We start from the raw sequence: 44,155 nt of genomic DNA, 5'->3' as shown, positions 1-44,155 counted from the left end.
TTTTTATTGTTTTTTAGAAGTTTTAACTAATGGATCTTGTGCGGCGGCCTTGAGGAACGACACACCCATTAAGAGGATGACGACAGAAAAAGGCAACGCCGCAATAATCAAAGCATTTTGAAGACCTTGTGTACCACCTGTGTAAATGACAATAGCGGCAACCGATGATTGGATAATACCCCACGTAATTTTTACAAGGTTCGGAGGATTTAACATACCACCGGTTGTTTGCATACCGAGCACGAATGTCGCTGAATCGGCAGAAGTGATAAAGAAAATCGCGATAACGAACAATGTAATAAATGACAGCAAAGTTCCAAGTGGATAATACTGCAGAACGCCAAAAGTTGCCGTTTCAATACTATATTCGGAAATTTTAGCAATACCGTTTTGCTCAAGGTTCAACGCAGAAACGCCAAACACAGCGAAAAAAATAAAGCATACTAACGAAGGAACCAATAAGACGCCTAGCATAAATTCTTTAATGGTACGTCCTCGAGAAATACGGGCGATAAAGATTCCAACAAACGGAGCCCATGAAATCCACCAAGCCCAGTAAAACACTGTCCACCCATCGACCCACGCACGTTGATCTTCGTTGACTGGTTCCAAATTAAAACTCATCGAAAAGAAGTTAGTTAAATATCGTCCAATTGTATCGGTAAATGAATTGAAAATATAAAGTGTTGGACCAACAATTAACAGCAACACAAGCAAGATAAAAGCAAGAATCATATTGATGTTACTCAAATACTTAATGCCGCGGCCAATACCTGACCAAGCTGATCCGATGAAAAGAACGGTCGTCACCGCGAGAATGAGCAATTGGAAAGCAAATGTATTCGGTGTGCCGAACAGAAATGACAAACCTTCGTTGATTTGCGCCGATCCAAATCCAAGAGTCGAAGCCACACCGATAATAGTGGCAAAGACAGCTAGTGTATCAATTAGTTTTCCTAATGGACCTGCCATTAGCTTTTTTCCGAATAAGGGGATGAGTGTAGCACTTATCAAGCCGGGTGCATCGTTGTGAAATTTAAAATAAGCTAACACTAACGCAACGATGCCGTAGATGGCCCATGCATGTAATCCCCAATGAAAAAAAGAAAATTGCATCGCTTCTTGAATCGCTTGATCTGATCCGAGTTCAGACTTGGGAGCATTTTTAAAGGCATGGGAAATCGGTTCAGCGGTTGTCCAGAAAACTAATCCCATCCCCATGCCTGCACTAAATAGCATCGCAAACCAAGAGATAAGGGAAAACTCGGGCTTGTCGCCAGGTTTTCCTAATTTCAAATTCGCAAATCGAGAAAAGATTAAATAGACACAGAAAGTCAAAATTAAGAATACGGTTAAAAGATAATACCAACCAAACGTGCTGGAAATAGCAGAAGTCCATTCACCTGTTTGGATTTTAAAGCCTTCTGGGGAGATAAGACCCCAGACAAGCATGCCTAAACAAATTAATAATGAAGTCCAAAAAACAATCGTCACATTTTTCAATAGTCTCTCTCCTTTTCGTTTCTTTTAAATAACTTTTTCATTTTCCCGGATTTCTAAAGTTTAAACGGGTTGCCATTGATTTTTTTAATATGTAGCCATTATTAGTTATATTACATTTTGTAATAAAGTGAAATTCTGTGTCATGAAATTGTTATGTTCTATCTGTCGTTTTGACATGTTGTTGACATGTCGAGGTGTTAGTATAGTTTTTGTTAGTGAAAAGGAGGAATTTCAATTTATGAAAAAGCAAATCGTTACACTAACTGCTATCGCAGCATTAAGTGTGGGAGCAGCTACAACAGCTAGCGCTTCATCATCATATACAGTTCAATCAGGTGACACTCTATGGGGAATTTCGCAAGACAACAACGTATCAGTAGAAAGCTTAAAAGGGTGGAATGATCTATCATCAGATTTAATCTTCCCAAATCAAGCGCTTGAAATTGATGGGCAAGCAACATCAAAAACAACATCAGACAACTCAACATATACAGTGAAATCAGGAGACACATTATTTGAAATTGCAAGTGCTCATGGAATTTCAGTAGACAGCCTAATGAGCTGGAACGGTATTTCTAGTACTCTAATTTATCCTGGTGAAACATTTACAGTTAAAGGTGGTACCGCATCACCAGCACCAGCGAAATCTACTGCACCAGCACCAGCGCCAGCAAGTGCGCCTGCTGAGAAAGCACCAACACAAGCTTCAACACAAACTGGTAAAACAATGACAGTTTCTGCGACAGCTTATACTGCTTATTGTGCAGGATGTTCTGGAACTACAGCGACAGGTATTGACCTTCGTGCAAATCCTAACCAAAAAGTAATCGCAGTAGATCCTTCTGTTATTCCACTTGGCTCAAAAGTTTGGGTTGAAGGTTACGGAGAAGCAATTGCTGGCGATACTGGCGGCGCAATCAAAGGTAACAAGATTGATGTCTTTATCCCAACACAAAGCGAAGCTCTACAATGGGGTCGCAAAAACATTACAATTAAAGTCTTAAACTAAAATAATTATGCTACAAAGCCGAGGTGTTCAATTCCCTTGGCTCTTTTTTTGTCTTTTTAAGTTAATGTAAATTTCTAAAATTTTTAAGTTTGGTTGCAAAAAGGGTGTTTTAAGAGTTATAGTATTGAATATTCAGAATAATCTTTTATATCAAAAGGGAGGTTTGTGAAATGGCGGGAAAAGATAAGAATTTTTCACGACGAGACTTCTTGAAAACTTCAGGTATTGCGACGGGTGCTTTGATTGGTGGAGGAATTATTGGTGGGTTAATCGGAGCTAACACAAATTCGAAAGATACTGGAACGACTGCTCCGGGCAATTCGGACGAAACAAAAGGATCTTCATCTGGTAGCGTAAGAGGATTAACATTTTTTAAAAGTATGGCAGAGTTTGAAATTTTATCTCAAGCTACGGAACGGATTTTTCCAGAAGATGATCTAGGACCAGGGGCAATTGGGCTAGGTGTACCTTATTTTATTGATGGCCAGTTAGCAGGAAGTTATGGTGAAAATTCCAAAGAATATATGCAAGGTCCTTTTTTCGAAGGAGAACCTACGCAAGGGTATCAAAGCCGTTTAAAACGAAATGAAATGTTCCAACAAGGGATACAGCTAATGCAACAAGAAGCGCAAAGTCGATTTGATGCAAAATTTGTTGATTTAGAAGGCGAACAAATGGATGAAATTTTAACAGCTTTTCAAGACAATGAAATCGCCATGAGAGGTGTAGAATCCCAGTTTTTCTTCCGTCTCTTACGACAGGCAACGTTAGAAGGCGCATACGCAGATCCAATATACGGAGGGAATATCAACATGGATGGCTGGCGGATGAAAGGGTTTCCTGGACATCAAATGGCTTATATTGACGAGATTGAAAGCGAAGATTTTGTGGAAATGGATCCGAAATCAATAGGCATGGAGCATTAAACGACAAGGAGGAATCGTTATGGTGACAACTTTGGACAGTGTGGACGTTGTAACGGTAGGGGTAGGGTGGACTGGAGGAATTATTGCTGCTGAATGTGCAAAAGAAGGACTTAAAGTAGTGGGACTAGAACGGGGGCGAGAACGTGGAACAGAGGATTTCACTATGGTTCATGACGAATATCGCTACGCAGTTCGCTATGAATTGATGCAGGATTTATCTAAGGAAACCATTACATTTCGTAATAATCGGAAACAGCGTGCTCTACCAATGCGACAATTAGGTTCATTTTTGTTAGGGGAAGGATTAGGTGGAGCAGGTACGCATTGGAATGGGCAGACTTGGCGTTTTCTTCCGTATGATTTTGAAATAAAAACAATGACAGATAAAAAATACGGAGCAAATAAACTGTCGGCTGATTACACCATTCAAGACTGGGGAATTACTTACGACGAATTAGAGCCTTATTTCGATCGTTTTGAAAAAACCGTTGGTATTTCGGGTGAAGATAAAAACCCGTTTTGGGGCAAACGATCAAGTGATTTTCCAACGCCACCTATGAAGAAAACAGCAATGTTACAACGTTTTGAAACTGCTACATCAAATTTAGGATATACACCATTTATGATGCCTTCTGCCAATTTGTCAGAAGCTTATGAGAATCCAGATGGACAAAAAATCAATGCATGCCAATATTGCGGATTTTGTGAGCGTTTCGGTTGTGAGTACGGAGCCAAAACTTCTCCGGAAATAACGGTAGTACCCGCAGCTAAAGAAACAGGAAATTATGAAGTTCGGTTTAATGCAAACGTTGTGGAAGTCATAAAAGAAGGCGATAAAGTAACTGGTGTCAGATATTATGATACTGTAACTTTTGAGGAATTTATCCAACCGGCTAATGCTGTAGTGTTAACGAGTTATGTAATGAATAATGCGAAATTATTGATGGTTTCTAATATAGGACAGCAGTACGACCCAGAAACAGGCCAAGGAACGTTAGGTAAAAATTACGCATATCAAATTCTTCCTGGAGCTTCAGGTTTTTTTGATGAACAATCGAATACCTTTATGGGAGCAGGCGCTCTTGGTATGACAATTGATGACTTTAATGGTGATGCCTTTGACCATGGAGATCTAGATTTTATTCATGGTGCAAGTATATCTTCAACACAAACTGGTTCTCGTCCAATCCTTTCTAATCCAACACCACCGGGTACTCCCTCATGGGGAGCAGATTTTAAACGGGCATCTATTGAAAATTTCACAAGAATACAAGGTGTAGGTGGCCAAGGGGCTTCAATGCCACATAAAGAAAACTTCTTAACCTTAGACGGTACGTATAAAGATATTTATGGAGTTCCTCTCTTGCAGTTAAATTATAATTTTACAGATCAAGATCGTGCTCTTCATAGTTATATTACTGAAAAAGCAGAGGCAATCGTAAAAGAAATGGGTGCCAAAACGGTTGCGGCCGGGGGTGAACTTACGGATTATGATATCGTTCCTTACCAAACAACTCATAATACAGGCGGCACGATTATGGGAGCTGATCCGGCTACTAGTGTCGTCAATAATTTCTTGCAACATTGGGATGCGGAAAATCTATTTGTCGTAGGCGCGGGCAACTTTGCTCATAACGGCGGCTACAATCCAACAGGAACTGTCGGAGCTTTGGCTTATCGCTGTGCAGAAGGTGTTATTCGTTATAGCCGTGAAGGTGGTTCACTTGCTTAATAAAGGAGGAGAAACATTATGGGAGGATTAGCTTCAATAGGGGTACCGGGCTTAATCATCATTTTGGTAATTGTGTTAATTATATTTGGACCAAAGAAATTGCCTGAAATTGGTGGTGCAGTCGGTAAAACGTTCGCTGAATTCAAACGATCAACAAAAGGATTGATGGATGATGATGACGAAGAGACGGTAAAAAAAGACACGGTTGAAGAGAAAGACTTGAAAAAATCTGAGAAACTATGAAGGTGGTTAAATGGATCCGTACGGAGACAGAAAGTTAATAAGCCCGTTACGTAAAAAAACGGTACAACTAGAGGAGCCTGCGGAAAAGGTTTCGGCAAAAATGCCGGAACCTCCTAGTAATGAACCGGAACCACCGGTGGAAGAGTCAGAGGTGCAAGTTGAAACTTTAGTTGACCATTTAGGAGAATTGCGTAAACAACTTATTAAAAGTGCGATAGTATTTTTGTTTTTCCTAGTAGTGGTCTTTTCGACTTTGAATTTTTGGTTTCCTTTTATTGTAAAGGGAAATAATTTGGTGATTTTGGGACCTCTAGAAGTGATTAAATTTTATACTTCTATATCAGCAACATTAGCTTTAGGGTTATCTTTACCATTTCTAATTCATTTTATTTGGAAATTTGTGAAACCAGGGTTGGAAGAAAAAGAAGCGCGTTTTCTCGGCTTGTACTCACCGGTGATGTTTTTGTTGTTTATTTTAGGAATTGCTTTTGGATACTTTATTGTTAATCCGTTAAGCTTTCAATTCTTAATTGGCATGGGGATGGCGAATTTTGATGTAATGATTTCAGCAAATGAATACATTCATTTTCTCATCATGACAACAATTCCACTCGGACTGTTATTCGAAATGCCGATTATAGCCTTGTTTTTATCATCAATTGGCGTTTTAACTTCTTTGTCGATGAAAAAGGTCAGAAAGTGGTCCTATCTTGTACTAGCTGTTGTATCGGCATTGATTACCCCACCGGATTTTTTAAGTCAGTTGCTAGTGCTGATTCCGATGGCGGGACTTTATGAAACGAGTATTTTCATCATTAAAAAAACAGAACAACGAAAAGAGACGATCGAAAATACCGTATTGTAAATAACAAAGGAGGCTACAAATTTGTAGTCTCCTTTTAGTTGCATGAAAATTCTGATATTTAATGGCAATTACACGATAACTGCTATACACTAAAAGAGCAGGTGATCGTCAGTAAATCCGTAAGTGGAAAGTGTATATCCATTATGAGGAGGATGCGACATGACAGTAGAAATCAAAGAAATCCAAGATTTGAAAAAGCTAGACGTTTCAAAACTGGTAGAAGAAAGTGAAGCGGAAGGCTATCGTTTTTTAAGGAGGCTTGTAGACCAGTATGAAGATGGTAGCAATACCTTTAATAAGCCGGCGGAAGTATTATACGGAGTATGGGATCATCACGACCAGTTAGTAGCAATTGGCGGATTAAATCGTGACCCGTATTCGAGTAAAGATGGAGTCGGGAGACTTCGGAGGTTTTATATTTCTGCAAATTCCCGTAGACAAGGCATTGGCACAAAGTTATTGCAAAAAATTGTTGAAGATGCGAAAGGCCATTTCCATGAACTTGTCGTCAGAACAGATTCTTCAGCAGCCGATGCTTTTTATAGAGCAAATGGTTTTTCAGGAGATCTTGGATTACCGGAAGCTACACACGGCATGGTTTTAGAACAGGAACAACGAAAAAAGGCTGAGTAACACCTTCATAAAAACGGCTTGCAGCTGCAAGCCGTTTTATCATGTCTAGAATTATTTGGAGAAGCCCGTCCGGTTTTGTTGAAATGTGTGGTAACGTAAAAAGAGCTGATTAATTTGAAAATAGGATAGGAGCGATTCCGTGGAAATGTCAAATTGGAAAGGCGCAGCAGGCGTCTGTGTCAATGAAAAAAACGAAGTGCTGTTAGTTTTGCAGGGAGTACCTGGAGAAGAAAAAAAGTGGACAGTACCAGCAGGTGGAATTGAAGGAGGCGAAACGGTTGAACAATGTTGCGTTCGAGAATTTTTCGAAGAAACCGGATTGACCGTTCAAGTTGTGGAAACGTTACACACTCGTACAGGAGAATATGAAGATTCGAAAGTATCTTTTGAAGTGATTTATTTCAAAGTAGAAGTGACAGGTGGAGAAATTGTTCTTCATGAAGAAGATGAATGGATTGCTGATGTGGCATGGAAACCGGTTGCTGAAATACGGGAGTTGGAAATGGCTTATCCAGACGATGCTGAGCTAATTGAATCTTTAGTAATACAGTAATTAGATGTTTTTGGCGTGATTATAAATAGAGAGAACGGGTAATTACGGTGTAACAGCAATCCAAGGAGGTGGTTTGGATGAAGAAAGACCGTGAAAACAAAGAAGGAGAGCAACTGATTCCAGAAGTTGAACCACGGCGGAATATGCCGCCCGAAAAAGAATTTGATCCGATGCCGGACAGAGACTTAGAGTATAAAGAAAACTCAAATGAAAAATACAGAGACAATACGCAAGAGAAAGAGTAGGCAAGCCAAGTGTTGGCTTGCTTTTTGCATCGTATCCACTCCTGAAAGGGGATTGTTCCATGCCTCAATATGTTTTCACACATGCAATCTGGCACGAAGAAGATGTTGAAGGTGCGAGCTTTCGTAAATACCTTCCAGAAAATAAAAAAATGAAGAACTGGATTGATCAATCAAAAAATCCAGCAGTTAATATTCTTCATACACATACTGTATCCAGAGGCAAAGAGTCTTTATGGGGCTCGTTAATATACAAACAAAGTGCAACTTCCAAAGAATCTCGTGAGGTGTTTCACTTCTATTTGTCGAAGCATATTTTTGTCACCAGTAAATTCGATTTTGAACAAGAAGCAGATTTAGGTAAAGGTGAAATTTTAAAACAAATGGAAAGTGCGGCATCTTCAGTGGAAGTCATGATGATTATTCTTGGGGAAATGGTCGCATCGATTTTGCATAAAATAGATAGCTTTGAAGAACGTCTTCATGACTTGTTATGGGCAATTAAAGAACAAAACAATAAAAAAACATTGGGAGAAATCGAGAACATTCGCCATGAAATTTTATTGTGGAAGCATTTGATTATGGGGTTTCAAGAAATTAAAATGGCTATTGAAGAAACCTTTGGAAAAGATGTTACAGAACAAGTGGAGTATCGTCGAACAGCTACTCGTATAGAGCGTTGTGTGATGCTTGTTGATTCTTATGAAGATGAAGTGAATAATATGGTTGATATCGAAAACGTAGTCGCCAATTATCGTGGCAATGAAATCATGAAAACTTTAACGGTCTTAACTACTTTGTTTACACCAGTTATGGCCTGGGGAGCATTATGGGGCATGAATTTTGAAAATATGCCTGAGCTAAAGTGGAAGTTTGGATATCTTGGATCGATGTTAATTATTTTAGGGTCGACATTCGTTCTCTACTTATATCTTAAGCAAAAAGGTTGGATGGGAGATATTTTGCAGTCGATTGGGAAAAGTGCATCTAGGAAAAAATAAGACGAAAGCAGGACCTCATGGATCCCTGCTTTCGTCTTATTTTGCTTTATCATTTTCAAGTTCTTGCAATAGTTCAGTATAAGGATGTAAATCTTGATCACCATGTTTTTCAATATAATCAGTAATTAATGCTTTCAACTCTTTTCGCTGTCTTTCGACTGCCACGAGTTTCTCTTTCATAGATTGTCGCTTCCACAGTTCAGCGTCTTCAACATCTTCCATTTTTTCGAGCATGTCGATTTCAGCAAGCAATACTAAGGCTTCTGTTTTTTTAGCTTCGTACTTTTTTAATGCTTTTTCTACTTTTCGGGTATCGTTGTCAAAAGTCAATTTAGAGTATATAGACATTATCTGATTCCCCTTTCAACTGAATAGCTCTTATTCTATATTTACCCCGATTTTAAAGAGCATATACCTCTTTTTTTGATAAGTTTATATAAAATGAATATTCCGTCAATGCATTGACGCAGTTTGATTAGAATTGTATGATGGAGAGACTATATAAAGGAGGTGGGTAAGATGAATCAAACTGGTAAGCGCATGACAGAGTGTCAGGAATATCTATACATTCTTCATGGCGTTACTTTCACTGGAGTAGCTGGACGGGAGAAGTCTGTTCTTTTTCAGCCAACAAAATTGAGTGAATATTACCAGTAAGGGACATCTGCCTACAATCGGATTTTAAAAAAGGCATGCCTCTTGGCGTGCCTTTTTTGTGTGCAGGTCTCTTCATTAGAAAGGAAGAGAAAGATGATTATTAGTCAGTTTCAACAATTAATGTGCCATTTTGCTACACAAAAGATATTCAATCATATAAAAGGTGAGGTCATCGAAGGTCAACGTATTGGACTTGTTGGAAGAAATGGGGAAGGAAAGTCCACGTTATTAAATGTGCTTGCAGGAACTTTACAGCCGACTGAAGGAGTGGTGACGTGGAAAAAAGGCAGTAACATCGGCTTGTTAGAACAATCACCTGATGAACAGGAAGCGCAGACAGTAGACCAATTGTTAAAGGCTGCTTTTATAGAGTTAAACGCTTTGCAACAGCAGCTAACCAAGATGGAAAAACAGATGGAAAATGTCGATCCGGATGAAATGGAACGTCTGCTCCTTCGGTACGGAACAATTCAAGATGATTTTATCCAACGCGGTGGTTATGACATCGATATGAGAATTGACCAAGTGTTAAATGGCTTAAAAATTAAATCATTAAAATTTGAACAATGGGGACATTTAAGTGGGGGAGAAAAGACAAAAATTGGATTAGCAAAATTACTTTTACAAAAACCAGATTTGTTATTGCTCGACGAACCGACTAATCATTTGGATTTAGAGGCAATTGAATGGCTTGGTTCATTTATTAGCCACTACAAAGGAACAATTGTCCTCGTATCTCACGATCGCTATTTTCTGGATGAAACGGTTACGCATATTTGGGAATTGGACCAAGGGGAGTTAATTCGATACGCTGGAAATTACTCGAGCTATGTCAAAGAACGGGAAGCTCGCTTATTAATAGAGTTTCAGCAATACCAAGATCAGCAAAAGAAAATCCAAAAGATGAAAGAAACGATTAAACGGTTGAAAGAATGGGCCAATCGAGCAAATCCACCTAATGCCGGCATGCACCGACAAGCGAAAAGTATGGGAAAAGCGTTGCATCGCATTGAAGTTCTCGACCGCCCTGTGTTATCAAAAAAACAGATGGCATTAAACTTGAAAATAGATGAACGCAGCGGAAAAGATGTTGTTTACCTCGATGGGGTGTGGAAAGAATTTGGAGAGCGTATGTTGTTTCAAGACATTTCCATGCACATCCGTTACGGAGAACGGGTGGCGATTGTTGGGTCAAATGGGGCAGGTAAAACCACGTTGCTTAATATGATGGTTGGAAAAGAATCAGTTGATATTGGAGAAGTAAAGTTAGGAAGTCGCTTATCAATCGGTTATTTATCTCAACATACGTTAGAGATGGATAATGATAGAACTATCATTGAAGAATTCCGTGAAGCAATTGCTGTTTCGGAATACGATGCTCGCTCAATTTTTATTTTTTGGGAACATGGTATTTCAGCCAGTACGACAACTTAGTGGCGGAGAGCGAATGAGGTTGCGGCTCGCCCAATTGATGCACCAACATCATAATTTGCTCATTTTAGATGAACCAACCAACCATTTAGATTTAGAAGCAAAAGAAGTTATGGAAGAGGCGTTAAGTGAATTTCCGGGCACAATTATTGCGGTGTCGCACGATCGTTATTTCTTAGACAAGCTATTTCCAGTTACTTATTGGCTTAAACACGAAACAATCGAACGGTTTGATGAAGGCTATTCAACTGCACGAGAAAAATCGATGAATTCTTTAAAACAAATTGAATAAGAACGACGAATTTTGTGGAGCTATGGCATAATAGAGACACATAAATTTGTAGAAACTAAGAAATAAGGTGGAAGCATATGCCGGCGATTGGGAAAATTCCAGAAAACATACACGTATTAACCGCCCTTGATGTTATTGGGGAAACAATTATTATTGCGGATAGTTCTTATATCATTAGGTGGATGAATTCTGAAGCATGTCGATTACTAAACCAAGTAGCTCCTATGTATGGGTTGTCAGATTGTAGAGAGATAATTGGAGAGAGTATGGATGCTTTCCATAAAAATCCGCAGCATCAAAAAACGGTTATGAAAAAATTAAACGGAACTCACCGGACACGCATATCGATTCGTAACCAAGTGATGGCTGATATTGTAGTAACCCCGATTCTAAGTGATAGCGATGAACCAGAAGGGTATATTGTAATGTTAATGGATGTTACTACGCAAGCTGCGGAACAACAACGCAATGAGCAATTAATAAAGGAATTATCCATTCCTATTTTAAATGTTTGGGATAAAACGATTGCGGTACCATTGATTGGCGCATTTGATAAAAGTCGTACAGATCACTTAATCGCTACGATTTTAACGAGATGTGCTGAACAACAAATCGAGTATGTGTTGATTGATTTAAGTGGGATTAAAGAATTTGAAGATCAAATTCGACATCAAATTCAAATGATGACGGACACTCTAGATTTAATAGGAGCTACATGCATTCTAGTTGGAATCAGTCCGAAACTAGCTATGTCTATTGTGCAATTGGATCGCAATAATCCAATATTCAGTACCACCCATGAAGGATTAAAGCACATCATCCACTTGCAAAACCAATAAAAAAGAGCTTATCCAGTAAGTTTGGATAAGCTTCTTTTTATGAAATAAAGTTGCGATGGTGGAAGTGGTCTTAGCTATTTATGTGTATTTTCTTTACTTGTTTAAACAGGATCTACCCAAGTTTGCGACCAATTTTGAATTTCGTCCATAACGGGTTTCAAAGAATAACCTTTTTCCGTTAAAGCATATTCAATTCGTACGGGTGTTTCAGGGTAAACGGTTCGTGTGACCAACCCTTGTACTTCCAAATTTTTTAGACGTTCGGATAATAACCGACCACTAATGCCAATTACTTCTGTTAAATGGCTAAAGCGTTGGGGGCCAGATAACAGTTGGTAAATAATGAGTCCGGTCCATCGTTGACTAAGTAGAGAAATTGCTGTCTCAAAGCGAGGGCAAATAACGGAAGTGTCCATACTTATCACTCCTTTTCTTTAATCATAGCACATCAATTGGGTGCTTTAAAAGAATTGAGTTACTTGATATTTGTTTGTATACTAAATATAATAGGTTACATAAAGTAACTAAAAGAGAAGAGGAATGTACATGGAATTTCATAAAAGACCGGTCACTCATGTAGGAAAAGTGGGGTTGAAAGTAGTGGATATTCTGAAAATGAAGCAGTTTTACGAAAATGTAATAGGGTTTGAAGTTATTTCAGAAGAAGAAGAAAAAGTAAGTCTAGGTGTTGGCAGTAAAGTGTTGGTAGAACTCGAGGCGGTTGTAGGACTCATCCCCAAACAAGGACGTTATGCAGGGCTGTATCATTTCGCGATATTATTACCTTCGAGAGAATCTTTAGGAAAGATGCTAGTTCATCTTCATCAGCAAGAAATTCAACTAGGCTCTGCAGATCACTTAGTTAGCGAAGCGTTGTATTTATCGGATCCAGAAGGCAATGGCATTGAAATCTATCGGGACCGGGATCATGAGCAATGGAGTTGGAGTGACGATGCAGTTTTAATGGCGGTTGAGCCGATTGACGTTCCAGGATTGGTTGAAAGAGCAAAAAACTCTTCACAGTCTTGGAACGGTTTACCAGTTGAAACTGTGATGGGACATATTCATTTACACGTGTCCAACTTAGAAAAAGCTAAAAATTTCTATGTAAATGTACTTGGCTTAGAAGTAGTCTCAACTCTAGGTGCGCAAGCTTTGTTTCTAGCAGATCAAAAATACCATCACCACATTGGGATGAATGTTTGGAACGGCAAAGGGATTCCAGCACTTCCTGAAAAAGAAGCAGGATTAAATTATTACACGTTACTGATGGAAAATGAGAATCGTGACAAAATCGCTGAAAATCTCGATTCAGCAGGAATAGAGATTGCGCATCATGATGATTATTGGGAAGTGAAAGACCCTTCAGGAAATTCCATTCGTTTATGTGTTTACTAAATAAAAGCCGACTCAATTGAGTCGGCTTTTATTATTTGGAGGAGACACTTTCGCAACTATTATCTATCGACATATAAGCTGTAGTTGTAAAGGCTGCTTGCTCTGGAATTTTGGTGGGTACTTGATTTTTTAGAGGGATTTCTAAATTCTTGTTTTGACGTGTTTCGATATATGCGTGCATGCTTTCTTGGCTAATTGCTTTTTCTAAAGGGTTGTTATAAAAAGTCAAAAGGATTAATCCACATGCCCCTGCGACTAAAGTGATACCTAAAAGTGAAAGGAATCCCTTCATAGTAAATCCCGCCTTCTTGTGTGTAGTTAGTATAAAGAACGTGGCACCCGATAAAAAGTTCCCTGTTGCTGCATATTGTCGTTTGCGAGATACTGAGAACAATGACAATATTTAACGAAACAAAGGGGGAGTATGTATGTTTTCGTTACAAACAAAAATTTGTGAGTTGTTTGAAATTGAGTATCCGATTGTTCAAGCGGGGATGGCGGGTGGGCCAACAACCGTAGAATTAGTAGTTGAAGTTAGTAATGCAGGAGGGCTCGGAACTTTAGGCGCAGCATACATGGCACCGGATGCACTGCGAAAAGCAATTAAGGAAATTCAGGCGAACACGGACAAACCGTTTGCTGTTAATATTTTCGCTTCTGCGGAACAAGACGACTTTAGCCGGTTAGCGGAAGTGCAAAAAGTATTAAGCCCTTTTCGTTCAGAGTTAGCAATTCGCAACCTTGAGTCCGCATATTCGTCACCTAATTGGAGCGCAGAGCAATTTGATATTTGTATTGAGGAAGGTGTACCGATTATTAGTGCCGCTTTTGGTTGCTTCTCTAAAGAGCAAATGACTACCGTGCAAGAACGACAAGTTAAAACTGTCGTAATGATTACTACAGTAGAAGAAGCGATACTAGCTGAAAAATCTGGGGCAAATGCAGTCGTAGCTCAAGGAAGTGAAGCTGGGGGTCATCGCAGTACGTTTTCACTCGCTCAACATTCATTCGGTGCACAGATTGGCACCATATCTTTAGTTCCACAAGTAGTAGATGCAATAAAGATTCCGGTCATCGCAGCCGGCGGTATTGTTGATGGTCGCGGATTAATTGCTTCGCTTGCGCTTGGTGCACAAGGAGTTCAGATTGGTACTCGGTTTGTTACTGCTAAAGAATCAGGAGCGCATGCAATTTATAAGCAAGCGATATTAGACAGTAATGAGGAAAGCACAGTAATAACGAAAAGTTTTTCCGGAAGACCTGCCCGGGGCATTGCCAATCGCTTTATCCGTGAATTTGAACAAAGTGGCGTTGCGCCTTTGCCTTTTCCTTCTCAAAATACACTTACAAAAGATATTCGTGCCGCTGCTGCAAAATTACGCAATCCAGAATTTATGTCATTGTGGGCAGGGCAGTCTACGCGTAGTTTGACTGAAGAAAAAGCTGCTGCTGAAATTGTTCAAGAGATTTTGAAAGAAGCGAAAGAAGTGCTAGCCTAAGATTTTTAGACTAAAAAATGGTCAGAGTGAAGCTCGAGTTTCCAATAAGCACATGCTATACTAATACAAGTGATTTTTAAAACGAGGAGATTAGACGAATGGAATGGAAGAATATATACCGTGGCATCTTGATGGGAATCAGTGATTTGATCCCAGGGGTAAGCGGAGGTACAATTGCGTTTATTTTAGGGATTTATGATCGTTTGTTAGAAGCCATTAGCGGATTTTTTAGTCGTAACTGGAAAAAACAACTTGGATTTTTAGTGCCTCTTGGCATAGGAATCGTCATCACTCTTTTATTATTTAGCCGTGTGATCGAATATTTACTAGAACAACATCATGAAGCGACTCAATTTTTCTTCATGGGATTAATCATCGGAGTTATTCCGTATATCATGAAGCAGGCTGAAGTTAAAAAGAACTTTACTCCACGACACGTGATTATTTTATTGGTTATTGGAGCGGCGTTGGCAGCTACTGCTTTTATTCCGACAGAGGAAGACTTAGCGCCAATTACATCGCTTACTGTACCAGTTTTCTTTATGTTGTTTTTCTCGGGTTGGCTGGCGAGTATGGCGATGTTGTTACCGGGAATTAGTGGTTCGTTTATTTTGCTGTTATTGGGTGTATATTCAACTGCAATCAACGCATTATCCACATTAAACATTCCGGTTGTGTTCGCAATCGGTTCTGGCGTCATCGTTGGATTTATCGTCAGCAGTAAGGCAATTCAATATTTACTTCAACATTTTACTTATGTTACTTACGCAGCTATTATCGGACTGATTATCGGGTCATTGTTTGTCGTTTTCCCAGGGTTTTCGTCTGATCCAACTACGTTGATTACGAGTCTAGTAACGTTTGGACTTGGGCTTTCGTTTACATTATTATTTAGTTCACCTCGAAAAACAGCTATTACAGAAGAAGTTTGATGAAGTAAAAGAGCTTTCTTTTTTACCTTAAAAAGAAGAACCTTCTCCAGCGGAATCTTTCAACAGTCTGAGGTGCCATCATTGATGATGGCACCTCTTTTTGAATGGATAAAATTATGTGCTTTATGCCCGTCGAAGCTAGATGGGCGCTTACGCTTTTCTTGTTGTCTAGCTCCAGCGCCCAGCTTCTAGGGTCATAAGCCCCTCCGACTGTGCGGCAAAGAACGCCGCTCTGTCAGAGTGTCTTATGCCCGTCGAAGCTAGATGGGCGCTTACGCTTTTCTTGTACAAAGCCTTTTTGCTTTGTGGATGGGTGAGTTGCCTTTAAACTATAGAGTAAGAGGTGATGCGTGTGCGAAAAGTTTTTTGGTGGTTTGTTGTGTTGCTGGCCGTTTTTTTTGCGCGCCCGATTTGGGAAGAGCCCGTTGGTAAATATGTCGATTTAGGATTTTTGGATTCTATTGACGTTGCAGTTGATAATATCGCAGGAAATTCAGAAGTAACGCAAGTGATAGATGAAGCCCGAGATTTCACTGTGCGCGTAGGTGCACAGCTGCAATCGTTTATTGTTTCTCAAACAGCAGAGGTGCCAGAGGCTGTGGCAAAACCTGAACTAGTTGAAACGGAGTCTTTGTTTGCCGTTCATAATGTAACGCTTGGAATGAGTAAAGAAGACGCTCAAGAAAAAGTGGGATTGCCGCTACGTTTGATGCGCAACGAGTATGGAACCGATTGGCACAGCTATCATCAAGATTTTCAGAACTATGTTTTGTTGTCTTATGATCAAGATGGATTGGTGAATGGTATGTTTACTAACCAAGATTTGTTTTCTTCGAAGGAAGGGATTACGATGGATTCCACTAAGTCCGAAGTCCGTTCCGCCCTTGGCACTCCACTCAAAAGCCTCCAAAAAGGAAATGTTCAATATATACTTGATACCCGTGATGAATATGATGTGTTTAAAACGGATAGTACGTATACAACCATTTTTTATGATATACACGAAGGAGATACCGTAACAGCCGTACAAGTAATAGATGAAGAACTGGAAAAACTAAGGCCTGAAATATATGCAGAGTCGGATGAGAAGTTGAAAGAAGGCTATGAATACTTGCTTTTTGAATTGACTAACTCAGCTCGCATTCAACGAGGGCTACCGTTATTAAAGTGGGATAGTGAAACCAGAACGACGGCTCGGAAGCACAGTGAGGATATGGCCGAAAATCAATATTTCAGCCATACGAACCTAGCTGGACAATCTCCTTTTGATCGCATGAAAGAGGACGGGATTAGCTTTTATGTAGCAGGTGAAAATTTGGCGTATGGCCAGTATAGTAGTGTATTTGCTCATGAAGGATTGATGAATTCTTTAGGACATCGCGAAAATATTGTGAAACCAGACTTCGGGTTTTTAGGAGTAGGAACTGCATTTAATGAAGAAAATCAACCGTATTATACGGCTAATTTCTTTAATCGATAGAAAAGGCAGGCTGTCAATAAACTGACAGCCTGCCTTTTTGATTAATTTAATATGAGCCATGCCAATACAACAAGTGGACCGACGATAAAGCAGTAAATCGCAAAATACTTTAATTGTCCTTTTGCCATAATGTTCATAAACCATTTTAATGAGAAGTATGAAGCGACTAGTGAGCCTAAGAATGCCATTACGTATGGAATCGCCATCGTAGCTAAATTATCATCGTTAAGGATATCCGAAATGCTGAGAACTGCACCACCAAGGCTAACTGGTATAAATAATAAGAAAGAAAAGCGCAATGCGGTTTCCTGGTTGATGCCTCTTGCCATCGCTGCGACAATTGTAGCACCACTGCGACTGATTCCAGGAATAAGAGCTACCGCTTGGGCACCACCAATGATAATCGCATCTTTCATTGTCATACTGCCATCTTTTCGTTGTCCGCGCATATTGCGAATCCACCACAGACCAAAACCTGTGATGATCAAGGTCAAACCAACTGTTACGATAGTTGATAAGTTATCATCAATCGTGTCTTGGAACAATAAACCGATAACTGCTGCAGGAATCGTTGCAACAACAAGGTAAACAATAAACATGAAGTCGCGTTTTGTTTCGGCATTTTTCACGGTGAAATATTTTAACCCGTTTATCACAAGGCGTTGAATGTCTTCGCGGTAAATGATTAAAACTGCAATTAGCGATGCACTATTAACGAGTAAAGCGAATGTTGAAACGCTTCCTTCAATTTGTACATCCAAAAAATATTGTGCGATTAATAAGTGTCCGCTTGAAGAAATCGGAATGGGTTCAGTAAGTCCTTGAAATAATCCAAGAAGCAAAAATTTAATGGTAAGCCATAATTGGTCCATTTGTGCAAGTCCTCCAATGTTCGTTCATCTAGTTATCTAGCAGTGAGTTTTTCACTCAATAAATTCAAAACAACATAAAAAATATAATACCATATTTTCATGGTAAACTGTGTATATTAATGAAAAGAAAGGTAGTGACACGCTTGACGAACAAGCTTTGGTTTCAAGTTGGGATAGGAGTTATTCTAACTCTAGTCATCATTCGTTTATTTATTGAAGTACAAGGAATTTTTGATCCTTTATTTATTATTGCGGGTACGATTTTTGTCCCGTTATTATTAGGAGGCGTCTTGTTCTATTTAACAAGACCGGTTTTGAATTTCTTGATGAAGAGAAAGTTTCCAAAGTGGGCTGCGGTTCTGACAGTTTTATTATCGATCATCTTAGTATTTTATCTATTTTTCATCATGATTGGTCCGATTGTGACAGATCAAATTAATGCATTAGTAGATAATGCACCAGAGATCATTCAAAGTGTTGAAGAGTCAGCTCAATATATATTCGATCAACGTGAACGCCTGCCAGATTCAATTGAAGAACAGTTAAATGGCATGACGGGTCAAATTGGGGATCGACTAGGTGATGTTGGAGGATGGGTCGTTTCCTTTATCGGTAGTTTCGTGTCTGGTATCATTACATTAGTATTAGTCCCGTTTTTCCTTGTGTATTTATTAGTTGACCATAAAAAATTTGTTCCATTTGTTTCTGGTTTCTTCTCAGGGGAACGAAAAGGGTGGATTCGTAAAACTTTGCATGACATTGATGATACCTTACAAGCGTATATTCAAGGTCAGTTGTTTGTTAGCTTTTTAGTTGGGATTATGCTGCTAATTGGTTATTTAATAATCGGGCTAGACTATGCGCTCTTATTGGCATTAATCGGTATGGCTACAAACGTCATTCCATTTTTAGGACCGTATATTGCGGTTGTGCCCGCTATTCTTATTGCGCTTGTAGAAGACCCTATTAAAGCTGTCTATGTAGGAATAATTATGCTAGTTGCACAGCAAATTGAAAGCAACTTCATTACGCCAAACGTGATGGGGAAATCGCTTGATGTTCACCCGTTGACGGTCATTACCTTGATTTTAGCGGCAGGAAATATCGCAGGGTTATGGGGAATCATATTAGCGATTCCGGTTTATGCGGTTATTAAAACCATTGCGAAAAATGTTTATGCACGACGCATTGAAATCCGCAATACGGCTACGCGTGATATTGAATAAGCTAAACCTGTGAACTTTGTTCACAGGTTTTTTCTATAGAATAAACAAAGTAACTTGACGACAAAAGGTATACCCCCTAAACTAATACTATTAGTTTAGGGGGTATACTATTTTGGATGGACGAATAAAAGAAGCGGTAGATCTTTTTCAAGAAGTATTGGTTTATGGAACAGAAAGGGTGATCAAGTCGGTCGACCATCCTTTGTGGAAAGAATATTCACCTGAGCAAATTCAAATGTTAAAGCTGATTGGTTCAGAAAAACAAATTACTTCAGCGAGATTGGCGGTATTGCAAGCTGTACATAAAAGCGCAATTTCCAGTCGAATCAAGAAACTGCTTCAAAAAAATGTGATACAAGTGGTACATACTACAGATAAACGTGAGAAATTATTAGAGCTTACGGATAAAGGACAGGCAATTATTGAAGAACTAGATCAAGTATTGGCGGATTATCTTGAGAAGCTACTGTCTGAAAATATCGCAGATGAGGAAATCGAGCAGTTTTTAACCATTTTCCGCAAGTTAAAAACAATCATAAAGATGGACGGAGTGTAACGCATGCATAGCATATTAAAATTTAAATGGCCGATTGCGATTGGCTTGATCGTATTAACGGTGGCTTTATTCTTGTTAGCGCCTAATTTAACAGAGCAAGCAGAACAAGCAGGTTCGTTTCAGTTATCAGACGAAGCCTCTTCACAAATTGCTTCACAAATATTAAGTGATGCGGATGCGGCTGAACAAACGATATCACTGGTTATGCCGTTAGAAAGTAAAGTTACAGACGATACGCGTCAAATACTAGAGCAAATGGTGACGGACATCGAAGCATTGGGTGATCCGATAACGAGTGTATTAAATCCTGTTGAAAGCAAAGAACTCGAAGAACAACTAATTTCAGAAGATCAACAAACCGTTTTGATGCCGATTACAGTTGATGGTACGGATGAAGAAGTAAATATAGTTGCCGATGAAATTAGAAATACGATTATCCCTGACGAGTTAACGGTTTATATAACAGGAGAAGCGATTATAAACAATGATGTGAATGTTAGTGCGCAAGAAGGATTGCAACGTACAGAAATCATTACAGTTGTCTTGATTTTTGGTTTACTACTTGCTGTATTCCGCTCAATTGTGACACCGTTTATCCCTCTTGTAGCAGTCGGAATTACTTATTTATTAAGTCAATCGCTTGTAGCATTTTTCATTGATTGGTTTGGCTTCCCAGTTTCAAACTATACGCAAATCTTCCTTGTAGCGATTTTGTTCGGTATTGGGACAGATTATTGTATTTTGTTATTAAGCCGTTATAAAGAAGAATTAGCAGCTGGACATGATGTCGAACAATCGATTATTAACACATACAAAACGGCGGGTAGAACGTTGTTGATTAGTGGAGCAGCTGTATTTGTCGGGTTCTTCGCAATCGGTTTTGCAGAATTCCCGATTTTCAAATCGGCTGTTGCGGTCGCAGTTGGAATATTCGTCTTGCTGATCGTGCTCTATACAATCGTTCCATTCTTTATGGCGTTGTTAAAAGAAAAACTATTTTGGCCAGCGAAAAAATCAGCTTCCCATAGAGACAGCAAGTTATGGATTTGGATGAGCAAATTGTCGATCAATCGTCCGTTGCTATCTATACTTGTTGTAGCTTTAATCACGGTGCCATTGCTGTTTACGTATGATAATTCTTTATCTTTTAACACAGTGGATGAGATTGGTTCAGAGTATGAATCTGTAAAAGGATTAAATGCGATTGAAGAAGGTTTTGGAAAAGGAGATTCGTTACCGGTTCAAGTAATTGTGAAATCGGACGAAACTTTGACTAGCCGAGAAACAGTTCCTTATTTTGAAGCGTTAAGTAGAGAAATTGAAAAAATTGAAGGTGTCGAAACGGTTCGGTCAATTACACGCCCAACAGGTGACATTATTAACGAACTTTATGTAGACGAACAGTTAGGGTTATTAGCTGATGGGCTTGGCGATGCACGTGATGGACTAGGTGAGGTGCAAGCAGGGCTGACAGAAGTTCAAACCAACTTAACGGCTATTAGCGAACAAGCTGGAAACTCTGCAGGGTTATCAGAAGCTGCTGAGGGGCTTGGTCAAATCAATCAACAATTGGGGCAAGTCTCACAAGGGCTTCAACAAACGGGGAATATTCCTCAAACAGTAGGTGCATTAACACAAATCAGCGGTGGCTTGGCTGAAATTCAACAAGGCTTAGCTGGAGCAGCGGGGCAAACAGCTGAACTAAGTGCGGGCTTAACCCAATTAGCAGAAGGTGTAGGTGCATCAAACCAAGGGCTTGCTGAAATTGAATCCGGTTTAACGGAAGCTGTTGAGATGATGCAAGAAATGAGCGATAGCGAAGCGGTACGTGATACGGGATTGTATATTCCAGAAGGAACATTAGAAAGTGAAAATTTTGAACAAGTAGTAGATCGGTATTCGTTTGCAGATGGTACGGGAATGATGATGGAAGTAATTTTGTCAGAAGATCCGTATTCTCCTGAAGCAATTGGCGTTACAACTGAAATAAAAGAAACAGTAGAACGCACTAAAATAGGAACGCCACTGGAAAAAGCGGAAATCGCATTTAGTGGAATTTCAAGTATTAACAGTGATTTACAAGATGTATCTTCTAATGACTTTTCAACTACAGTCATCATTATGTTGATTAGTTTATTTGTCATCTTGGCGATTTTATTCCGTTCATTGATCATGCCTTTGTATATGATTGGTTCGCTATTACTGACGTATTACACAGCAATTGCGATTGCAGAGTTGATCTTTGTGAACGGTTTAGGCTTTGATGGCATTAGCTGGGCAGTGCCGTTCTTCGGTTTTGTCATGTTAGTAGCACTAGGTGTCGACTATTCGATTTTCTTGCTAGATCGTTTCCGGGAAGAATCCTTTAACGGAGTTACCGTTCGCGATGCTATGCGTATCTCGATGGCAAAAATGGGAACAGTTATCATTACAGCTGCCATCATCCTAGCAGGTACTTTCGGTGCTATGATGCCATCAGGTGTCCTGAGCCTTGTGCAAATTGCGACCATTGTTATTACAGGCTTACTGTTATACGGATTGATTGTCTTACCATTATTAATCCCAGCAATTTCCGTGTCCTTTGACCGCGGTGTTTGGTGGCCGTTTGGCAAAAGAAATAAGTGAGTGCTACAAAGAAATCTTATTGAGCAAAAAAGAACATGAAGAAAAGCTGCGTTCACGCAGCTTTTTTCTATGGATGTGGGATTAGGCTAAGCGTGGTATACTGAGTGGTAATTAAAAATGTGAAATGGGTGTACTTATATATTTCTGCGAGCTTTTGTGTATCGCTTGTGGTTTATGTCTTGGATTTTCCTAAGATTTTTGATGAATAAATGAAATTATGGAAAGAGGTAATGAAATTGTTAACATTTGAACAAAAGCTTGAAATTATTGAGTCTTTTCCAGAGCTAACGAGAAAAGACGTATCGATGAAACGTGTAAATTTTCATTTTGAAGAAAGCTTGTACGATAAGAAAATAGTGGTCTATCATTTGCATCCGACAGGTAACGGTTTTGTGTATGTTGGCAACTTACCACAATATGAAGTAGACAAAAAAGGCTTTGTAAACATTCGTGATTTCTCTGAAAAAGAATTACGCAGTGTTCTTGCAGATGCATTGGATTATTTGTCGTTAGAACCAGAACCACCATATGATAAAACGTGGGTTAATCGCGACAATGAAAAATTGGACTTGGTTTATGAAGAGCCATTTTGGAATATCTACACAGGCAAAAACTTAGAAGAAAGCTTCGGAACGTTTGATAACGCTGAAGACTACTTGATCGACCAAGGCTTTAAAGAAAAGAAATAACGAATCGTGAGTTGCTGAACATATGTTTTTGGATACACGTATAGCAACCACAAAAAGAAGCCTTTGGGCTTCTTTTTTGTGGTTAAAAGAGGAAAAAGATTTGGATTTTCGGTATGCTTATGGCAAGAGGAGTGAGGGGCATGTTTAAAAAGGTGATCTTGTATACAAATCAATTAGAAGACATGAAAGGTTTCTATGAATACCAATTAGGCTTCCGAATTGTTGAAGAAGATGACACCAGTTTTACATTGTCGATGGGAGATTCCCAATTGGTCTTTCGGGAATCCGAAAAGGCAGCTGTTTACCATTTTGCGCTGAATATACCGGGAAACCAATTTACTCTTGCTAAATCTTGGACGAGTGAACGCGTGACATTAAATCGCCAAGAAGGAATGGATGAAGTCTTCTACGCAAATTTTGATGCGGATGCGTTTTACTTTCAGGATCCAGCGGGAAATGTAGTGGAATTTATAGCACGTCGAAGTGTGGATCGTATGGGCAATTTTACGGTGGATTCTATTCTTAACATTAGTGAAGTGAGTATTACCACGCCCTATGTTGAAGAAGTTGGTGAATTAATTGAGGACATGGATATTCCAGTCAGAGGCAGTAAAGGGATAGAAGTAGATTCGCTAAACTTTCTTGGCCGTGGACATGCTTTTATCCTTTTGGTGGCACCAAAGCGGATTTGGTATTTTTCTAAACAAAAAAGTGAAACTCATCCATTATCGATTGAACTAACTGATGGTCGCCGAATTAACATAACAGGCGAAGGTCGATTTCAACAAGAAAAGTCAGCTAATCCCATACTAGATAAGATGGAGCAAACGAACTTCTCGGGAGTTGCTTATTTAGCGATAAAAGAACCGTGGGCTATGGCGAGGGGATTTGCTGATCGTGCTAATGAGCGACCGAATGCGATTGATACAAGATTTGGTATTGCCTCCGGTAGCAAATTTTTTACGGCTGTAGTTGTTTGTCAGTTGGTAGAAGAAAGGAAAATTAGCTTTGAAGATCAGTTGTCACAATTACTGCCGGAGACATTTCCTCACTTTAACGTGACAATTCATCAATTGTTGACACATACATCGGGTATCCCAGACTATTTTGATGAACAGGTAATGAGCGATTACGAAGATTTATGGAAACAACGACCAATGTATGGAATGCAGACAACTTCAGATTTTATCCCGTTATTTAAAGAGTTACCAATGATGTTTGAACCTGGGGAAAAGTTTCACTATAATAACGCGGGGTATATTGCCCTTGGGTTAGTTATTGAGAATGTAACAGGAAAAGAGTTTGTGGACGTGGTAACAGCACGCATTTTTGAGCCTGCTAGGATGCAAAATTCGGGGTATTTCCGCTTAGACCGCTTGCCAGGGCAAACGGCATTTGGCTATATAGAAGAAGAGGGAGAGTGGCGAACCAATCAGTACGCTATTCCCGTTCGCGGTGGAGCAGATGGCGGTGCTTATGTGACGGTAAATGATATGGCAAACTTCTGGAATTATCTAATGGATGGTACATTGTTAACAGAAGGTATGCTGCAAAAGATGCTTCAAGTATATGCTACTGGAAACAATGGTGATTACGGGTATGGGCTTTGGATTCAAACGCAAGCAAATGGTGCATCAAAATATCACATTATGGGCTATGATCCAGGTGTTAGTTTTCACTCGTTATTTTATGCAGCAGAGGAAAGTGTATTAACGGTGTTATCGAATAGAAGTGATGGGGCTGGTGAGCTAGCGAAGACCATTGAAGAATTGAAAATTGGTAAGGAGTGAAAGTATGACAGGGAAAAAACTAGCGATAGTGATTGCGATCAGCACTATTGTTGTATGTGCTTTGATTTTTGGGATTTTCCAGCTATATTTTATGTTAAATTAACAAGAAAAGCCGCGACCGGAGAAAATTTCCTCGGTCGCGGCTTTATAAAATGAACAAAAAATGAGCTCTTCCGAAGAAGAGCTCATTGACAAGTTAGCTTTAGATTAAGCTTTTTGTACGTTAGTAGCTTGAAGACCGCGTTGGCCTTGTTCGATATCAAACGTTACTTCTTGACCTTCGTCAAGTGATTTAAAGCCTTCGCTTTGGATTGCAGAGAAATGTACGAATACATCGTCGCCGCCTTCGCGTTCGATGAAGCCAAATCCTTTTTCTGAGTTAAACCATTTTACTTTACCTTGTTCCATGTGTATTTCCTCCTCGTATGCGTGAGCATACATTGTATTACTATCCTTGCTCAAATCTTGCAGATGAACATCTGACACTTCGTAAAAAGTTATCCGAACAAAAATAATTCTTCCTTAGAATAACACGGGGATACATATATTGCAAGTGAAAATGAAATATTCTTTTTGGTATAGGTTAAATCGAACGTGTATGATAAAGAAAAAACTATACAAAAATGGGGTAAGGGGAGACGAGATATGAACAGAATTATGGTGCTTGGAGTATCTGCTGGAGCTGGTAAATCAAGCTTTGCAAGAAAACTTTCAGAGCGAACCATGATCCCGGCTTATCATTTAGATGCGTATTTTTGGAAGCCTGGATGGGTGGAAAGCAGTGAGGAAGAATTTAGTGCTCAACAGCAAAAGCTTGTTGAGAAAGAGCATTGGATTATTGAAGGGAATTACTCGAGCACATACAGTATTCGGCAACAAAGAGCAGATACGCTTATTTATTTAGAGCTTCCTCTAGTCGTTTGTTTGTATCGTGTCGTTAAACGACGAATCATCTATCACGGGAAGACCCGTCCTGATTTAGGAGAAGGGTGTCCGGAAAAATTGGATAAAGCCTTCTTAAAATTTATCGTTTCTACATATTATGAAAGAAAAGCAAAGATGAGAAAAAGAATGGAACAGTTTAAAGAAGAAAATCCCTACAACCAAGTTCTTCTATTGCGCAATCAGAAAGAAATAGATCAGTTTTTAAATAGAGTCGCAGTAAAGAATGATTAATATTTATAAATGTTTTTTAATTAATGAGTTAATTTAAAAAACTTACAGACGTTCATAGATGGAAGTGGTATTCTAAAACTACATAAACAGACGGAGGAGAATGAGAGATGAAGTTGCTGTATGAAGGCACGATCACGAATCAAGTGCTTCATAAAAAGCTACCTTTTTCTATGAAGCGCTTGTATTTAGAGGACTTACCTATAATTGAAAAAGTTCAGGCGAAAGTAATGGAGTCTATTACCGAAAAGACTTCGCTACAAGCTTTAACAACGGAAGAATTCTTGTTTATCTTAAACGAGCGCGGACTTATGGTGGGAGCTTATGTTGAAGGAGAGTTGATTGGTTTTAGAGCATTGTTAATTCCTGATATTGATGAAGAACACTTAGGGTGGGATATTGGACTACCACCAGAAGAGTTCGACAAAGTTATTTATCAAGAAATTTCAGTAGTACTTCCTGAATATCGGGGAAATCGTCTTCAACAGAAGTTGGCCGAGGTCATTATGAAAGAATTACCCAATCTTGAAGTGAAATTCCGTTATATTTGCTGTACGGTTGCACCGATGAATATTCCGAGTTTAAAAGATAAGTTTATGCAATCTATGCACATTGCAGCTTTAAAGGAAAAGTATGAAGGATTGAAACGTTATATTCTCGTCAAAGATTTAGAAAAATTAGATGTTCACTATCGAGAACACGTTACAGTTAAATTGGATGATTTAGAAAAACAAAAACAATTGCTTAGTGAAGGATATGTAGGAATTGGATTCCAACTAGTACATGGATTTCATGAGCTTCAATTTGCAAAACCCATTCTGTAAAAAGAATGGGTTTTTTTAATGGATTTCTAGAATTCTGAAACTTCCTTTAACGTTTAGCGTATTAATAAGAGAGATGGTAAGTAATTTACTAGGATGGGAGGTTTTGGAATGGGTCTATTTGGTATGCCGATGGAACAACTTTATATGTACATATTACTCGTAGCAGGTGCGTTAACAGTCCTATGTGTGTTTTTCGGAGAAGCTGTAGAGTTTAAATCTGCTTGGCCACTATTCAGCCCAATTGTCATCCTTGCCTTTGTGACGTTCGGATCTGCGATTGGTTTCTTATTGGAAACAGCGACAGCATTTAACGAATGGTCAGTGTTATGGATTTCTATTTTGGCTGCTGGATTTTTAGATCTTTTACTATATTTTTTAATTTTATTGCCTGTGTCTTCTGCAACCAGTGCTCATTCGGAAGAATCCCTGTCTGGACAAGTGGCTACTGTTAGCGTTCCAATTCCTAAAGATGGCTACGGAGAAGTACTCATCGAAACTTATTCAGGTGTGATCTTAAGACGAGCTGCGGGCTATAATAACGAAGCTATTGCTCAAGACGAAAAAGTAATGATTGTCGAAGTGAGCGAAGGGACTTTCTACGTGCAGATCTATGGCTCGTTAGATTTTAGAGAAAAAACAAAATGGGCAAATGACATCTGAGAGAGACAAACAAAACGGGTATTAAAAAGCTTAACAAAAAAAGGACACTTAAAAACCAACACTCAAATTCTGAGTGTTGGTTTTTGAATTAATAAAAATGCAGAAAAGAGCATCATTTCAGAAAGATTGGTTTAAAAGTGTTTCCGGCAGCATAGGGAAATGATAGAATAATGATACACGTTCCTGTGAAACCATAGGTATTTGACATAATTTTTTCCTAAGGAGCCTTTTAATGGATATACAACTCGGCAACATCCCTTCTTTTCCTATTATTTTACAATTCGGGCCAGAATACTCAACGTTCAGTTCAATCGAGTACAACTCCACGTTAGTTGTTCAAGACTGCGCTTTCTTTTGTGTGCCCGGTGAAAATACCGATGGACATTTGTATATCGGTGAAGCTATTGCTAACGGAGCGACAACAATAATTGGGTCGAATCAGCTGTTATTGGCTGAGTATGCTAAGCAGCATCCAGATCTTTCTTTTGCAGTCGTACCGAATGTTCGTGAAGCACTTGCTTACCTATCCGATTTCTTTTATCGTTCGCCTCAAAAAGAGTTGATCAAAGTGGGTGTTACAGGAACCAACGGGAAAACTACGACAGCTACATATGTTTATAATTTGTTTAATCTTCTTGGAATCGGCTGTGGGTTTATTGGGACCACTGGGATTTTAAGAATGGATGGCAAGATTCCTTTCTATAAGAGCACGCCTACCACACCAATTTCATCTGACCTCCACAAAATATTTGCAAGGTTTGTAGAAGAAGGAGACCGTGCAGTAGCTATGGAGGTTTCTTCTATCGCTTTAGACCAAATGCGAGTAGAAGGAATTCGTTTTGATGTCGCGATTCACACGAATATTTCAGAAGAACATCTGGAATATCATAAGATATTTGAACATTATCTTCAGTCTAAATTAATGTTGTTCAAACAGTCTAAAGCAGCGGTCGTCAATGTAGATGATAAAGGGATGGCAAAAGAAATATTAGAAGTCATCAGTTATCCTCATTTAACGTACAGCAACCGCGTAGACTCAGGTGCGGATTTAATTTGGACAGCTTGTGAGTCTTCAGATACAGGGTTGAAGTTTGATCTTTATTACAAAGGAGAACGCTGGCCTATTCATGTACCTCTTTTCGGTGAATACAATGCAGCCAATTTAACGGCAGCAATTGGTTCCGCTCTATTGTCAGGTCAAAATATTGAAGCTATTGTGACTGTTTTACCAAAAATGTCTCAAGTCGAAGGGCGCTTTCAAGTAATACAAGGTCCTGACAATCGAAAAGTTATTCTGGACTATGCTCATACGCCTGTTGCATTATCAGCCGTCCTGAATGAAGTAAAGAAATTGTCGCATAACCGATTGATTGCGTTGATCGCAGGAATCGGGATCCGCGATTTCTCGAAAATGCCGAAAATGGCAAAAGCAGCGGAAGGAAAAGCGGATGTACTTGTCGTAACTGTGGACCACCCTGGAGATAATGAACCGAGCGTCGTCATTGATGCTGTATTAAAAGGATTTACAGTGCCTTATAAACAACAAGTCATCACAGCGAATTCACGACGTGAAGCTGTTTTAGCCGCTTTAAAGGAAAGTGGACCGGAAGATATTATCTTGTTATCTAGTGGTTCGATTAACGGTGCGCAAATCGTCAAAGGAGAATATATTCCCCATTCTGACGAAGCAATTATTGAAGAGTTTTTCAGTAACAGCGACAGCGGTTTATAACCACAAAAATCGCTTTTTGGGTGATGAATATGGTTATAATAGAAGAGAAGGTTACTTATATATCAGAATTGGAGTGAATGGAATGCAGTATCGTACAGAAAAAGATACCATTGGTGAAATTCAAGTTGAAACAGATAAAATGTGGGGTGCACAAACTCAGCGCAGCTTGCAGAACTTTGAAATTGGTACCGAGCGTATGCCGCATGAAGTTGTTATGGCTTTTGCCCAACTGAAAAAAGCAACAGCTAAAGCTAATCATAAGCTTGGGAAATTGTCTGAAGCGAAGATGAAAGCTCTAGAACTTGCTGCAAACGAAGTCATTGAAGGCAAGTGGAACGACCATTTCCCATTAGTCGTATGGCAAACAGGGAGCGGCACTCAGTCGAATATGAACATGAACGAAGTTCTAGCGCGTCGTGGAAACGAAATCCTCGCAGAACAAAATTCTGACGAAAAGCTTCATCCAAACGATGACGTAAACATGTCGCAAAGCTCAAACGACACATACCCAACTGCAATGCACGTTGCGGGCGTTTTAGCAGTTACAGAAAACCTTGTACCGGCTGTTCAAAAGTTGAAGGCAACGTTAGACGAAAAAGCGAAGAAATTTGATGGAGTGATCAAAATTGGACGCACTCATTTGCAAGACGCGACACCGTTAACGCTTGGTCAAGAAATTAGTGGTTGGAGACATATGCTAGAAAAGAGCGAGCGCATGATTCGTGAAAGCGTTGAGTATATGCGTGAGTTGGCAATCGGTGGAACGGCTGTAGGAACAGGTATCAACGCTGATCCAACATTTGGCCCTTCAGTTGCTGAGTTTATTAGCGAAGCAGTAGGTACTAACTTCACTTCTGCAGAAAACAAATTCCATGCATTAACAAGCCATGACGAAATGGTTTACACGCATGGGGCGATCAAAGCATTAGCTGCAGACGCAATGAAAATTGCCAACGACGTACGTTGGTTAGCAAGTGGTCCGCGTAGCGGAATCGGCGAAATCACAATTCCTGCAAATGAGCCTGGAAGCTCAATCATGCCAGGTAAAGTAAACCCGACGCAAAGCGAAGCGTTGACTATGGTTGCAGCTCAAGTAATGGGTAACGATGCAACTATCGGCTTTTCTGCAAGTCAAGGGAACTTCGAATTGAACGTTTTCAAACCGGTTATTGCGTATAACTTCCTTCAATCTGTTCGTCTGATGACGGATAGCTTGAATAGCTTTAATGATCATTGTGCAATTGGCATCGAGGCAAATCTTGATATTATTCAAAACCACGTTAGCAATTCATTGATGTTGGTTACAGCATTAAACCCGCATATTGGTTATGAAAATGCTGCGGCAATTGCGAAACAAGCACATAAAGATGGCACTACCTTAAAAGAATCGGCTGTAAACAGCGGACATTTAACCGCTGATCAGTTTGACGAGTGGGTTAAACCAGAAAACATGGTAGGCAAATAATAGAAAAAGAGCGGCCGATATTTTTCGGTCGCTTTTTTATTTTAGGATATAACGGTCACGACTCTAACTATCAAAACTATCAAGTACTAAAGGGTTTTAACCGAGTCATGGCGAACTAGTTACATTAACGGCAAAATAAAGAGGTGTATGATGCAAAAATCATTTGTGATGTCATGGAGTGGCGGAAAAGATTCAGCGTTAGCTTATTATCGTGCAGTAATAGAAGGGTATGTGCCGCTAGCGTTATTTACAATGTTTGAAGAAGATGGGACTAAATCACGATCACACGGTTTGCCCATAGAAGTAATGGAAGCGCAAGCTGAACGTATGGGTTTGCCATTAATCATCGGCAAAGCGAGTTGGTCGGGGTATGAAAAAGAGTTTATCGAGCAGCTGAAAAACTTTAAAGCGCAAAACATTGATATGGGTGTGTATGGCGATATCGATTTGCAAGATCATTTAGACTGGGTTGAAAAGGTGAGCGCTGAAGCACAGATGGGCGTCCTTCATCCACTTTGGCAAGAACCACGCAAATCGTTATTAACCGAGTTAATCGAAGAAGGATTTAAGTCGGTTATTACGGTTGTGGATACAAGTCGACTAGACGAACGCTTTTTAGGGCGTGAGTTTACACACGAATTAATCGATGAGCTAGAAGCAGCCGGTGTCGACGCGTGTGGTGAAGAAGGGGAGTTCCATACGATTATCGTCGACGGCCCAATCTTTGTAGAGCCGGTACCTGTTCAATTTGGCGAAAAGATCAAACTTGGAAATTACGCGATATTGGAAGTGAAACTTCATTCAGAGGAGTGATTGTGGATGATTCGAATTATGGGGATGGAAGAAAAACACATTCGACAAATGGCTGTGTTGCTAGCAAAAAGACATGAGCGAGAACGGAAAATTTTTGACTTTCTACCTGACAGGTTTGAAGAAATCGATGACACAGAAGAGGTATTGCGAAAAGTATTAACACGTCCTTATATTAATGGCATTGTAGCCGTCAGAGAAATTGATGTGATTGGTTATTTGCTATATGAATTCAAAGAAGACGCTAAACACGGACGTTATGTTTGGATGGACTACGAATCAATTGCCATTAGCGAACATGAACACCCACGCTTATTAAGGTTATTATATGCAAATGCAGGTGCAGAATGGATCAAACACGGCTATTTCCAACATATGTTGATGGCCCCTCTCGGCGACGAAAAAGTCATTGATCAATGGCTAGATCAGTCATTTGCGTTCGACCAAAAATATGGAATTCTTTCACTAAAGGATTTCGAACTTAAAAACGGCACTACTCCAAAATTAGAATTTCGTAAAGGCAGCAAAGAAGATTCGCCACTGTTAAAGAAAATGGCTATGTGGAATAGCATTCATCAGTCAACAGCGCCTTCTTGGCTCCCAATCACACGAGAAACATTAGAAAATGTTAAAGAAAGCTATGAAGCGTTGACTGAAGACCAAGCTGCTTATTTATGGTTAGCGGACCAAAGCGATCGAATTGCTGGATTCCATGTGTATTTTCGTAAAGAAGAATCATTAAGTTTAATAATTCCTGAAAAATGTGTAGAACTTGCAGCAGCATCGACAAATCCAGAGCTTCGCGGTACAGGTATTGGACGTGCATTAGCAAATCATTGTTTTGAAGATATGAAGAGTCAAGGCTTTGATTACATTTATGCAGATTGGCGAACAGCGAATCAGCTAGCTGCTTATTTTTGGCCACGTATGGGCTTTCAACCAATTATGGTTCGAATGACGAGGCAAGTTGACCCGCGTATTGCCTGGGCACACGGGGAAGAGTGAAGAAAATCTTGTGAACACACATAAAACGGATAGCAAAAGCCGACAAATTCTCTGTTTAGAGAATTTGTCGGCTTTTTTAGGGAATTACTTTAAAATCAATTAGCGCGTTGAGATTGTAGAAGGTTTTAGAACCATCTGTGTTTTCGATAAAAAAATCAGCGTATCCAGATACTTTATAATAACCGATAGGAAAATTATTGTCTGAGACATTTTGCACAAACTCGATATAAGCATCCTCATCTTCTGTGCTATAGCCACCACTGCCTGCATAGTATTCTGTTAAAGGTTCTCCTTTTGTTAATACGGTAATCAGTAAAGGTTCATTCATAGCATACTCTACCGAGTAATTTCTTGTTTCTTCGTAAATAAGGAAATAAAAAGGGGAAGCAGCATGGGAAATTTCAATGCTCTCCAACTCGCCGGTGTATTCCAACTCCGCATAAACTTCGACGTTGTCACCTTCTGTATATTGTTCTTTTTCTGTTACTAACCGATAAGTAAAGTCATCTTTTGTTGTTTCAGCTTGTGGGCTCGTTACATGAAACTCCGTTAAATCGTCCTGTGAAGATGGTTCAATTCCACAAGCGGATTGCAGCAAGACCAAACCCATAACTCCAGCAGTCGCAAAGGTTTTCATAATAATTATGCCTCCTTTACACATCAGACGAAACAAAAGGTATATCCGTTACAAAAAGAGTTACTCAATCTTGTCTTCAGGACGCCATCCTTGTTGCAAATCACGAATCGACAAACCAAAAGTCATTTCAAGGTGAGGGTAGTCTTTAAAACGTTGCCAATCTCCTCCCCAATCAAACCCTAACTGTTTTCCGATAGCTGCCACTTCAAACCAATCACTTTTGCCGTTGTCATTGTCGTCCCGCTCTATATCCCAAACTACAGAGTCGTCGTCTAGTCTCAATGCGTAGTCAATGGCTAAACCATAATTATGATAAGACTCACCAGCTGCTGCATAAGTAACGATAGCGCCAGGCATATTACGTCCTTGATTGTGCAAGCCCTGTTGTTCTTCGGGGGAACGGTAGCCGTCTGTTATTAAAATATCAATACCTATTTCAGCGGCTCTAGTTACCAGTAAATCGCGCTTTTCTTCTACGATGGGGTGTAAGCCAGAAGGCAAAGGGCGATTTTCCAAATCTTCACGAAATGCTAGTTCGTTTTCAATCCATATAAATAAAAAAACGCCAATAACCAATAGAAACACAATGGAAAAAGCGGTCTTTACATTTTTCAAAATTATTCACCTCTATCGGTTCTATTGTAGCAAAAATCACTAAAAGAGTATCGTGGGGAAGAATTTGGTAGGATAGAAGAAACAAGCAGAGAGGGGATACAATAGAATGGTAATCGAATTAATGAAAGCACACGCTTCTGTCCGTGATTATAAAGAAAAACAATTAACGCGGGAGGAAGTTAGTGAACTAATAGAAGCAGCACAACACGCTGCCACTTCACATTTTGTTCAAGCTTATTCAATCATTTGGGTTACAGATCCAGAAAAACGTAAAAAATTAGGCGAGCTATCGAAAAATGCGAAACAAATGGAAGGAGCGGGAGCGGTATTTCTGTTATGTGCAGATTATAATCGACTTCAGCACGCAGGGAAATTGCATGGACAAGACATCGTCTTTGATCAAGCAGAAAACTTACTAGTAGCTGTAACAGATGTTGGTCTGTTAGCACAAAACTTAACACTTGCTGCAGAGTCTAAAGGATATGGCATTTGTTATATTGGTGGCGTTCGTAATGATATGGCAGCCATTAGTGAACTAGTTGGCTTACCTGATGGCGTCTTTCCTGTTTATGGCTTAACCATTGGTGTTCCTAATGAAGCAAATGGAGTGAAACCACGTTTGCCGGTTGAAGCCATTTTACATGAAAATGAATACGATGAAGCTAAATACGATACGATATTGCCAGAGTACGACCAGACAATTCAATCTTATTATGAAAGCCGTGGCTCAAACCAAAAATCAGCTACGTGGACACAGCAAATGACTCAATTCCTCAGCAAGCCACATCGCCAAGATTTAAAAGAAGTATTGGCGAAAAAAGGCTATCGCTTTAAATAGTTTGAACATTTAGCAGAAATTGTGGGAGGGAAAGCAATGAAATTGGCGATATTCGGAGCCACAGGCCGTGTTGGAGGAGAAATTCTAAAACGAGCTTTAGCAGATGGTCATGAAGTAAAAGCGTTGGTTCGTTCAGAAAAACTAGAAACACGTCCGAATTTGGAAGTTGTAATTGGCGATGTGCGAAATGCAGATGACATTGAAAAAACAATCAAAGGGACGACAGCTGTTTTTAGTGCGATTGGAACAGACCGCACGACCACTTTGTCAGACGCTGCCCCTTTAATCGTCAAGTCAATGGAACAAAACGGTGTTCAACAAATTATTTCTATTGGAACAGCTGGAATTTTAAATAGCCGGTTGAGTCCAGGGCTTCTTCGCTATGAAGGTGGCGACTCAAAACGCAAAATGACATTTGCTGCGGAAGAACACGAAGCGGTTTACCGCTTGTTTGAAAAAACATCTCTTCACTGGACAATTGTTTGCCCTACCTATTTGCCAGATGGCGAAGCACAGGGCAATTACCGGACAGAAAAGGATTTCTTGCCTTTAGAAGGCAAAGAAATAACAGTAGGAGATACGGCAGAATTTGCTTATCGTCTACTGAACTCAAAAGAATTTATTCAAAGCCGCGTTGGGCTGGCTTACTAATATGCACAACGATAAGGTGATTCGATGAAAAAATGGCTGCTCCGTATTGTGGGAAGTGTTTTGGCATTACTAGTAATTGGCGTTGTTGGTTTTATCATTTATGCTCAATTTGATTATGGTCCGAGTGCTGTGCTAACTCAAAATGTAGATTTAACTGCAATTGAAAAAGATGAAGAAGGTCTGTTTTTTCAACCGGAATCGCCAAATGGTAAAGGAATAATCCTTTATCAAGGTGCTAAAGTCGAAAAAGAAGCTTACGCTTATTTGGGTCACTCTTTAAGTGAACAAGGATTTGTTGTATCGATCCCTCAACTGCTATTAAATTTTGGCATTCTGGGTGCTGGAACGGCAGATGACATCATTGACGAACATTCAGAAGTAGAAGAGTGGTTCGTTGGCGGTCATTCTCTAGGTGGCGTCGCCGCTTCTTTTTATGCAGAAGATCCATCTGAAAAACTAAAGGGCTTGTATTTTTTAGGGTCATATCCTGCGAGTGACTTTTCGAAAAGCGATTTAGCGATGTTGTCGATTTACGGAGAATTGGATGGCTTATCCAAAGTTCAAGATATTGAAGATAGTAAACGACTGTTTGCTGAAAATCGTTCTTTTGTAGAAATACAAGGGGGCAATCACGCCCAATTTGGCTTGTATGGTGAACAAAAAGGCGATAATTCAGCCGGAATCACCCCAATTGAGCAACAAGATCAAGTAGTAGAAGCGATAACAACATGGATAAACAAAAACTGACTCGGAATCTCCGAGTCAGTTTTTTTATAGCTTAAATATAAAGAACGCCAGAAAGATAGAGATAATGACTAATGTGTTGACGATATAGGAAGAGCGTTTGCTAACAGGTTGATCAAGTGACGGGAACCGTTCGACAACCCGCATGGCTCCGTAAATAAGAGCGGCTAAAATCAGCAGCGTTACAACCAAGTTCATATCGTAAATGCGCACGTCGATAAAACGAATCAACACGACAGAAAAAGCTAAAATAATACCGTTCACTAAGTTTTTTCGTTTCATAAGTACTCCTTTAATTCATTTTCTAAGAAAGGTTTAGCTGACAGCAAAGAAGTAAATTGCTGATACCGTTCATATTGCCCAGCGCTTAGTTTTTTACCGGTTTTATAAGCGCGAATCAAAATGTTCTTTGGAGTATGTTCCATATCGATAAATTCCATTAACTGCGTTTCATAGCCAACAAGTGACAATAGTTCTGCACGAATCGAGTCCGTAGCAAGTGCGCTAAAACGCTCTTTGATAAGACCATGTTGAAGCATAATGCCAAGTTCAGGTGCATCAATTTGGCTATTCAATTCATGCTGACAGCAAGGAACACTCAAGATAACTTTGGCATCCCATTTTACAGCACGTGACAATGCCATATCGGTGGCTACGTCGCAAGCGTGTAACGTGACTACCATATCGACTGCAGATTCGTCGTTATAATCGTTAATGTCACCAACTAGAAATTCGAGTTGCTCATAGCGCAAGTCTTGTGCAATTTGCTGACATTCTTCGATTACTTCTTTTTTCAAATCGAGACCAGTAACTCGGAGGTTCAAGCCCTTTTCAATACGCAAATAATGATAAAGTGCAAAAGTTAAATACGATTTTCCGGAACCAAAATCAAGAATACGAACGGTACGGTCTTGGGGCAAATAAGCGAGCGTGTCGTCGATAAATTCGATAAAGCGATTGATTTGACGGAATTTGTCGTATTTTTGCTTTTTGACTTTGCCATCTGGATTTTGAACGCCAAGACGTACGAGAAATGGGTATGGTACACCATCTTCTAATAAATATTGTTTTTTACGGTTGTGCGAAAGCTCTACTTTTTTTGAACTTGTTTGTTCGGTTTTCCAGCTAACTTTTGATTTCTTCGATAACTGAATTTGAACTTTTTCTTCTGTAAATTGAATAAGAGCTTGTCGGAAATCGTTGAACAATAAAGTTAATTTTGCTATAGCTTCTTCTAGAGATAAATTTTCATGTTTTAACACATGTTCGTGTTGGTATTCAAATTGAATGAAATACTCTTTTTTTATTTCAACGGGTTTTAACTTGATTCGTTTAACGTCACTTGACTTTAACCGGGGTTGGCTAATTGTGGCTGAAATAAGTTGTTTATCTGAAAGTCGTTCTGCTAATTGATCATGCATTGTTTGTAAGTCCATGGTCGATCCCTTCCGTTCTGTGTAATGGTTTTAGTTTATCATGCAGTGTGTATAAAGAGCGAGCTGACCGTCTTTTTTTACTGTCGATTAAGTTCCATTAATTTGGAATTTTGTGATAATATAAAGTTGAGTGAAAACGTTTTCAAATAGGGGGATGTATTGTGGAGATTTTACATAAGACAGTTGGTCAAATTGTAAGAGAACAAGCTGCAAAGAATCCGGAAACTGAGGCATACGTTTATCCGGAGCATGGAATCCGAAAAACGTACAAAGAATTTGATGAAGAAACAGATCGTTTAGCAAAAGCGTTTATGGGCATTGGTATTGAAAAAAGGGAACATATCGCTATTTGGTCAGACAATAAACGTGAATGGCTATTGAGTCAATTTGCCACAGGTAAAATGGGTGGGGTATTGGTAACCGTTAATACAAGTTATCAATCGAGCGAACTTGAATATTTATTGAAACAGTCGGACGCGACGACTTTAATACTAGGAGAAGAGTTTAAAGGAACGAGTTATATAGATATATTGAATACGGTTTGTCCAGAATTAAAAACTGCTAAAAAAGGAGCAGTGAATAGTAGTAAGTTACCTCACTTTAAACGAGTAATTGTCATGAGCGATAATAATTATCCTGGAATTTACACGTGGTCAGAGTTCGAAGCTTTTGCTGAAAGTGTTAGCGATGCTGAGTTTGAAGAGCGCTTCGATTCAATGAACCCTGATGACGTTATCAATATTCAATATACATCTGGTACTACCGGATTTCCGAAAGGCGTAATGCTAACCCATTTGAATGTCGTCAATAATGGCAAACTTGTTGGCGATACGATGGCGTTAACAGAAAAAGATCGTTTGTGTATTCCTGTGCCGTTTTTCCATTGTTTCGGCTGTGTTCTTGGAACAATGGCGGCCGTCACCCATTCCACGACAATGGTCATTGCAGAACAGTTTGAACCAAAACGAGTTTTGCAAATGGTGCAGGACGAGAAATGTACAGGACTTCATGGGGTGCCGACGATGTTCATTGCGGAGTTAAACCATCCGGAATTTTCAACGTTTGATACATCAACATTGCGTACAGGCATCATGGCAGGCTCGTCATGTCCGATTGAAGTGATGAAAAAAGTCATCAATGAGATGGGGGCATCCGAAATTACCATTGCTTACGGACAAACGGAATCGTCTCCTGTCATTACGCAAACGCGAGCCGATGACGATATTGAAAAGCGAGTGTCGACAGTTGGTAAGCCACATGCTGGAGTAGAAGTGAAAATCATTGATCCTGCGACTGGAGATGAAGTAGAACTAGGTTTGCCTGGAGAACTTTGTACAAGAGGATATCATGTAATGTCTGGGTATTATAAAAACGAAGATGCTACAAAAATGGCGATTGATTCGGAAGGGTGGCTACATACTGGTGACATTGCAGTTGAAGACGAAGAAGGCTATATCGATATTACAGGTCGTATAAAGGATATGGTGATACGGGGAGGGGAAAATATTTATCCGCGTGAAATTGAAGAGTTTCTTTACCAGCATCCTTCAGTGTTAGACGTTCAGGTGATTGGTGTCCCGGACCCGAAATACGGAGAAGAACTAATGGCATGGATTATTTTAAAAGAAGGGGAGCAACTCAATGCGGAAGAATTGAGAACTTACTGTAAAGGGAAAATCTCACACCATAAAATTCCACGCTATATTGAATTTACGAAAGAGTACCCAATGACAGCTTCCGGAAAAATACAGAAATTTAAGTTGCGTGAATTATCCATCGAACACAGTGAAAAAACAAAAGTTTAAACGAAATAAAGGAAAGCACCTTTTGAGGCGCTTTCCTTTATTTCGTTTAGCGGCAACTAGTTTAGTTGTGTCTGTCTACGGGGACAGTATTACGGTAAAGCCTTTGTTGAAATAGATGCGAAGTGTGCAGGAAGGAGTGTGCAGATGACTTGGTTAAGTTTTATTTTCGCTATTGGATTTGTCTCAATTCATCTATTTTCAAAAAGCTTAAAACTCATGAAAGTTTTGCCGCGAAGTCGTTTTCTTTCCGTAGCAGGTGGAATATCAGTCGCTTATGTTTTTTTGCATTTACTGCCAGAACTGAGTGTCTTTCAAGAGGATTTGCATGGAGAGCTTGAAAATAGCAGGTTGCTTTTTATCGAAAATCATATATATTTAATTGCTATGTTTGGATTAGTGGTTTTTTATGCTTTGGAAAATTCAGTTAAAGTTTCAAAAAAGAAAAACAAATATGCAGAAAAGCCAAAAGCGGCAATAGGTGTTTTTTGGCTGCATATTGTTTCTTTTACTCTTTACAATGGCATCATCGGTTATTTACTTATTAGGGAAGAGTATGAAAATTCTTTGGGCATGACATTATTTTTTATTGCGATGGGTGTCCACTTTATAACAAATGATAAGGGCTTGCGTGCGACTCACCAAGAAGATTACGATCGATATGGCAGATGGTTATTAGCTGCTGCAATTCTAATTGGCTGGGGAATTGGTGCTTTTGCCGAAGTTCATGAATGGATGATCTCCGTACTTACAGCTTTCTTAGCTGGAGGTGTTATTTTAAATGTTTTAAAAGAAGAGTTGCCGGAAGAACGAGAAAGTAGTTTACTGGCATTTACTACTGGGCTCATATCTTATTCGATTTTATTATTGCTATTATAAAACGAAAAAATATTTTAATGACAAATAAGAGAATCTTTTGGTATAATATACTCACTATAATAGGTAATAAAGCATGCGTTAAAACGGCTTACCTTAAAGGGTGTTTACAATGATTACTGAAGAAGAATTAGCCATTTTCGAGTATGAGCTAACAAAGCTCATGGAAGAATACCGAAAATGCGTGGATCAGTCTTTAAAAAAGAAAATACAAGAAGATATGGCTTGGTTAAAGACGGTCATTTTTACAACAGGTTCTTATGAACGCACAATCGAAAATTAGTCACTTTAAATCTGCAGCGTATTATTGCTAGCAGATTTTTTTTATGGAGAAAAAATAGATTTGTGAACAGAACTGTAACAAAACCTCTCGGAAATCCTTTAAACACAGGCAATCGACGGGGGTTTCCTTTAGGGGTGCTTTATAATAGAAGGAGATAAAGCAGAGGAGCGAATGGCATGAACGATTTAAAGCAGTTAGCATTTCAACGAAAACACACCATGACATTTTTAGTCGTAATGTCGATTTTAAAAGGCCTTGCCACAATTGGACAAGCCTTGTTTTTCGTGATGATTGCAGATCGTGTATTTCTTCAAAATGCTACTTTTGAAAGTTTAATCCCGTTATTCGGTGGGTTGTTGATATCGATTTTGCTGCGAGCAGGATCGGGGTATGCTTTAGGTAAAGCAGGAGTCAATTTAGCTGCCGATGTAAAAAATGAATTTCGGAATACGCTAATCGAATCATACGCTAGAAATCCATTGCTAGCTGCAACACAAGGTCAATCAGGTCAGAAAGTCAGTTTGTTAATGGATTCTGTAGATGAAATAGACGGTTTTTTTAGCAAATACATTCCTCAGATGATTCAAACGTATAGCATTCCTATCATATTGTTAGGTGTCATTTTTTCGCAAAACTGGACAAGTGGAGTCATTATTTTAATTACAGCACCATTTATTCCGGTTTTTATGGCATTGGTTGGAAAAGGAACAAAGAAAAAAGCCGATGAAAAAATGGAACAACTCAACCGTTTTTCCGGTACTTTTCTAGATGTTTTGCAAGGTCTGTCTACGCTGAAAATTTTTGGGCAAGCTGAAAAACAGCAGCAAGCTATTCAGAAAAGCAGTTTAAGTTTCCGTGACTCTACAATGGATGTATTAAAATCAGCGTTTCTTTCTTCCTTGATGCTTGAGTATATTTCCATGCTAAGCATTGGTATTGTAGCGTTAGAAATAGGGTTAAGACTCGTTGTATTTGATAGTATTAGTTTTTTTACAGCGTTTTTCATATTAATTTTAGTACCCGATTTCTTTAACCTATTAAAAGATTTCGGCAGTGCTTTTCATACGGCACGTGGGAGCGTATCCGCCGCAAACCAATTAACGGCGGAGTTAGAGAAAGCGAATACTGATTTAACGTGGGGAAAAGAAGCAATGGCAGAAGAACCACCTCACTTATCATTAGAACAGTTTTCTTTTCAATACGGCGAAGGTTTTTCGTTAGCTCCGCTCAATGTGGAAATCTCGCCTTATAGTCAAGTGGCGATTGTCGGAAAAAGTGGTTCAGGAAAAACGACTTTGATGCACTTACTAGCAGGACTTCTTCCGCAAAGCGAAGGTCGGTTCTATGTGAACGGTGTCGCTCGAGAAACTATTAGTGAAACCTCTTGGTTCGATCAATTAAGTTACATTTCCCAGCATCCTTATCTTTTTTCTGGCACTATTCGAGAAAACATAGAAATGGGTGTTACAAGCGATGTTAGTGATGAAGATGTGAGAGTAGCGGCTAAAAAAGCAGGTATTGCAGAAATGGTATCAACTCTTGAAAAGGGATTTGAAACACCAATTGGTGAAGCTGGACGCGGTTTGTCTGGTGGAGAAAAGCAGCGAATTGCACTTGCACGGGCTTTCTTGAAAAAACCGTCACTTATTTTATTTGATGAACCAACGACTGGGCTAGATTTACAAACCGAGAAAATTTTGCAAGACTCTTTGCGTGAATTGAAAAAAACTTCCACGGTTATTACGGTCGCTCATCGTCTTCACACCATTAAGGAAGCAGATATCATCTTGTTTTTAGATGATGGCAAACTGGATGCAACCGGAAATCATCAAGAACTATTGGAAACTTATGGGCCTTACGAAGAAATGCTTGCAGCGCAGCAAGGAGGTGGCTTTTAATGATTGAGTTAAAAGGTGTGTTGAAGTTAACACTGCTTGAAAAAAAAGATGTGCTCATTGCGATCTTTTTTGGCTTTTTAGCAGGTGTTGCAAGTGTTGCGTTAATGGGATCAAGTGGTTATTTGATTTCAAAAGCAGCTTTAACTTCTCAAATGACAACGCTCGTAGTCATGGCGGCTTGTTTAAAATTATTTGGTTTCGCATCGGCATTAAGTCGTTATGCAGAACGGCTGTATTCTCACCGAGCGACTTTTACAATGCTGAGTCATTTAAGAGTATCGTTTTTTGAGCGCTTGTCACCACTTGCACCAGGAATATTTAGCAAGTACCGTAGTGGTGATTTATTATCGCGAATTGTTGGGGATGTGGAAAGTTTACAAAACTTTTTACTGCGCGTATTTTATCCACCAGTAGTGCTTGGCATTGTGTTTTTAAGTGCAGTTTTCTTTACGTCATTTTTCTCACTAGGCATTGCGATTGTTATTTTTATCGGAATGTTGTTAACGGTAGTGGTGGTTCCAGCACTTTTCTCTAGTAGAAAGCGTCGTATGGATGGACAAGTTAGAGCGCAGAGAGGGAATTTAGCGATCGAATCGACGGAATTTCTTTATGGATTTCGGGATTTGAAAATTCATCAACAGCTTAACGCAAAAGAACAACAATTGAAAAATGACGCAGCTCAATATAATGAGGGGCAACGACAAGAAGGATTAGAAGAAAACTTAGCTCAATCTATGAACGCATTTGTTGCGTTACTCGTTTCCTTTTTTGTTTTAGGTGTTGGCGCATATTTTGTTGCAGCTGGTGAACTAAATGGCTTGTATTTAGCAATGCTCGTAATGATTTCTATTGCGGCTTTTGAAAATGTTGCACCAATGGCAGCTTTTCCAACTTACTTTGAAGAAAGTCGGAAAGCGTCTGTTCGTTTAGAAGAGATCGTAGCGGAACCTGCTGCTTTGCAAGGAACAGAAGGAATGCCAAATGGGCCACTGGATATTAGGCTGGATAAAGCGTCTTTTCAATACCCAGGTGATAGTAGCTTAGCAGTCAATTGTGTATCTCTTCACTTGAAGCCAGGTACAAAAACAGCGATAGTCGGACCGAGTGGTTCTGGGAAATCAACATTGATGCAGTTGTTGCTAACTGTTTTTCCTCTTAATCAAGGTCAATTATCAATCGGTGGAAAATCTGTTGAGGCACTTAAACAAGAAGAGATTTGGCAACAAATGAATATTGTTTTGCAGGAAAATCATTTCTTTTATGGCACAATCCGGAGCAATTTATTGATGGCGAATTCCGAAGTGACAGAGGAGCAAATGATTCGCGTGCTAGCTCAAGTTCAATTAAACAACTTTTCTTTGAACATGACAGTGGAAGAAAAAGGACAGAATTTATCGGGAGGTCAAAAGCAGCGGCTAGCAATTGCGCGTGCTATGTTAAGAGGGAAGCCTCTATGGCTTTTGGATGAACCAGTATCTTCTGTGGATAGTTTAACAGCACAAGTTATTTATCAGCAGATGTTCCAGCAACATAAAGATGATTTGTTTGTCATCATCAGTCATGACTTAACAGGGCTTGAAAATATGGATCAAATTGTCGTTATGGAAAAAGGCTGCATCGTAGAAAGTGGTTCATACGACGAGTTGATGGAGAAAAAAGCGTATTTCTATCAACTTAAAGAAATCGAAAATAGCGTATTTGCTTAACAGTTTG

General features: G+C 39.4%; 47 protein-coding genes. 37 read left to right on the top strand and 10 right to left on the bottom strand.

Annotated elements, in window-relative coordinates:
• Window positions 1–3: 3 nt before the first annotated feature.
• On the bottom strand, window positions 4–1,503 hold the full coding sequence (locus tag GPDM_RS01440; RefSeq protein WP_008428219.1) for a BCCT family transporter: 1,500 nt from the start codon (window positions 1,501–1,503) through the stop codon (window positions 4–6).
• Between the two features lie 238 nt (window positions 1,504–1,741).
• Here GPDM_RS01440 and GPDM_RS01435 point away from each other — a divergent pair, with 238 nt between their 5' ends.
• From GPDM_RS01435 to GPDM_RS01400, 9 genes are all read left to right on the top strand, one after another.
• Window positions 1,742–2,512: a LysM peptidoglycan-binding domain-containing protein gene (locus GPDM_RS01435; protein WP_008428218.1), complete on the top strand. Its 771-nt coding sequence runs from the start codon at window positions 1,742–1,744 to the stop codon at window positions 2,510–2,512.
• A 170-nt stretch (window positions 2,513–2,682) separates the two neighbouring features.
• The gene (locus GPDM_RS01430; RefSeq protein WP_008428216.1) at window positions 2,683–3,438 is read left to right on the top strand and encodes a gluconate 2-dehydrogenase subunit 3 family protein; all 756 of its coding nucleotides are present in this window, start codon (window positions 2,683–2,685) and stop codon (window positions 3,436–3,438) included.
• 19 nt (window positions 3,439–3,457) lie between these two features.
• Entirely contained in the window at window positions 3,458–5,170 is a 1,713-nt protein-coding gene (locus tag GPDM_RS01425) for a GMC family oxidoreductase (RefSeq protein ID WP_008428214.1), read from the top strand.
• 18 nt (window positions 5,171–5,188) lie between these two features.
• Window positions 5,189–5,413 carry a twin-arginine translocase TatA/TatE family subunit gene (gene tatA, locus GPDM_RS01420; protein ID WP_008428212.1) on the top strand — a complete coding sequence of 75 codons (225 nt, stop codon included), beginning with the start codon at window positions 5,189–5,191 and terminating at the stop codon, window positions 5,411–5,413.
• Window positions 5,414–5,423: 10 nt separating this feature from the next.
• On the top strand, window positions 5,424–6,278 hold the full coding sequence (tatC, locus tag GPDM_RS01415; protein WP_008428210.1) for a twin-arginine translocase subunit TatC: 855 nt from the start codon (window positions 5,424–5,426) through the stop codon (window positions 6,276–6,278).
• A 159-nt stretch (window positions 6,279–6,437) separates the two neighbouring features.
• Entirely contained in the window at window positions 6,438–6,911 is a 474-nt protein-coding gene (locus tag GPDM_RS01410) for a GNAT family N-acetyltransferase (RefSeq protein WP_008428208.1), read from the top strand.
• A gap of 145 nt (window positions 6,912–7,056) precedes the next feature.
• Entirely contained in the window at window positions 7,057–7,464 is a 408-nt protein-coding gene (locus GPDM_RS01405) for an NUDIX hydrolase (protein WP_008428204.1), read from the top strand.
• A gap of 77 nt (window positions 7,465–7,541) precedes the next feature.
• Window positions 7,542–7,709, top strand: a complete 168-nt coding sequence (locus GPDM_RS16685; protein ID WP_008428202.1) for a hypothetical protein — start codon at window positions 7,542–7,544, stop codon at window positions 7,707–7,709.
• A 59-nt stretch (window positions 7,710–7,768) separates the two neighbouring features.
• Complete coding sequence (locus GPDM_RS01400) at window positions 7,769–8,707, top strand: magnesium transporter CorA family protein (RefSeq protein WP_008428199.1); 939 nt, start codon at window positions 7,769–7,771, stop codon at window positions 8,705–8,707.
• Window positions 8,708–8,743: 36 nt separating this feature from the next.
• Here GPDM_RS01400 and GPDM_RS01395 read toward each other — a convergent pair whose 3' ends face one another.
• Window positions 8,744–9,055 carry a hypothetical protein gene (locus tag GPDM_RS01395; protein ID WP_008428196.1) on the bottom strand — a complete coding sequence of 104 codons (312 nt, stop codon included), beginning with the start codon at window positions 9,053–9,055 and terminating at the stop codon, window positions 8,744–8,746.
• Between the two features lie 171 nt (window positions 9,056–9,226).
• On the opposite strand from GPDM_RS01395, the gene GPDM_RS16610 reads away from it, so the two are divergent.
• The 4 genes from GPDM_RS16610 (at window position 9,227) to GPDM_RS01385 (ending at window position 11,926) form a co-directional block, all read left to right on the top strand.
• A complete protein-coding gene (locus tag GPDM_RS16610) occupies window positions 9,227–9,364 on the top strand; it encodes a hypothetical protein (RefSeq protein WP_008428194.1) in 138 nt (45 codons plus the stop codon).
• 93 nt (window positions 9,365–9,457) lie between these two features.
• On the top strand, window positions 9,458–10,798 hold the full coding sequence (locus GPDM_RS01390; RefSeq protein WP_272941505.1) for an ABC-F family ATP-binding cassette domain-containing protein: 1,341 nt from the start codon (window positions 9,458–9,460) through the stop codon (window positions 10,796–10,798).
• 13 nt (window positions 10,799–10,811) lie between these two features.
• On the top strand, window positions 10,812–11,087 hold the full coding sequence (locus GPDM_RS16920) for a hypothetical protein (RefSeq protein ID WP_272941504.1): 276 nt from the start codon (window positions 10,812–10,814) through the stop codon (window positions 11,085–11,087).
• A gap of 77 nt (window positions 11,088–11,164) precedes the next feature.
• Window positions 11,165–11,926, top strand: coding sequence for an STAS domain-containing protein (locus GPDM_RS01385; protein WP_008428192.1), 762 nt, complete (start codon window positions 11,165–11,167; stop codon window positions 11,924–11,926).
• A gap of 101 nt (window positions 11,927–12,027) precedes the next feature.
• Here the strand turns inward: GPDM_RS01385 and GPDM_RS01380 are convergent, their stop codons facing one another.
• On the bottom strand, window positions 12,028–12,342 hold the full coding sequence (locus GPDM_RS01380) for a winged helix-turn-helix transcriptional regulator (protein ID WP_008428190.1): 315 nt from the start codon (window positions 12,340–12,342) through the stop codon (window positions 12,028–12,030).
• Window positions 12,343–12,472: 130 nt separating this feature from the next.
• On the opposite strand from GPDM_RS01380, the gene GPDM_RS01375 reads away from it, so the two are divergent.
• Complete coding sequence (locus GPDM_RS01375) at window positions 12,473–13,324, top strand: VOC family protein (RefSeq protein WP_008428189.1); 852 nt, start codon at window positions 12,473–12,475, stop codon at window positions 13,322–13,324.
• Between the two features lie 31 nt (window positions 13,325–13,355).
• Here the strand turns inward: GPDM_RS01375 and GPDM_RS01370 are convergent, their stop codons facing one another.
• The gene (locus GPDM_RS01370) at window positions 13,356–13,616 is read right to left on the bottom strand and encodes a hypothetical protein (RefSeq protein ID WP_008428187.1); all 261 of its coding nucleotides are present in this window, start codon (window positions 13,614–13,616) and stop codon (window positions 13,356–13,358) included.
• Between the two features lie 136 nt (window positions 13,617–13,752).
• Here GPDM_RS01370 and GPDM_RS01365 point away from each other — a divergent pair, with 136 nt between their 5' ends.
• From GPDM_RS01365 to GPDM_RS01355, 3 genes are all read left to right on the top strand, one after another.
• Window positions 13,753–14,823, top strand: coding sequence for an NAD(P)H-dependent flavin oxidoreductase (locus tag GPDM_RS01365; RefSeq protein ID WP_008428184.1), 1,071 nt, complete (start codon window positions 13,753–13,755; stop codon window positions 14,821–14,823).
• Between the two features lie 98 nt (window positions 14,824–14,921).
• Window positions 14,922–15,755, top strand: a complete 834-nt coding sequence (locus GPDM_RS01360) for a DUF368 domain-containing protein (protein ID WP_008428183.1) — start codon at window positions 14,922–14,924, stop codon at window positions 15,753–15,755.
• 352 nt (window positions 15,756–16,107) lie between these two features.
• Window positions 16,108–17,235 carry a CAP domain-containing protein gene (locus GPDM_RS01355; RefSeq protein ID WP_008428180.1) on the top strand — a complete coding sequence of 376 codons (1,128 nt, stop codon included), beginning with the start codon at window positions 16,108–16,110 and terminating at the stop codon, window positions 17,233–17,235.
• A gap of 41 nt (window positions 17,236–17,276) precedes the next feature.
• On the opposite strand, the gene GPDM_RS01350 is transcribed toward GPDM_RS01355, so the two are convergent.
• Window positions 17,277–18,107, bottom strand: a complete 831-nt coding sequence (locus tag GPDM_RS01350; protein ID WP_008428179.1) for an undecaprenyl-diphosphate phosphatase — start codon at window positions 18,105–18,107, stop codon at window positions 17,277–17,279.
• A 143-nt stretch (window positions 18,108–18,250) separates the two neighbouring features.
• On the opposite strand from GPDM_RS01350, the gene GPDM_RS01345 reads away from it, so the two are divergent.
• From GPDM_RS01345 to GPDM_RS16605, 5 genes are all read left to right on the top strand, one after another.
• A complete protein-coding gene (locus GPDM_RS01345) occupies window positions 18,251–19,333 on the top strand; it encodes an AI-2E family transporter (protein WP_008428177.1) in 1,083 nt (360 codons plus the stop codon).
• 112 nt (window positions 19,334–19,445) lie between these two features.
• Entirely contained in the window at window positions 19,446–19,889 is a 444-nt protein-coding gene (locus GPDM_RS01340; RefSeq protein ID WP_008428175.1) for a MarR family winged helix-turn-helix transcriptional regulator, read from the top strand.
• Between the two features lie 3 nt (window positions 19,890–19,892).
• Window positions 19,893–22,514, top strand: a complete 2,622-nt coding sequence (locus tag GPDM_RS01335) for an MMPL family transporter (protein WP_008428173.1) — start codon at window positions 19,893–19,895, stop codon at window positions 22,512–22,514.
• A 236-nt stretch (window positions 22,515–22,750) separates the two neighbouring features.
• Entirely contained in the window at window positions 22,751–23,203 is a 453-nt protein-coding gene (locus GPDM_RS01330; protein WP_008428171.1) for a hypothetical protein, read from the top strand.
• A gap of 140 nt (window positions 23,204–23,343) precedes the next feature.
• On the top strand, window positions 23,344–24,993 hold the full coding sequence (locus tag GPDM_RS16605; protein WP_008428170.1) for a serine hydrolase: 1,650 nt from the start codon (window positions 23,344–23,346) through the stop codon (window positions 24,991–24,993).
• A 207-nt stretch (window positions 24,994–25,200) separates the two neighbouring features.
• On the opposite strand, the gene GPDM_RS01320 is transcribed toward GPDM_RS16605, so the two are convergent.
• Window positions 25,201–25,401 (bottom strand): cold-shock protein, encoded by a 201-nt coding sequence (locus GPDM_RS01320; protein WP_006830093.1) that lies wholly within the window; start codon window positions 25,399–25,401, stop codon window positions 25,201–25,203.
• Window positions 25,402–25,638: 237 nt separating this feature from the next.
• On the opposite strand from GPDM_RS01320, the gene GPDM_RS01315 reads away from it, so the two are divergent.
• The 7 genes from GPDM_RS01315 (at window position 25,639) to GPDM_RS01285 (ending at window position 32,662) form a co-directional block, all read left to right on the top strand.
• On the top strand, window positions 25,639–26,169 hold the full coding sequence (locus tag GPDM_RS01315; protein ID WP_008428168.1) for a P-loop NTPase family protein: 531 nt from the start codon (window positions 25,639–25,641) through the stop codon (window positions 26,167–26,169).
• Window positions 26,170–26,276: 107 nt separating this feature from the next.
• Complete coding sequence (locus GPDM_RS01310; RefSeq protein ID WP_008428166.1) at window positions 26,277–26,990, top strand: hypothetical protein; 714 nt, start codon at window positions 26,277–26,279, stop codon at window positions 26,988–26,990.
• Between the two features lie 108 nt (window positions 26,991–27,098).
• Window positions 27,099–27,650 (top strand): NfeD family membrane protein, encoded by a 552-nt coding sequence (locus tag GPDM_RS01305; protein WP_008428165.1) that lies wholly within the window; start codon window positions 27,099–27,101, stop codon window positions 27,648–27,650.
• Window positions 27,651–27,882: 232 nt separating this feature from the next.
• Window positions 27,883–29,382: a UDP-N-acetylmuramoyl-L-alanyl-D-glutamate--2,6-diaminopimelate ligase gene (locus GPDM_RS01300; protein WP_008428164.1), complete on the top strand. Its 1,500-nt coding sequence runs from the start codon at window positions 27,883–27,885 to the stop codon at window positions 29,380–29,382.
• Window positions 29,383–29,464: 82 nt separating this feature from the next.
• Window positions 29,465–30,847 (top strand): class II fumarate hydratase, encoded by a 1,383-nt coding sequence (gene fumC, locus GPDM_RS01295; protein WP_008428163.1) that lies wholly within the window; start codon window positions 29,465–29,467, stop codon window positions 30,845–30,847.
• A 150-nt stretch (window positions 30,848–30,997) separates the two neighbouring features.
• On the top strand, window positions 30,998–31,660 hold the full coding sequence (locus tag GPDM_RS01290) for a Dph6-related ATP pyrophosphatase (protein WP_008428162.1): 663 nt from the start codon (window positions 30,998–31,000) through the stop codon (window positions 31,658–31,660).
• Window positions 31,661–31,666: 6 nt separating this feature from the next.
• Window positions 31,667–32,662 (top strand): GNAT family N-acetyltransferase, encoded by a 996-nt coding sequence (locus GPDM_RS01285; protein WP_008428161.1) that lies wholly within the window; start codon window positions 31,667–31,669, stop codon window positions 32,660–32,662.
• Window positions 32,663–32,738: 76 nt separating this feature from the next.
• Here the strand turns inward: GPDM_RS01285 and GPDM_RS01280 are convergent, their stop codons facing one another.
• Both GPDM_RS01280 and GPDM_RS01275 read right to left on the bottom strand, forming a co-directional pair.
• Window positions 32,739–33,299, bottom strand: a complete 561-nt coding sequence (locus GPDM_RS01280) for a hypothetical protein (protein ID WP_008428160.1) — start codon at window positions 33,297–33,299, stop codon at window positions 32,739–32,741.
• Between the two features lie 60 nt (window positions 33,300–33,359).
• Window positions 33,360–33,914 carry a M15 family metallopeptidase gene (locus tag GPDM_RS01275; protein ID WP_008428159.1) on the bottom strand — a complete coding sequence of 185 codons (555 nt, stop codon included), beginning with the start codon at window positions 33,912–33,914 and terminating at the stop codon, window positions 33,360–33,362.
• 106 nt (window positions 33,915–34,020) lie between these two features.
• On the opposite strand from GPDM_RS01275, the gene GPDM_RS01270 reads away from it, so the two are divergent.
• The 3 genes from GPDM_RS01270 to GPDM_RS01260 are packed head-to-tail and all read left to right on the top strand — an operon-like array spanning window position 34,021 to window position 36,150.
• Window positions 34,021–34,752 (top strand): NADPH-dependent oxidoreductase, encoded by a 732-nt coding sequence (locus tag GPDM_RS01270; protein ID WP_008428158.1) that lies wholly within the window; start codon window positions 34,021–34,023, stop codon window positions 34,750–34,752.
• A 36-nt stretch (window positions 34,753–34,788) separates the two neighbouring features.
• Entirely contained in the window at window positions 34,789–35,403 is a 615-nt protein-coding gene (locus GPDM_RS01265; RefSeq protein ID WP_008428157.1) for an NAD(P)-dependent oxidoreductase, read from the top strand.
• Window positions 35,404–35,427: 24 nt separating this feature from the next.
• Entirely contained in the window at window positions 35,428–36,150 is a 723-nt protein-coding gene (locus GPDM_RS01260) for an alpha/beta hydrolase (RefSeq protein WP_008428156.1), read from the top strand.
• 24 nt (window positions 36,151–36,174) lie between these two features.
• Here the strand turns inward: GPDM_RS01260 and GPDM_RS01255 are convergent, their stop codons facing one another.
• On the bottom strand, window positions 36,175–36,429 hold the full coding sequence (locus tag GPDM_RS01255; protein WP_008428155.1) for a hypothetical protein: 255 nt from the start codon (window positions 36,427–36,429) through the stop codon (window positions 36,175–36,177).
• Entirely contained in the window at window positions 36,426–37,583 is a 1,158-nt protein-coding gene (locus tag GPDM_RS01250; RefSeq protein ID WP_008428153.1) for a class I SAM-dependent methyltransferase, read from the bottom strand. Before GPDM_RS01250 ends, GPDM_RS01255 begins: the two co-directional genes overlap by 4 nt.
• A gap of 161 nt (window positions 37,584–37,744) precedes the next feature.
• Between GPDM_RS01250 and GPDM_RS01245 the strand changes: the two genes are divergently transcribed.
• The 5 genes from GPDM_RS01245 to cydC all read left to right on the top strand — a co-directional run bounded on the left by GPDM_RS01245 (window position 37,745) and on the right by cydC (window position 44,148).
• Entirely contained in the window at window positions 37,745–39,388 is a 1,644-nt protein-coding gene (locus tag GPDM_RS01245) for an AMP-binding protein (RefSeq protein ID WP_008428151.1), read from the top strand.
• Between the two features lie 144 nt (window positions 39,389–39,532).
• Window positions 39,533–40,264, top strand: coding sequence for a hypothetical protein (locus GPDM_RS01240; protein WP_008428148.1), 732 nt, complete (start codon window positions 39,533–39,535; stop codon window positions 40,262–40,264).
• 109 nt (window positions 40,265–40,373) lie between these two features.
• The gene (locus GPDM_RS16680) at window positions 40,374–40,544 is read left to right on the top strand and encodes a hypothetical protein (protein ID WP_008428146.1); all 171 of its coding nucleotides are present in this window, start codon (window positions 40,374–40,376) and stop codon (window positions 40,542–40,544) included.
• A 176-nt stretch (window positions 40,545–40,720) separates the two neighbouring features.
• Window positions 40,721–42,442 carry a thiol reductant ABC exporter subunit CydD gene (gene cydD / locus GPDM_RS01235; protein ID WP_008428144.1) on the top strand — a complete coding sequence of 574 codons (1,722 nt, stop codon included), beginning with the start codon at window positions 40,721–40,723 and terminating at the stop codon, window positions 42,440–42,442.
• Window positions 42,442–44,148, top strand: a complete 1,707-nt coding sequence (gene cydC, locus GPDM_RS01230; RefSeq protein ID WP_008428142.1) for a thiol reductant ABC exporter subunit CydC — start codon at window positions 42,442–42,444, stop codon at window positions 44,146–44,148. The genes cydD and cydC overlap by 1 nt, the downstream gene beginning before the upstream one ends.
• Window positions 44,149–44,155: the final 7 nt, after the last annotated feature.

This window comes from Planococcus donghaensis MPA1U2 (assembly GCF_000189395.1).
GTDB lineage: Bacteria > Bacillota > Bacilli > Bacillales_A > Planococcaceae > Planococcus > Planococcus donghaensis_B.
Note: the sequence above shows the minus strand (reverse complement) of the source record. Positions and strands in the feature narration are given on the sequence as shown.

What these genes read in the sequence shown, in the direction of transcription:
- GPDM_RS01435 (WP_008428218.1), top strand. Translation starts at nt 1,742, where the DNA reads ATGAAAAAGCAAATCGTTACACTAACTGCTATCGCAGCATTAAGTGTG.
- GPDM_RS01430 (WP_008428216.1), top strand. Translation starts at nt 2,683, where the DNA reads ATGGCGGGAAAAGATAAGAATTTTTCACGACGAGACTTCTTGAAAACT.
- GPDM_RS01425 (WP_008428214.1), top strand. Translation starts at nt 3,458, where the DNA reads ATGGTGACAACTTTGGACAGTGTGGACGTTGTAACGGTAGGGGTAGGG.
- tatA (WP_008428212.1), top strand. Translation starts at nt 5,189, where the DNA reads ATGGGAGGATTAGCTTCAATAGGGGTACCGGGCTTAATCATCATTTTG.
- tatC (WP_008428210.1), top strand. Translation starts at nt 5,424, where the DNA reads ATGGATCCGTACGGAGACAGAAAGTTAATAAGCCCGTTACGTAAAAAA.
- GPDM_RS01410 (WP_008428208.1), top strand. Translation starts at nt 6,438, where the DNA reads ATGACAGTAGAAATCAAAGAAATCCAAGATTTGAAAAAGCTAGACGTT.
- GPDM_RS01405 (WP_008428204.1), top strand. Translation starts at nt 7,057, where the DNA reads ATGTCAAATTGGAAAGGCGCAGCAGGCGTCTGTGTCAATGAAAAAAAC.
- GPDM_RS16685 (WP_008428202.1), top strand. Translation starts at nt 7,542, where the DNA reads ATGAAGAAAGACCGTGAAAACAAAGAAGGAGAGCAACTGATTCCAGAA.
- GPDM_RS01400 (WP_008428199.1), top strand. Translation starts at nt 7,769, where the DNA reads ATGCCTCAATATGTTTTCACACATGCAATCTGGCACGAAGAAGATGTT.
- GPDM_RS01395 (WP_008428196.1), bottom strand. Translation starts at nt 9,055, where the DNA reads ATGTCTATATACTCTAAATTGACTTTTGACAACGATACCCGAAAAGTA.
- GPDM_RS16610 (WP_008428194.1), top strand. Translation starts at nt 9,227, where the DNA reads ATGAATCAAACTGGTAAGCGCATGACAGAGTGTCAGGAATATCTATAC.
- GPDM_RS01390 (WP_272941505.1), top strand. Translation starts at nt 9,458, where the DNA reads ATGATTATTAGTCAGTTTCAACAATTAATGTGCCATTTTGCTACACAA.
- GPDM_RS16920 (WP_272941504.1), top strand. Translation starts at nt 10,812, where the DNA reads ATGAGGTTGCGGCTCGCCCAATTGATGCACCAACATCATAATTTGCTC.
- GPDM_RS01385 (WP_008428192.1), top strand. Translation starts at nt 11,165, where the DNA reads ATGCCGGCGATTGGGAAAATTCCAGAAAACATACACGTATTAACCGCC.
- GPDM_RS01380 (WP_008428190.1), bottom strand. Translation starts at nt 12,342, where the DNA reads ATGGACACTTCCGTTATTTGCCCTCGCTTTGAGACAGCAATTTCTCTA.
- GPDM_RS01375 (WP_008428189.1), top strand. Translation starts at nt 12,473, where the DNA reads ATGGAATTTCATAAAAGACCGGTCACTCATGTAGGAAAAGTGGGGTTG.
- GPDM_RS01370 (WP_008428187.1), bottom strand. Translation starts at nt 13,616, where the DNA reads ATGAAGGGATTCCTTTCACTTTTAGGTATCACTTTAGTCGCAGGGGCA.
- GPDM_RS01365 (WP_008428184.1), top strand. Translation starts at nt 13,753, where the DNA reads ATGTTTTCGTTACAAACAAAAATTTGTGAGTTGTTTGAAATTGAGTAT.
- GPDM_RS01360 (WP_008428183.1), top strand. Translation starts at nt 14,922, where the DNA reads ATGGAATGGAAGAATATATACCGTGGCATCTTGATGGGAATCAGTGAT.
- GPDM_RS01350 (WP_008428179.1), bottom strand. Translation starts at nt 18,107, where the DNA reads ATGGACCAATTATGGCTTACCATTAAATTTTTGCTTCTTGGATTATTT.
- GPDM_RS01335 (WP_008428173.1), top strand. Translation starts at nt 19,893, where the DNA reads ATGCATAGCATATTAAAATTTAAATGGCCGATTGCGATTGGCTTGATC.
- GPDM_RS16605 (WP_008428170.1), top strand. Translation starts at nt 23,344, where the DNA reads ATGTTTAAAAAGGTGATCTTGTATACAAATCAATTAGAAGACATGAAA.
- GPDM_RS01320 (WP_006830093.1), bottom strand. Translation starts at nt 25,401, where the DNA reads ATGGAACAAGGTAAAGTAAAATGGTTTAACTCAGAAAAAGGATTTGGC.
- GPDM_RS01315 (WP_008428168.1), top strand. Translation starts at nt 25,639, where the DNA reads ATGAACAGAATTATGGTGCTTGGAGTATCTGCTGGAGCTGGTAAATCA.
- GPDM_RS01310 (WP_008428166.1), top strand. Translation starts at nt 26,277, where the DNA reads ATGAAGTTGCTGTATGAAGGCACGATCACGAATCAAGTGCTTCATAAA.
- GPDM_RS01305 (WP_008428165.1), top strand. Translation starts at nt 27,099, where the DNA reads ATGGGTCTATTTGGTATGCCGATGGAACAACTTTATATGTACATATTA.
- GPDM_RS01300 (WP_008428164.1), top strand. Translation starts at nt 27,883, where the DNA reads ATGGATATACAACTCGGCAACATCCCTTCTTTTCCTATTATTTTACAA.
- fumC (WP_008428163.1), top strand. Translation starts at nt 29,465, where the DNA reads ATGCAGTATCGTACAGAAAAAGATACCATTGGTGAAATTCAAGTTGAA.
- GPDM_RS01290 (WP_008428162.1), top strand. Translation starts at nt 30,998, where the DNA reads ATGCAAAAATCATTTGTGATGTCATGGAGTGGCGGAAAAGATTCAGCG.
- GPDM_RS01285 (WP_008428161.1), top strand. Translation starts at nt 31,667, where the DNA reads ATGATTCGAATTATGGGGATGGAAGAAAAACACATTCGACAAATGGCT.
- GPDM_RS01280 (WP_008428160.1), bottom strand. Translation starts at nt 33,299, where the DNA reads ATGAAAACCTTTGCGACTGCTGGAGTTATGGGTTTGGTCTTGCTGCAA.
- GPDM_RS01270 (WP_008428158.1), top strand. Translation starts at nt 34,021, where the DNA reads ATGGTAATCGAATTAATGAAAGCACACGCTTCTGTCCGTGATTATAAA.
- GPDM_RS01265 (WP_008428157.1), top strand. Translation starts at nt 34,789, where the DNA reads ATGAAATTGGCGATATTCGGAGCCACAGGCCGTGTTGGAGGAGAAATT.
- GPDM_RS01260 (WP_008428156.1), top strand. Translation starts at nt 35,428, where the DNA reads ATGAAAAAATGGCTGCTCCGTATTGTGGGAAGTGTTTTGGCATTACTA.
- GPDM_RS01255 (WP_008428155.1), bottom strand. Translation starts at nt 36,429, where the DNA reads ATGAAACGAAAAAACTTAGTGAACGGTATTATTTTAGCTTTTTCTGTC.
- GPDM_RS01250 (WP_008428153.1), bottom strand. Translation starts at nt 37,583, where the DNA reads ATGGACTTACAAACAATGCATGATCAATTAGCAGAACGACTTTCAGAT.
- GPDM_RS01240 (WP_008428148.1), top strand. Translation starts at nt 39,533, where the DNA reads ATGACTTGGTTAAGTTTTATTTTCGCTATTGGATTTGTCTCAATTCAT.
- GPDM_RS16680 (WP_008428146.1), top strand. Translation starts at nt 40,374, where the DNA reads ATGATTACTGAAGAAGAATTAGCCATTTTCGAGTATGAGCTAACAAAG.
- cydD (WP_008428144.1), top strand. Translation starts at nt 40,721, where the DNA reads ATGAACGATTTAAAGCAGTTAGCATTTCAACGAAAACACACCATGACA.
- cydC (WP_008428142.1), top strand. Translation starts at nt 42,442, where the DNA reads ATGATTGAGTTAAAAGGTGTGTTGAAGTTAACACTGCTTGAAAAAAAA.